Below are 57,671 nucleotides of genomic sequence, written 5' to 3' on the forward strand. Positions count from 1 at the left end.
CCCGTCTTTAGAGGTTTGCACCATGAATGTTTAGAGGCTATTCTGAGAAAAAGTTGAGATTCTCCAGTATTTATCGTTGTTTTTTGTGCTTTAAATTTATTTTATTTTTTTATTTATTTGGTATAATTATGGTGTAAACGTGTAATCTTTGGAGGACACTTTCTATGGCCTATTTTCTTAAAAAAACAAAACGAAATGACAGACTTTATCTTTCCATCTATGAGAGTTTTTATTCTCCAGAAACCAAGAACACCCGACATAAAAGTTTTCGTAAAATTGGGTTCGTTGATGCTCTTATCGAACAGGGTATAGATGATCCAATCTCTCATTTTCAGAAAGAAGTAAATGAACTGAATTCTAAACGGGAGACAGAAAAGTGTCGCATCAACTTTCAACAGATTTCTGACGTTTCACCAGAACTGTGTCTGGGTTATGTGCCAATTGCGAAAATCTTGAACATACTGGATGTAAAAGAACATTTTGGGTATTTAAGTTCTTCAAGGAAGTTCGAGTTCGATGTATATGATGTCTTTTCCGCTCTTGTATATGCTCGTGTTGTTGCGCCTTTATCCAAACATCAGACTTTTCATGATATTCTTCCAAAGCTATATGTTCAAAAAAACTTCAGTTATGATCAACTCCTGGAGGGCTTGGAATTCATGGGCGAAGAATATGAGAAACTGGTTGAAATACTAACCGTTGCGACTGATGACAATTTTATTCTGGATTCCAGCCGTTCTTATTTTGATTGTACAAACTATTACTTTGAAATCGATAAGGAATCTACTCTTCAAAAAAGAGGTCCTTCCAAAGAAAATCGAAGGGACCCTATTGTGGGAATGGGCCTTCTTTTAGACGCACAGATGTTACCAGTCGGCATGAAGATATTCCCAGGCAATGAATCTGAAAAGCCGGTCATGCGTGATCTAATCCACGATTTGAAATCAAGAAACAATATCAAGGGCCGTACCATCCAAATTGCTGATAAAGGCCTTAACTGTGCTAAAAATATTATTGAAGCTATCGATAATGGAGATGGCTATCTGTTTTCGAAATCTGTAAAAACCCTTCCTGAAAGAGAAGGACAATGGGTTCTTCTTGATGACGGATTCGAAACAGTGTTTAATCAGAACGGAGAACCCGTTTATAAAATCAAGGAATGCATCGATACGTTTACCTATTCATACAAGGATGATTACGGGAATGTCATAACTCGTAATATAAAAGAAAAAAGAACAGTTACCTATAACTTCAGTCTCGCGAAGAAGAAACTGATGGAAATCAATAGAATGATTGAAAAAGCCAAGGCACACCGTGCATGCCAGGCCAAAAAAGAAGAATATGGTGAATCATCAAAATATATGCAGTTTCTAGATGATCAGGGAAAAAGTATAAAACCCCAGCTAAATCTAAAAGCTATAGCCAAAGACAAAGAACTAGCCGGATATAATATGCTCGTAACATCTGAAATCAATATGTCATCAAAAGACATATACAATGCTTATCATCAGCTTTGGCAAATTGAAGAATCCTTCCGCATCATGAAGTCCGAACTTGATACACGTCCGGTCTATCTACAAAAAGAAAATCGGATCAAAGGGCATTTCTTCATCTGTTACACAGCCGTGTTATTATCACGAATCCTTCAATTCAAGATTCTGGAAAATAAATACTCAGCAAGTACAATATACGATTTCATGAGAAAATTCCGAGTTGTAAGAATCAACTCAACAAGATTCATAAATCTATTAACCAGCAAAGAATTCGTAACAGATTTATCCAAAAAATTAAATCAACCAATAACAAATTATTATCTAACAGATAAACAAATAAAAATGATGCATACTCGATAATCAAATATCGAGTGTTGCACCATTTTTTACTATTCAACCTCTAAAGTCAGGTAAGATAATTAAAACGACAAGCATCATCACTTGGTCTAAAAGCACTCCATGTCATTCCAGTTTCATTAACCGGTAACCCTTTTCCTTTTCTTTTTAATGTTTCTGTTTCTTCACGTTTCCAAGTTCTGGCAATCGGTCTTTCAAAACGATAAGTTGAAAGGCTGTGATCTTGTTCTAATACAAATGTATCCGCGATTTTATGCATGGCTTTTAAAAAATCAGGCGTAAAAATATCGTATCGTTGACTTTGTTTATAAAACTGATATGCTAAACGAACTGGATAGCATAATGAATCAACTTCGTATTTTCTTTCCCAAATCATCGGATTCATGTCTGTACAATCATAATATTCTCTTTCATAGACCGGGTTTAAATTAAAAGCATTAGCATAAGGATCTAATAAAATACATTGAACCTGTTTATTAATAAGTCCCGCAATTAAATCGGATAATTCTTGATCTTTTGATACAAGAGGTAAATAGTGATTCACTTGAGCAGAAGAATCTCGTAACCACATAGCAGGAATATCTCCTGTAATGACAAAAGTTTCATTATCATTAACTTTTTTTAAAGTTGTTTCAATCGTTGAAACAAAACATTGTTTGAACATTTTTAATAATACAGGATTATCTTTTAATACATAATCTGCTTGTTTTAGTACTTCCTTAATTTGTGATGTTATCATAATTAGTCTCCTTTATCTTATTATATAATAAGATAAAAAAATAAAGAAAGATTTTCATAAAATAAAAAGCACTTTCGTGCTTTTTATTAATCTTCAATAACAAAGGCATTTCTAAGCATCTCTTCAATACCTGGTGCTTCAGGATCATGAGATGTTTTACCTGTATCTAATTGTCTCATTTCACTTTCAGTTAAAGAAAAATCAAAAATATCAATATTTCCTTTAATACGTTCTTTTTGTGAAGATTTAGGTAAAACAATCAGTCCATCTTGTACTTCAAATCTAAGGATGATTTGTCCGGCATTCTTATGATATTTATGAGCTAATTGTTGTACTAAAGAATGATTTAATAGTTCTTTATTACCATGTCCTAAAGGATAATAACATTCTAATTTGACATCATCTTGAGCCATAATCTTTCTTAATTCTTTTTGTTGACAAAAAGGATTACATTCTACTTGGTTCACTGCCGGTTTGGTTTTGAAATGAGGTACAAATTGATTCCATAGATGAGGTGTCATATTACTTACACCAATAGATTTAATTTATCCTTTTTCTTTTGCCTCTTCTAAAGCTTTCCATGCTCCTAAAACATCACCATAAGGTTGAGGAATTAAATATAAATCAATATATTCTGTTCCTAATTTTCTAAGTGATCTTGCAATTCCTACTTTAGCTTGTTCATATCCATAATCTTGTAACAACAATTTACTTGTAATAAAGATTTCTTTTCTATCAATACCACTATCTTTAATAGCTTTCCCTACATCTTCTTCATTGAAATAAGCAGCGGTATCAATTAGACGATATCCTGCTTTAATAACTTGATAAACTGATTCTTCACATTCTTTTTCATCTGTAACTTGGTAAACACCAAATCCTTATAATGGCATTTTTAGACCATTATTTAATGTTACATATTCCATTTTTTATCCTCCTATTGGTAATCTTGTAATAATATTTTAAGTTCATATTGACAATAATGTTCCATCATAGAAACTAAAGAACGTTCTTGACCCAGAATACACCAAGATGCTACAGCACCATAATACTGATTCATCATCATTTCAGTTAGAATTTCTACCGGTGTTGTTTGTTTTAATTCTTTTTGATCAATTCCATTGTTTAAAATTGAAAGAATATTATCATAATCAAAACGATATTTTCTGGTACCTGCTTTTTCTTCTTGTAAAGGAGCAACAGCGCCTTTCATCCATTGTCTCGCTACTGATAAACTATTTTTTTCAATAATCTTTACTGATTGTATAAGATAATACGAAAGTTGTTGTTCAACTCCTTGAATACGACTTACATCATCCTTTAAAAAAGCATATTCTTGAAAATCTATTTCTAAAATAACATCTTCTTTACGTTTAAAGTGTGTATAAAAACTTCCCTTAGCAATACAGGCCTTCTTTGTGATTTCTTCAATACTGATTTCTTCGGGACTTTTTTGTTCAAGTAATTGCTTAACAGCCTCAATGATCTTCTTTTTTGTTTCTAATGCTGCTTCTTGTCTTTTCCCCATATTCATCCTCCTGCCTATAATATAACGCATTCATTGACTAAGGTCAACGAATGTGTTCAACTAAGTGATATAAAAAAAGCTATTCAATTAAGAATAGCTTCTCTATTATTTATTTTTTAAATATTCATCCATAGCTTGAGCTGCTTTTTTACCAGCACCCATAGCTAAGATAACTGTTGCTGCACCAGTAACAACATCGCCACCAGCATAGACACCATCTTTAGATGTTTTCATTGTATCTTCTTCAACGATAATTCCACCCCAAGATTGGCAATCTAATCCAGGAGTTGTATGCCTAATTAATGGGTTAGGACTTTGTCCAATCGCAACAATAACAGTACCTGTTTCAATTGTGAAGTTAGAACCTTCTTTAGCGATTGGTCTTCTTCTTCCAGATGCATCAGGTTCACCTAATTCCATTTCAATACATTCCATAGATTTAACCCAACCATCTTCACCATTGATTTTAACTGGATTTGTTAGTAATTTAAAGATAATACCTTCTTCTTTAGCGTGATGTACTTCTTCAGCACGAGCAGGTACTTCTTCAGGTCCACGACGATAAACTATATAAACATTTTTAGCACCTAAACGTTTTGCTGTTCTCGCTGCATCCATAGCTACGTTACCAGCTCCAACGACACATACTGTATCTGTAATCTTAACTGGTGTAGGATGTTCTGGGAATTGATATCCTTTCATCAAGTTAACACGTGTTAAGAATTCATTGGCAGCATAAACACCATTTAAGTTTTCTCCTGGAATTCCTTGGAAACGAGGAAGTCCAGCTCCACTACCTACGAAAATTCCTTGATATCCTTGTTCTTGTAATTCATCAATTGTGATTGAACGTCCTACAACAACGTTTGTTTCAAAATCAACACCTAAAGCAGCAACTCCATCTACTTCTTTTTGAACTAAAGATTTAGGTAAACGGAATTCTGGAATACCATAAGATAAAACTCCACCTGTTTTATGTAAAGCTTCAAATACAGTGACATCATATCCTTTTTTAGCTAATTCTCCAGCACAAGTGATTCCTGCTGGTCCAGATCCAATAACCGCTACTTTCTTACCGTTCTTTTCAATATTTAATTCTACATTTTTTCCATGTTCACGATGATAATCAGCAACGAATCTTTCTAATCGTCCAATCGCAACAGATTCTGCTTTTTTACCACGAATACAATGTCCTTCACATTGATTTTCTTGTGGACACACACGACCACAAATTGCAGGTAAAGCATTTTCTCTAGTAATTGTAGAGTAAGCTTCATCAAATTCTCCTGCAGCTACATGTTGAATAAATTCAGGAATAGGTACCCCTACTGGGCATCCTTCCATACAAAATGGTTTTCTACAGTTTAAGCAACGTGTTGCTTCTTCCATAGCCATTTCTTTTGTATATCCTAAAGCAACTTCTTCAAAGTTTTTATTTCTTACATTAGGATCTTGTTCAGGCATTTTAACCTTATTTGGTGACATATTAGGCATTATTTTACACCTCCCATTAAATTACAGATACGGTCTGCTTTTTCATCAACAACGTGTTCTTCTTCTTTAAACATTCTTTGACGAGCCATTAATTCATCAAAATCAACTTGTAATCCATCAAAATCAGGACCATCTACACAAGCAAATTTAATTTTACCATCAACTGTAACACGACAGCATCCGCACATTCCAGTTCCATCAATCATAATAGGATTTAATGAAACCATTGTTTTAATATTTTGAGGTTTAGTTACTCCAACAACAGCTTTCATCATCACTACTGGTCCAATAGCGATAACTTCATCAATAGGATCTCCACTATCAATTAATTCTTGTAATTTAACAGTACCAAATCCTTTTTCTCCTAAAGATCCATCATCTGTCATTACATACACATTTTTACAGAATTCTTTGAATTTATCAGCCCATAATACATATTGTGCTTCACGTCCACCGATGATGACATCAACATCAACACCCATTTGAGCTAATTTCTTTAATTGTGGATATAAAGGTGCACTTCCTACCCCACCAGCAATACCAACAACATGTTTAGATTTATGTAAATCTGTTGGTACACCTAATGGTCCAACGAAATCAGTGATTTCATCGCCTTCTTCTAATTTTGCTAATTGTTTAGTTGAATAACCAACAATTTGATAAATAATCGTGATTGTTTCTTTTTCACGATCATAATCAGCAATGGTTAATGGAATTCTTTCACCATCTTCTCCAACTCTTAAAATAATGAATTGGCCAGGTTCGCATTTTCTTGCTACCATTGGCGCATGTACTTCCATTAATTCAACAACATCATTTAGTCTTTCCTTTTTGACTATCTTGTACATTTTGGTTCCCCCAGTCTTTCTATACTAATAATAATTATATCGTTAAATGCCTTAAAAAACAATGACCTCTAGACATTCTTGTGATAATATTCACTCAATTTAGTTTGAACATAAAAAAAAAGGACTTTGTCCTTTTCCTCCTATTTCGTATCTATTAATTGAGTTGCGTATTTTAAAATACCATCACCATTTAATAAACCAAAATCTCTTAATGAAATGACTCCTACCGGTACTTTTACTACTGTTTTAATACCTTCTAAATCACCTTCTCGTTGTGGTGTGAGTAACACCACATCTGCTTCATCCATCTTTTGATTAAGATTGACTTCTATATCTAAATATCGGCTTTTCGCTGCCTCTTCGATTTTTTTTACAAGCATACTTCCAGAAAAACCTGGCTTACTTAATAAAGTAATCCTCATTTTTCATCCTCCTAACTTCTACTTTTTTATAGAATAACACAATTTATCATAATAATCTTCAATTATTGTTTTCGAGTATAGAAAAAATGACATAAATTGATTTTTTCTATTATAATATTGGTCATAAGGAGTTTAAAGTATGCAAAAAAGGAAAATATTATTTTTTGATATTGATGGAACATTATTAAGTGAAAAAACACATACAATTCCATCCAGTGCTATTCAAGCATTAGAAAAAGTAAAAAAACAAGGACATCTCATTTTTATTAATACAGGTAGACCCATTTCTACTATTGATCAATGTATTCAAGATCTTCCTATAGATGGTTATATATGTGGATGTGGTACTTATATTACTTATCATGATCAAGTTTTATATCACCATACCTTAAAATCAGAACGTTGCTATGAAATTGCTCATCTTATTAAAGAAAATAAAATAGATGGTGTTTTAGAATCTTATGATGGTGTCTATTTTAATCAAAACATTAAAAACAATGATTTAAAAGAAATGAAAGAACGTTATCTACAAAGAAACTTTCCTGTCTATGACATGAATCATCCATACCTTCAATTTGATAAATTTGCTGTATGGTTTGATCATAACATCAATGATTTTAGAAAAAACATCTTACAAGATTTTGATATTATAGAAAGATCTCATGAAATGTTAGAAATTGTCCCTCAAGGACACTCTAAAGCTACAGGAATTCAATTTCTTGTTGATTATTTTCATAGCCATTTAGATGATTGTTATGTTTTTGGTGATTCTTATAATGATGAATCCATGTTACGTTATGTTAAACATTCTATCGTCATGGCTAATGGCGATCAAGCAATGAAAGATATTGCTTATTTTATAACAAAAGATATTGAGGAAGATGGTTTAGCTTATGCCTTAAATCACTTTCATTTAACAGGAGAATAAAGATGGAAAAATTAAATTGGGGAATAATTGGTTGTGGTACCATTGCTCATGAAATGGCACAATCAATGTTAGATATGAATCATGAGATCTATGCCGTATCTCATCATAACAGCATGGAAAAAGCATTAGATTTTGCTATGAAGTATAAAATAAGAAATGCTTATGCTACAGTAGATGATTTATTAGCTGATGAAAATATTGATATTGTTTATATTGCTTCACCTCATAATAGCCACTATGACATTATGAAAAAAGCTATTTTAGCTAATAAACATATCTTATGTGAAAAAGCCATTACTGTAAATGATCGTCAATTAGAAGAATTAGTTGTTCTTGCTAAAGAACATCATGTCGTTATTCAAGAAGCAATGACGATTTATCATATGCCACTTTATAAAAAATTAAAGGAAATTATTGATGATGGTGCTATTGGTAAAGTCAAAATGATTCAAGTTAACTTTGGTTCATGTAAAGAATATGATGTGAATAATCGTTTCTTTTCTAAAGAACTAGCCGGTGGTGCTTTATTAGATATCGGTGTTTATGCTACTTCCTTTGCACGCTATTTCTTATCATCTAAACCAAATACTGTTTTAACTACTGTGGACTATTTTGAAACCGGTGTTGATGAACAATCTGGTATTATCATGAAAAATCAAGATGGGCAAATGGTTGTGATGGCTCTTACAATGCGTGCTAAACAGCCTAAACGTGGTGTCATTGCCGGTGAAGAATGTTTTGTTGAAGTCAATGTTTATCCTCGTGCCAGTAAAGCAACAATCACTTATACAATCGATGGACATCAAGAAATTATTGAAACTGGCGATAGTCAAAAAGCTTTACAATATGAAGTCATTGATATGGAAACAGATGTTATCAACCATACCGGTGAAGATGTATTACAATTAAGTCGTGATGTTTCTTCATTACTTAGTGCTATTCGTTGTCAATGGGGTATGACTTATCCTTTTGAATAATAAAAAGAACTTGTCGTAAGACAAGTTCTTATTTATTTTGACCCCAATCTTTCATTGAACCACCTTGATATTCAACAATACCACGATGACCATGACATTCAATATGATTAAGTGATTCTTCTAATTTTTTAAATTCTTCATCAAATAATTCAACTTGACAAGCATCCAAATTTTCAATAATTCTTTCTTTATTTTTAGAACCTAGAATAGGTACAACATGAGGATATTTTTTCAACATCCAAGCTAAAGAAATTTGGGCATTAGTAGCATGTTTCTTTTTAGCGTATTCGTTTAATAAATCAATAACAGGCTGATTAGCTTTGATATTTTCATTTTTTAATTGAGGAACAAATACCCGAACATCATCTACTTTTTCAAACTGTGAAGTCGATGTTACCTTTCCTGATAAAAAGCCTGAAGCAATAGGTGAAAAAGGAACCAAGCCAATATTGTGTTTTAAACAATAAGGTATAACTTCCTCTTCACAATCTCTTTCCAACATATTATATAAATTTTGTACTGCCGATACAGGTGTAATTTCATGTGCTTTTTTTAATAATTTTTTATCTACTTGTGATAAACCCCAACCACGAATCAATCCTTCATCAATCAATTTACCCATAGCTTTGGCTACTTTTTCAATAGGAACCTGTAAATTAACACGATGTAAATAATAAAGATCTACATAATCTGTTTGTAATGCTTTCAATGAAGCTTTTAAATGTCTTTTACATACCTCATACATATCTTCATTGACTTCATCATCATGAATCTTTAATTTAGTCGCTATGACAACTTGATTCCTTACATCTTTTAAAGCTTCCCCTACGATTTCTTCATTATGATGTTCATAGTATAAAACATTTCCATAACCTTCTGCTGTATCAAAAAAAGTACAACCATGCTTATAGGCTTGTTGAATTGCCTCAATAGCGTATTGTCTTGAAGGGATTTGACCATAACCGTGTGAAAATGCCATACATCCCATTCCTATTGATGATACCTTTATATTACCTAAATAACGTGATTCCATTTTTATCATTTCCTTTCCATCAATCATTAATGCTTTTTATAATTTATCTCTAATTTTAATATACCCATTTCAATGACTTGAGTCAACGAAAAAAGTCAATTAAACATTATAAAAAAACTATTCCATAAAGAATAGCTTTTTATTGTTTTAATTTTTTCCCCAAACTTCTTCAGCAATTTCTTTGACTAATTTAATTTTAGCCCATTGTTCTTCATCAGTAAGAAGGTTTCCCTCTTCAGTTGAAGCAAAACCACATTGTGGTGATAAAGCTAATTGTTGTAAAGGTACATATTTAGCTGCTTCATGAATTCTAGCAATAATATCTTCTTTATTTTCTAATGTTGCTTCTTTAGAAGTGACTAAACCTAAGACAACTTTTTGATCTTTGATATAGCGTAATGGTTCAAAACCTCCAGCACGTTCACTATCATATTCTAAGAAGAAACCGTCCACATGACATCCACCAAATAGTGTTTTTGCCACCGGTTCATATCCCCCAGAAGTAAACCATGTTGATCTAAAGTTACCTCTACAAATATGCATTGTAATGACCATATCATCAGGTTTGACTTCTAACGCTAAGTTAATCATATCAACATATTTTTTAGCGATTTCATCAACATCAATCCCTCTTGCTTTGTAAGCTTCTCTTTTTTCTTTTGAACAGAATTCTCCCCATGAAGTATCATCTAATTGTAAGTAACGACATCCTGCATTATAAAAAAAAATAATTGCTTTTTGATACGCTAAAGCAATATCACGATATAAATCATCTTCATTTTGATAACGTTCAATTGGTTGATAGTTTTCTTCTCTCACACAACAAATCAAATGCAACATAGATGGTGAAGGAATACATTGTTTAACTTCACTATCTTGAACTATTGATTGCATAAATCTAAAGTGTTTTAAAAATGGATGATCTTGAGGGAAATCAATTTTATCAACAATTTTTAATGTTTGACTTTTAGGTTGATGTCCCTTAAAAGCAATAGAAAAATGATCAACTGATACACGTTCTACACCTTGTAATCCCCATAAAAAATCTAAATGCCAAAAAGCACGACGATATTCACCGTCAGTTACCGCTTTTAATCCTGCTTTTCTTTCATTATCCACTAATTTTTCAATACTTTGATTTTCTACTTTTTCTAATTCTTCTTGTGTGATATTCCCTCTAGCAAATTCACTTCTTGCATTTTTAATTTCTGCATTACGTAAAAAGCTTCCGACAATATCATATTTATATGGTGCTTTCATTTAAAAATCTCCTCATTTATACTTTATATTCATAAAGTATAAACGAAGAGATAATAAACGTATAATATAAATATTATTCACTTATCTATAGTTAGAAACTATATCTATTTCAACAAAGAGAAGATAAAAATCGACATTCCAAGGACAACAAGGACGACCCCTGTAGCACGATTTAGCGTTTCTGGCGTTGCTTTATTAGCGAACAAGGCTGCAATTCTTGCCCATATAAGAGTAAAGATAATACATAATATCCATACTGTTATATCCGGCATACCACCAATCATAAAGTGAGAAACAGCACCAGTTAAAGCAGTAAAAGTCATAATAAAAACACTTGTTCCTACAGCCGTTTTTAATTCATATCCCATGACAGTCGTTAAAATAAGGAGCATCATCATGCCACCACCAGCTCCAATAAAACCACAAATGAACCCAATCATCATCCCGCATAAAATAGATTGTTTGGCTCTTTTTTTAGAATCAACATTGTTCATTGTTTCTTTTGTTGTCATAACCGGTTTGACAATAAACTTAATTCCAAGTAAAAATGTCATAAAGACCGAAAAGTTTCCCATCGTTGTTGAAGGAAGTAAACTGGCTACATAACTTCCTACAACAGTAAACAATAAAACACTCACCATCATTAATAATCCATTTTTAATATCTAGATTTTTATTTTTACCATAAGTATAAGCAGAAATGGCACTAGCTAAAACATCTGATGATAAAGCTATGCCTACTGCCATATAAGGATCCATATTCAAAAATGCAATTAACATCGGACTAATAACAGCCGCCGCCGACATCCCAGCAAATCCCGTTCCTAGTCCAGCTCCCATTCCTGCAAAAAAAGTCACTATTAAAACATTAACTATATTCATCATTTAGCCTCCTTTAATTCATCTAAATTCTTTTCTATCATTTGTAAGATTTCATTAAATAATGCTTGTTGTTTTGCATCAATACCTTGCCACATTGTTTGAAAGAATTGCTTTTGAAACTGTTGTCCTTTTTTGATAACTAGCTTGGCTTTTTCACTGCAAACAAGTTTAATTTTTCTACGATCTCCCGGTATAGCCAATCTTTTTAAATAACCTTCATTGACTAATTTATCTACATTAACTGAAACTAAATTAGCTTTAATTTTCCTGATTTCTACAATATCTCGTGCACTTTTATATTCTGGATGATTCCCTAAAAACATTAAAATATCAAATGCAGTTTGTGGTAAATTTAATTCTTTGCATATTGATTTACATTGTTGATGATAAACAAGATCTATCTTTCTAGCAAATTCTAACCCTTTATTCATCTTATCTCTTCCTTTTTGAATAGTTCGTTTTTGAACAATTATAATTCTTTATCACTTCTTTTGTCAAATAAAAAAAGGTGGTTACCCACCTACTTCATTAAATCATCTATTGCTTCACCTAAAATACCTTGGTCGTGATGACAACCTATTTTATATGCCTTATTCTTGATTTCATCATCCGCATTACTAGGCGCATAAGAATAAGGGAAAATATCAAACATCGTCCCATCATTAAGACCATCACCTAAAACAATGACTTCTTCTTTTTTAATTCCTAATAGTTGAATTGCTTTTTCTAAAATTAAACCTTTTTGTGCCTTTTGATGCGTTACTTCAACATTATCTTCAAATGAAGATAAATAAGCAATTCCTGATAATGAAGCTAATTGTTTTTTAGCTTCTTTAATTAAATCAACATCTAACGAATATGATTCCACTTTAATAATATCTAAATCTTCTTTTAGAAATTGTTCTTTAGAAACCATCGGTTTTAAATTCATACAAGGACTATCTTTTCTTTTTCCTTGAGGAGTAAAGTCTTCATAAGGTACATGTAAATGTTGGCATGTTCTTTCAATAAAACAGTTTTTAGAATATTCTGGATCTAAAGCATAGTAGCCTTTTGTCGTAAAAACAATATAGGGTAAATGTAGTTGATCAAATATATCAGTAATTGGTAAGAAGTGTTCTTTATCGAGATAAGCCGACATTAATACATGGCCATTTTGATCTACAAATTGGGCCCCATTTCCTAGCACCATATAATCAGCTTTTAAATGATAAATATCGGTTGCTTCTTTCATTGAAGCCCAGTCACGCCCTGTTGCTATACCAAACAAGGCACCTTGACTTCTAGCGTAATCAATAGCGTCTAAGTTTCTTTGGCATATACTACTATCACTAGAAAGCAATGTACCATCCATATCGGTCATAATTAATTTTATCATAATTGATCCCTCTTTATTATAAAATGATTTCTATTAATGCCACGACACCACAACCGATACAAGCAACTTGAATTAAACTCAGTTCCTTATATGAAGCATATAGGATAATGATTGTCGCTACAATTCCTGAAATAAGATTACCCGTTGAATAAAAAATATCAGGAAAAGTCATCGCTGCCAGTACGGTATAAGGTATGTAGTCTAAAAATGATTGAACTGTTTTATTGGTTATCTTTTTATTAATGAAAACAAGGGGAATAGCACGGATAGCATAGGTAATAACTGACATAATCAGTAAATAGATAAAAAAGTTTTTATTCATGTATTTCCTCCGTTGGATAGATAATGGCTCCTACTAATGCACTCACTAAAGCACTGATTGTCATCGCAAAACCACTTGATAATTGATTTAAAATAGGTAAATAATAAAAACCTACTCTTAAAATAATCGCTAATAAAACAATCTTAATCATATGATGATGTTTTTTCATACCAGGAATAATAATAGCGATAAACATGGCATATAAAGCAATACCTAAAGCATGATGGACAATGGTAGGAACAATTGTTCCCAATATAGCTCCTGATGTGGTCCCAATAATCCAAGCACTCGCCCCAGCAAAAGCTAATCCAAAAAAATAAGCCTTACTTACACTTTCTTCCAGCATCGATACCGCAAAGATTTCATCCGTAATAAAGAAACTTAATAACCATTTAAAGATACCTTTAAAACGATCATCTACTTTTTGTGATAAAGACAACGACATAAAAGCATAACGGATATTAACTGTTAACTGAACAATCGCCATTTCAATAAAGCTTCCTTGTCCCGTCATAATTCCTAATGAGGCAAATTGTCCTGCTGAAGTCAAATTACATAATGAGATTAATACAGCTTGCCACCAATAAAAGCCCATTGATACCGCAATTGCTCCAAAAGAAAATGATACTGATAAGTAACCTAACGCTATTGGTATTCCATTTTTCATTCCTCTTCTTATTTCTTCCATAACATCCCTATTATAACAAAAACAGTGGTATTATCCACTGTTTTTACATCTTATTTCTTTAAAAAAGTGATATCTGTTTTAAATAAATCGCCATCTACACTTAACTTAAAACTTCCATCTTGGACTTCTACAAAGCTTTTAACAATAGCGAGTCCTAACCCAGATCCTTCCATTTTTCGTGATTCATCACCTTGAACAAAACGATCCGTTAACACTTGAGGATCACCATGAATCTCTCTAGCAGATATGTTTTTAATAGTGAGTTTTACATAACGTTCATCTTCTACCATATCAATATAAACTCTTGTATGATCTAACGCATACTTACAAATGTTTTGACATAAGTTTTCTAACACCCGATAAGTTTTAGCACTGTCTAAATGACAGATGACTTTATGATCTGGATAGTTTTCTTTGATTTGTAATTGTTGTTTAGAAAACGAATCTTGATATTCAAAGACAACCTGTTGAACTAAAGCATGGAAATCAAGATCAACAAGATCTAATTTAACATTACCACTATTGACTTTACTCACTTCAAATAAATCTTCTATTAAAGTTTTAAGTCTTTTAGCGTTATGATCTAATACTTGAATATATTCTTTTTGTTGATCTTGAGTTAAGTTATCATCTTTTAATAAATCAACATAAGAAATAATGGAAGTAAGTGGTGTTTTTAAATCATGAGAAACATTACTTATGAGTTCAGTTTTCATCTTTTGGGAGGCTACTTCTTTACTTACGGCATCTTTAAATCCATCATTAATACAATTAAATTCATCTTTTAATGTATTAAATAAACCTAAATCTTGTTCTATTTTATTATTAAATTCTCCTTTAGATAACTGATGAGTAGAATCTAATAACTGTTGATAATCATGTAAAACCTTTGATGATAATTTTTTAGCAATGATAACAACAACGATACCTGATCCTATTGATAAAATAAGCGTCAACCAAAAGTAATATCTAAATGAGAAAGAATAGCGATAAAAAACATCCATGACTAATCCAGCAAACAAGAATAGTCCTTCAATAAAGCATCCACTCATAAGTCCCATCTTTTTAATATTTTGAGTTAATCCTTTTTCTAATTGCGTATCCGTCAAATGATAAACCTTTGTTTTAAAATGATAATATAAACTATAAGCTAATGTGTGTTCCTTAATAAAGGACTTAACTCCACCTACAATGATCATCTTGATATAAAAGATAAAATACATCACCATCGCATAGAATACAAACCAACCACCGATATTGACTAATGGTTCTAGTAAAACCCCAGCACCAGCCAGTCCTTTTTGTCTTACAATATAAGCAAAATCTCCTTGCCAGGTTGTTTGTAAAACACCTGTCATCATTGTAATCCATATCGCTACAACAATTAAATAAATAAGGAAAGTAAAAATAAGTTTAGCTTTCACTACTGTTTTAAATGGTTCTAATTCTAATAATTCTTTTACCGGCATAAATAACATCATGATTATAATAAGGATTACAAATATGATGACATAAGTAAATAATGTTTGTGATATAGATTGTCCTTTTAAATAATTTTGAGCTAAAAAAGTATTAGAAGAAACTTTATTAGGAATTGCAAAAACAACTTTCATATTGGTTGGGTTTTTCATATGAAATTGATTAAGAAATTGATTATCTTCATCACTTAAATAATCATTTTTAAAAAGTTCATCAAAAGATGTATTATAAAACTTATTACCCCAACCATCTTTATTATTTCCATCAACCTGAATATTTCCATCCTGATTAAATGTTAAAACCATATACCATTGATATTTCTTTAATAATTTACTCTTAGAATTTGTAAATAAATCTTTTAAATTTGACTTCGTATTTGTAAGACATCTCTTGTTATCTTGCATATCATATGCATAATAACAAAATCCTTTACTAAAATAATTATCCTGATCTTCCATATTAAGTAGACTATCATTAAATACTTCTTGCAGATTATCATTATATTGGTCTTTTAAACTATCTACATTATCACCATTTACATAATAATGATAGAGATCATAATTTCCTTTACGTCTTTGTAATTGAGCATCTAATAATACACTTTTTTTAACTAAAATATTGGTAATCGTATCACGATCATCATCAAAATTTAATTTTTCATTCGTATTAAAAGTATTTGTCCCATAACTTAGATAAGTTATAACAGAAGCGACAACTAACAAAATCATCATCAAACTATGAATAAGCCACTTTTTCTTTTTCATTTTCTCACCTACTATTTTTCAATTTTATAACCAACACCCCAAACAACTTTAAGGTATTGAGGATTTTTAGGGTCGAGTTCTATTTTTTCTCTTAGGTTACGTACATGGACCATCACCGTCTCACTATTCACTGCCTTTTCATTCCATACCCGTTCATAAATATCATCTGCTGAAAAGACTTTGCCTGCATTTTTCATCAGTAGTTCTAGAATTTTAAATTCAATAGGTGTGACTTTAACCGGTTTTCCATCTACACTTACTGTCTTTGTTTCATCATTCAATTCTAACCCACCACAAATACAAACATGACTGCTTTCTTTAGGTAATGTCGCATCTAAATATCGACTATAACGTCTTAAATGTGAATGAACCCGGGCAATCAATTCCATTGGTACAAATGGTTTGGTTACATAATCATCGCCACCAATATTTAAGCCCATAATTTTATCCATATCCTCTGATTTAGCTGATAAGAAGATAACAGGAAAATCATATTTTTCTCTTAATTTGGTAACCATGGTTAACCCATCCATTCTTGGCATCATAATATCTACTATCGCCAAGTGAATCACTTCTCGATTAATGATGTCTAATCCCTCTAGACCATCATGACCAATAAAAACATCATAACCTTGATTTTTAAGATAAATTGATATCGCATGAGCAATTTCATGGTCATCTTCTACAACTAATACATGATACTTTTCCATAATCTTCTCCCTTATCTAATCATCATTGATAAAACAATGAGACATACTCCCATATAACCTATAAATAAATAACTAAATAAAACCAATTCATTGATTTCAAATAGACTTTTCACTATCCTCACCCCTTACACCTATGAGTATAAAGAATAAAAATAAATTTTTACTTTTTATCTTTCTTAAGAATTTCTAAAGAAAAAGCAGATCTTCAAGATATGCTTTATTGATGTAATGATATTTCATTAATAATTTGATGATAATATTGCCCCTTTTGATCAACAAAAGTAACTGTTCCATCATCATTTAACTTTGTAAAAGTAACTGGACCATACTCCAAATAATTGACTTCTTTATCTTTTAAATAAGAAATATTATTAGCGTATTCTAAAACCTTATCAAACTGATTTGTTTGATAAAGATTATAATAAATATTCATAAATGTTTGTAAACCTATCGCTAATTGTTGAATTCGATAACTTTTACCTGTGACTTGTTTCATAGAAAGATAAGGTCCTTGTCCATTAACATTAAGACCTATTCCTACAATAACTCCTTTTAAATCAGGATCTAATATTGTTTCTGTAAGAATACCACATATCTTTTGATTACCTACATAAATATCATTAGGCCATTTAATCATAGCTTTAATATGATGACGGTCAAGTAAGCCAACAACACTGCACGCTGCCAACTGTGTTATTTTCCAAGCGTCCTCAATCTTTTTAAAATCTTTATATAAAAAACTCATTGTTAAGTTTTCATTGGGTTGACTTTGCCAAACATGACCGTTTCTTCCTTTACCATGAGTTTGATGATGTGCATAAAGTGATACTTGTTGATCTAAGTTTTGATATTCTCTTTTTAAATATTCATTTGTTGAATCTACTTCTTCTAATACAATTTGTTTCATCTTTTTTCCCTCTTATCTCTATTATACTTTAATTTAATCAAATTACGATAAATAGTATAAAAAATCACTCTTGTACGAGTGATTCTAAGAATGTTTTTATATCAGTATTTAAACAATAGGATTGTTTTTTAATTGACTCAGGACAATACGTTTCTTGATTAATACAAATATAGGTTGCCTCTTTATTCTTTTCTACCATTTTCCAAAAAGGATATTTAATAATGGATGGCGTATTATAACCAACACCTAACTCAAGATAAACAACCTTTAATCCTTGATGTCTTCTTAAAAAATCAAGATAACGATTCATAGCCTGTTGCCAACCTTGATCTTCTACAAAAGTATCATCACATCTTAAATTTATTGTCATTGCTTTACCACAATGAGGACAATGTGGAATAAGATGCGTAGGAATTTTCATATCTCTTTGTTCTTTTATCATTTGCTTAATTCGTTTTTCATTATCATATGTTTCTTGATGGCATGGTTTGCTACATTGTAATAAGCCATAATCTCCCTGCGTGTAAAATAATCTTTGCTTATCAAAGCCTGCTTTTTGAAAACAATGATCAACATTCGTTGTAATCACAAAATAATCTTTATCTTGAACTAATTTAAGTAATTTTTGATAAAGTTCTAGATGATCTTGATAACGATTATAATAAATATGTCTTGACCACCATGCCCAATATTCCTCTAGACTTTCAAAAGGATAAAAGCCTCCTGAATACATATCTTGAATCCCATATTTTTCTTTAAAATCATGAAAATATTTATCAAATCTCTTACCATCATAAGTGTAACCGGCTGCTGAAGAAAGTCCCGCCCCAGCACCAATGATAATAGCGTCAGCCTCATCAATCACTTGTAAGATATTGTTTATAGATGTGTTCATCTTCTTCTTTGAAAACATTAAAAATCACCTTCTTAATACTTGTTTGTTTTTTTAGAAATGCTTTTACTGTCTTAATAGCCAAATCAGCTGCTAATTCTTGAGGAAAATGAAATTCCCCGGTAGAAATGCAACAAAAAGCAATACTTTCTAATCCATAAGTTGCTGCAAGCTGTAAACACGATTGATAACTTGATATCAGTAATTCTTGATCATGTTGGGTTACTTGTTGATCAATAATAGGACCAACAGTATGAATAATATAACGACAAGGAAGATTATAGGCTTGGGTTATTTTTGCATGACCCGTTGGTTCACTTCCTTGGTTTTTCATCATTTGACTACATTGATAACGTAATTGCATTCCAGCATAAGTGTGAATACAATTATCAATACAACGATGATGAGGAATATAACAGCCTGTCATTTGACTATTTGCTGCATTGACAATAGCATCACATTGAAGGGTTGTCATATCCCCTTTCCATAGATAAATCCCTTCTTGAATAGGTTTTAAATCATCTAAATAGGTTATTCCTTTTTGTTTAATTTCTTCTTTTAAATAAGCATCTTGTACTTGATAAAACTGTAAGTGTATTTTTTTAGGTAACCGTACATTCATTAGATCTCTTAATAAGAGCTTTTGAGATTGCTTATCTTGAGGGACTTTGATATCTTGGTATTCAACTCTTTCATTTAACAATTCTTGAATTAAATAAAGTCTTCTTTCATCTTGATTCATCTTTTACATCTCTTTTCTTGTTTAAGTTATTTTTTTATATTATTATAGTATATATAATAAACTAAGTATCTATTAGAAACTTTCGAGGTGATAACATGGAAAAAACAAATATTGAATTACCTGCATGTCCGGTAGAAACAACATTAACATTAATTAGTGATAAATGGAAAGTCTTGATTTTAAGAGATTTACTTCCTGGAACAAAAAGATTTGGTGAATTAAAGAAATCAATCGGGCATGTTTCCCAAAAAGTCCTTACCAGTCAATTAAGACAAATGGAAGCCAGTGGTCTTTTAACTCGTACCGTTTATCCTGAAGTCCCTCCCCGTGTTGAATATTCTTTAACTGATTTGGGATATAGTTTAAAACCTATTTTAGATGCTATGGCTTCATGGGGAGAAAACTACAAGAACTCATTATGAGTTCTTTTTTGTTAGAGCGCAATATTTACAATCTTGAAGCTTATCTTCCGGTAATAAGCAGTAACGTCGTTGTTTATCAACAAGTTTTTCTACAAATGGTGTGGCTGGATGTTTTAATATTTCATCTGGTGAAGCATATTGTTCAATTTTTCCTTCATTCATTACTAAAACCTGAGTACCTAATTTTAAAGCTTCTTCAATATCATGTGTAACAAATAAAATAGTAAGTGATGTCTGTTTATAAATCTTTAATAATTCATCTTGTAATTGTACTCTTGTGATTTCATCAACAGCACTAAATGGTTCATCCATTAAAAGTATTTGAGGTCGATTGATCAGTGCTCTAGCAATACCTACTCTTTGTTGTTGACCTCCAGATAATTCACTAGGATAGCGATTGAGTAAATTTAAATCTAACTGAACTGTTTTCATACATTCTATAATCTTATCATTTATATCATGATTCTTCTGACTTAAAGAAGGTACATAGGCAATATTTTGTTTTACAGTCATATGAGGAAATAATAAACTCCCTTGAATAACATAGCCAATCTGTCTTCTAAGTTGAATTAAATCATGTTCTTTCAAATCTTTTCCTTGAACGATGACATGACCTTGAGTTGTTTCTATAAGTCCATTGATCATCTTTAAAACTGTTGTTTTTCCACTTCCTGATGTTCCTACAATGGTGATGAATTCTCCCTCATTAACAGAAAGATTAAAATGTTCTAAAACTGTTTTTTCCAAATATGATTTTTTTACATCTTGAAATTCAATTATTGTTTCCATTTTATGACTCCTTTAATAATTTCTTTTCTTTTAAATAGCGTTTTGCTACATCTCTAGGTTCTTGACCTTGACTTTCTACTTGATGATTCATATAAGCCATTTCATCATCACTGATAATGTTGGATAAGTCTTTTAATACTTTTTTTAATTCCGGATGTTTTTTTAATACTTCACTACGAATAACATTGCCACATAGATAGCTTGGATAGAAATGTAAATCATCTTTCAATACAACAATTTGATCATTCGCCAATTGTCCATCTGTTGTAAAGATTGTCATGACATCAACATTTCCTTGTTTTAAAGCTTTATATTTTAAACCAATATCTAAATCTACTGTCTTTTTAAAATTCATATGATATGTCTTACATAAAGCATCATAACCATCTTCTCTTTCAAAAAAGTCATATTCACCACCAAATGTCAACTGATCAGCAACTTTACTTAAATCTGAGTAAGTTTTTAATTGATATTGTTCACTTATTTCTTTTCTTATAGCTAAACCATAAGTATTATTAAAACCATATTGACCAAACCATTCCATCTTTAATTTTTTCTTGTATTCTTGATTCATTTGCTTAAACAAGTTTTCACTATAAATATCATTTTTCTTTAATACTGCATTCCATCCTGTACCCGTATATTCAGGATATAAATCAAATTCACCTTTTTTCATTGCTGGTACGATATTGGATGTTCCCCCACCTACTCCTTGAGTCAACTCTACTTTTAAGTTTGTTTCTTGTTCAATATAGATATCTAACATTTCACCTAGGATGTATTGCTCTGTCATTGGTTTAGTCGCTACATGCAAAACCTCTTGTTTTTGATGAAAGATTTGTGTTATTAACGCTAAACAAACTAAAATAATAATTCCTATGATTCCTTTTTTAGATTGTTGTTTTTTTGATTTTATTCGTTTTTCTATTATTGATAAAACAAAATCAACAACTAAAGCAAATATCGCAATCATCAAACTACCAATTAATGTCATGGTAGCATTATTCGTTGTGATACCACGATAAATAGCTACTCCTAATCCGCCAGCGCCAATAAAAGATGCAATCCCTGCTAAAGCAATCGTCATGACCGCCATATTACGTATTCCTGCCATCATAAAAGGTAAAGCTAGAGGTAATTTTACTTTTGTAAGGACTTGTCTTGGGGTACTTCCTAAACCTGTTGCTGCTTCAACTATTAATGGATCGACTTGTTCAATTCCAGTATAAGTATTTCTTACCATAGGGAGTAATGCATAAATAACAAGAACAATCACAGCAGTTTGATTACCAATTCCCGATAGTGGAATAAAAAAACCTAATAAGGAAATAGAAGGAATTGTGTAAACAAAATTAATGATACCAAGAACTGGTTTTGCTAGTTTTTTATGTTCGCTAATAAAAATACCAATCATCCCACCAATAATGATAGCAGTGATAACAGTAAAAAATGATATACCCACATGTTGCCATAATAAATTTAAAAAGAAAGCTTTTCTTTTAATAAATAAACTGATTAAACTATTCATATTCTTCCCTCCTAATTGCCTGAACTGGACATTTTTCATAACATAAACCACAATGTAAACAATGATTTTGTTGAATCACATAGGGGTTCCCTGATTCTATACATTGTTGAGGACACCATGTTTTACATTGGTTACAGCCTATACACTTTTCACTGATCATAAATCCTTTTCTTTTTTTCTTTTTACTTCCTATAACAAAGGTTTGTCTTTCTATGGGTTGAACTCCTAAATCAAAAAATTCAACTTCTCCTTGTGCAATACAAAATGGTTCTAAAACATAACGACTCTTTCCTGGATAAACATCATTCATCGTAGGGTTATGTTCAAAGATTAAATCAATCCATTTTTTGGCATCGTCTAATTGATATGCTTCTCCTGATAAACGTATCATCTGATAATCTTTATTCATTCCTGTAATAGCGACATGAGGATGACTTTGTAATTGATGATAAAAATCTTTCCCTCGTGACGTACAAAAATATAATTTATCATTTTCAACTAACATTACATCAATCATTCTGATTTGGGGTAATCCTTGATCATCTACTGTCGCAAAAGCTACATCTTTAATTTCTCTTAATATTCTTAAACAATCTTTTACTTCCATTATTAACTCTCCTTTTTTCATTTTTTATTATATTTTTCTTTTAAAATAAAAAAAGTACGCACAATATTGTGCGTAGGTTACCTAGAAGAAACTAAAAGAACTCAATTTTAACAATTAAATCACGGTACTCATTAATACTAATGATACACAAAGTAAAATAATACCAACTATCAAAAAGATGCTGTAAATCCAACGCTGTCCATTGTCCCCTTCAATATAACAATGATTTACATTATCCGGTTGAACCAGTACCGTCACACTTGTTCCTACTTCATACTTTGGTTTACTTGTACCAATAGATATTTCTTTTTTAATATACTGTCCATTCACGTAATATTCGACAACTGGATAATAATAAGTATCCCATGTATGATCATCAATTGATGATTGCCTTCTTGCAATATTATCTACAACCTTACCACTTACTCTTTGCGTACATTGTTTCATTTTCTTTTTATAATTGATAGCAATACCAATTCCAATAGATAAAAATACAATACATAGTAATCCGGTAATGAATAATGGTAAAATCATATGCTCCCCCTTTTTTGTTCATTATAACAAAAAAGGGTAGGCATTTATACCTACCCTTTTATAACTATTTAATTGTAATGTATTTTGTATCTTGTGTTTCTAATTCTTTTTTAGGAACTGTAAGTCTCAAGATACCATCTTCATAGCTGGCTTCAATATCTTCATTTCTAACGTTTTCTCCTACATAGAAACTTCGTGCCATTGAACCTACATAACGTTCTTTTCGGATATATTGTCCTTCTTTATTCTTTTCTTCTTTATCAATACCCTTATTGGTAGCGATGGTTAAATATCCATTTTCTAAGGATATTGAGATATCTTCTTTCTTGAATCCTGGTAAATCCATATCTAATTCATAACTATGATCAGTTTCTCGAACATCTGTTTTCATCATATTCTTTGAATGTTTTCCATATAATGGATTTTTCTTTCCAAAGAATTCATTATCAAAATCATCAAACCAATCATCAAATAAATTTTCTTTAAAAATACTAGGCATCATCATAAGTCATTTCCCCTTTCAATCTAGATACTTAGATTATTCGCATCGTTGTTTCAAGCGGTGTTAACTTACTGAAACTAGGTTCTTTTTTTATCTCTTTCCTAATTTCTAAATACATTATAGTTCTCTCTTTTAGCACTGTCAAGAGGTGAGTGCTAATTATTTATTTTTTGAATTCTTAATTTTTACCCTTTTGTATGAAAATTTAATTGATCATCAATATTTCTTCTACTATACATCACTCTTAAAATTGTAACTATTTTTGTAGTACTATCTGGAATATAAAATATCACATAATGATCTACAGGCAATACACGAAGTCCTCGACTTTTCCATGGTTCTTCTTCGTATTGTCGATATCTAAATGGCATCATATCTAAACTCAATATATGTTCTTCTAAACGATATAACTGATTGATTGCATTTTGTGGTGATTGTAATTTAAATGCAATATATTCATAAATTTCTTTTAAATCATTTTCAGCCTGTTGAGATACATAAACTTCATATATCATAAACCATAATCCTTATGGATATCATGAAATGCCTGCTTTGCTTTCTTTGTTCGCCCAGTTTGCATATCTACATATCCTTTTTCTAATTCCTCATTTAAATCTTCTTTTGATAATGTACTTACATCTATCATACTTGTATCTGGTAACTTTACTTCAAATGGGATTCCTCTTTGTAAAATAATTTGTTTATAAAACATATTAATGGCATTTGAGGCAGAAATACCTAATGATGATAAAATTGTTTCTGCTTTTTCTTTAACTTCCGGTTCAATTCTTGCATATAAATTTGCTGATTTTGTAGCCATATAAAATAACTCCTTTCATATATAGTCTATCCTTCTCAATTCATTTTATGCGATTGTACATACATTAGCAATACATAAATTTATTTTCACAAAAAAAGGTAGGCATTGTACCTACCCTTTTATAACTATTTAATTGTAATGTATTTTGTATCTTGTGTTTCTAATTCTTTTTTAGGAACTGTAAGTCTCAAGATACCATCTTCATAGCTGGCTTCAATATCTTCATTTCTAACGTTTTCTCCTACATAGAAACTTCGTGCCATTGAACCTACATAACGTTCTTTTCGGATATATTGTCCTTCTTCATTCTTTTCTTCTTTATCAATACCTTTATTTGTGGCGATTGTTAAATATCCATTTTCTAACGATATTGAAATATCTTCTTTCTTAAATCCTGGTAAATCCATGTCTAATTCATAACTGTGATCAGTTTCTCGAACATCTGTTTTCATCATATTCTTTGAATGTTTTCCATATAATGGATTTTTCTTTCCAAAGAATTCATTATCAAAATCATCAAACCAATCATCAAATAAATTTTCTTTAAAAATACTAGGCATCATCATAAGTCATTTCCCCTTTCAATCTAGATACTTAGATTATTCGCATCGTTGTTTCAAGCGGTGTTAACTTACTGAAACTAGGTTCTTTTTTTATCTCTTTCCTAATTTCTAAATACATTATAGTTCTCTCTTTTAGCACTGTCAAGAGGTGAGTGCTAATTTTTTATTTTTTTCCTATCTTTGCATCAAGTGCCATAACATTAAGAATATTTGTTATAAATGCAAGTAAGATAACCAAAACAAAGATGATTAAATCATGAAGCGTATTTAATGGTAGCATCGCTAATATAGTCACGGCTATAATTCCTGTCATTAACAATATGACTATTAATCTCTTTTTATATTTTTTATTTTCTATTTGTATTTCTTTTAATACTTGTGTCATGTTTTCTTCAGCAACTTCTTTTATATTTTCATCTAGAACTCGTTTCCCTGATAAAATTTCATTAATACTGATTTTGTAAAAATCGCTTAATAAGATAAGACATTCAATAGGTGGCAGATAATTTCCTGTTTCCCATCTTGATATGGTTTTATTGGTTACTCCTATTTGTTGTCCTAATTGTTCTTGAGTTAAATGATTTTCTATTCTCAATTGTTTTAAAAAAGATCCTATCTTTTTAGTATCCATAAAACATCCTCCTTTAAATTGCCTTCATCATAACAATTTAACCATGATGCGTCTTTACCATAAATAGCGAATCTTCCTTTTATTAAAATTGAATCATCTTTAAAATATATGATTCATTGTCTTCTTTAATAGAATTATTGATACTAAAGTCGATACTCCTTCTGCAAAGATAAAAGTAAACCATAATATCCAATATGGCATATTATATACCATGACAAGTTTAGCCAGTATGTAAGCCACCGGTATAACAAGTACAAATTGACGTAGTAATGAAATAATCAATGATGAAAGACCATTTTCTAACGCTTGAAAACATCCCTGCATAGCAATATTAGCGCCAGCAAACATAAAACTTACTGATATGATTTTCATGGCACTTTCACACAATGATGCAGTTTGACCAGATAAACCAAATATTGTAGTAAATACATGGGCACTTAATTCTAGTGTACCAAAACCAATGAGCATAATAATCAAGGTATAAATCAAACCATATCGAATACCATCTTTAATTCGATTGTTATTTTGTAAACCATAATTAAATGACACAATAGGCGTAATGGCATCTCTCAAACCAAATGCAGCAAATAAAACAAATTGTTGTATTTTATAATAAAGCCCATATGCCGTTACAATTCTTTCATCAACCATACCAAAAATAACATTTAAAGCATAAGTCATAATTGACATCAATGCTTGAGCAATAATAGCCGGAAAACCAATAGCGTAAATTTGTTTAATGATTCGTATATTGGGTTTTAGGTATCCTAAATCATTGCTGATTTCATGATCATATTGATAATGAAAATAAAAATCTAAAGCAAAAGAACATATTTGACCTAGAACTGTTGCTATAGCTGCACCGTTTACTCCTAAAGCTGGTAATCCACATAAGCCATATATCAAAACTGGATCTAAAATCATATTTAACACTGCCCCACTTACTTGCGCAATTGTCGTATACATAGACCGTCCAGTAGCTTGAATTATTTTTTCATACAAAGAATAGAACACGATACCAAATGAAGCAATACAACATATTTTTAAATACTGACTTGCCATTGTGACAATTTGGGGATTATGACTTTGGCTTCTGACATAAAAATCCGTTCCAAATAAACCAAATATCAAAAAAAACAAAATAGATAATAAAACCTAAAAAGAGTGCATTGCCAGCACTATGACTCGCTCTTTGACGATCATTTTGTCCTAAACATTGAGCAATCAGTGCATTCACGCCTACTCCCGTTCCTATCCCTATCGCTACCATAAGCATTTGCACTGGAAAAGCAAGTGTTAATGCATTTAAGGCTACTTCACCACAACCCTTCATATTAGATACAAAAGCACTATCTACAATATTATAAAGTGCTTGTAACAGCATCGAAAAAATAATAGGTATTCCCATTGATAATAATAGTTTTTTTACAGGCTCATCTGCCATTTTATTTGTACTTTCCATATAAGTCCTCCTCTATAACAAAAACGCCCAACCTTGTGAATATTTCACAATAGATTGCGCGCTTGATTGCTGGACTTACATCTAATCGGTTAACACGATTTTCCTCGACATTATAACAAAAAAATATTTTTCTTGTAAGTTAAAAAAAGAAATTCTCTTATATTTTTTATATATAAATAGTGGAGGTGTTTTATTATTGAAACCAGGTATCGATTTTAAAAATGATCTATTCTTTAAATATCTGTTACATGATGATCAAGATCCTGACTGTTTATATTTGCTTCGTCTTTTGATTGAAGGTATTTTACACATTCATCCTCATCATATTCAAGTCATGAATCCTGAACTTTATCCCCAAAACAACAAAGATAAAAACATGAAACTTGATCTTACAATTGTTGATGATAAAGGTCAAATCATTAATATCGAAATGCAAAATTCGATGTTTAATCAATATCATTATTATCGTTTTCAAGGTTATGGTGCTAAATTATTAGCCAATCAAATTAAACAGGGGCAAAGTTATATTGATACAATGAATCCGATTTTTCAAATGATTCTCATTGATGATATGGATTCACGTCATCCTAAGTTATATGACTGGTATACTTCTAAAAATGATGAAAATCATCAAGAAAGATATAATTTAATTCATCGTGTCTATGTTCAACTCCCTTATATTAATGTGATAAGTGAAACAAAAGGAATTGAAAACTTAACGGAATTAGAATTACTTTTATACATATTTAAAAACGGATTATCAGATGATATAATGAGGATAGAAAAAGAGGTGATTAAGATTATGGAAAGAAAATTTAAGCGTTATAATCGAGAAGATATCTTATTATCAGATGAAGAAATGATTGAATTTGAAGAATGGTCTAAAGCCTTAGAAAGAGGTCTTGCAATGAAGGAAAAACAAAAGGAATTAGTTTTGAAATATTTTCATAAATTTTATTCTGGATATAATGATGACTTTTTACAAGAACTCACATCAAATGAGTATGATTTAGTTTTAGATATGATTATTGATCGTCAGGATATAGAAAACATCAAAAAAGAAATTCTGTAAACGAATTTCTTTTTTTAGTTACAAACATAAATATATCGTCCAAATTTAACATACTCCGTCTTTTTTCTAAGACAACAATCAATAATTTTATATCCAGCATTTATTAAAAAGGAATCCTATATAAAAAGATTCCAAATAATTTTCACTTTAATTTTTATAACAAACTCGCCTGTTTACTAAACTCATCATAACTATCAACAAAATGATATGGCTCGTATTCACCATATGCCATTGGTCTACTAATAGTTATAATTTGTGTATCGTATCCAAGTTTTTCCTGTAAAGCATCAGCGAATTTTGCCATTTTTTCTCCTGGTTCAGTTTGTAATGCAATACACCCGGATTTTTTAAATTTTTTTGCAATTAAATAGCACATTTGCTAACACCTCCTCAAACTCTTTAACTGATTTTATTTTACCACCCTCATATAGTTTACGCAAGATTATACCAATTTGATTATCATAACCTCTTTTATAAAATTTATCATGCATCCAATCATTAAACTGTCTATCATAATATGTATTAAACTGTATTTCTATTGGATAGTGGAAATTATCTTTTTGATAATATACATGAACACCTCGATATCCATCGTCATTGTTTTTTCCCTTAGACATATCAACAATTCTTATCTTTTCTTCAGTTTTAAGTGATAAAACTTCCTCATAGTTTGAACAAATTGATCTAAACCCCAGAATATCATTAAAGACACGAGAAAAAATTGCTGTAGGATATCTGTCAAACTTCATAGCCGCTGATCCAATACTTTTAATTCTTAAATCAACGGGTAACCTATATAATATATCTTGCATATTATACCATTGTCGCGCATTTCTTATATCATTTAATACTTCATTTTTATCAAAATGTCGCAAAGTTCTTTTCATGCTTACTGACAATCCAGTTTTATATGATAAGGAATCCAATATTTCTATACTTAACCCAACTTTATCTAATATATACATTTATAAGCACCTCTTAATATATCATTTTATCATCTTCCGCAAATAATAAAAATATTTTTCACTATAATGTACAAATTGATTGTACAAAATTGAAATCCTATAATGAATTTCTTTTTTTAGTTACAAACATAAATATATCGTCCAAATTTAACATACTCCGTCTTTTTTCTAAGACAACAATCAATAATTTTATATCCAGCTTGTTCTATTTCTTTAGTCATATCCTCAAAAGTGACCATGACCATTTTCTTGCAGATTTTTCTAGAAGCTTGAATCATAGAACATTGTTCTTCATAAGTGATAGGTGTATAGAGGTTATAAGGGATATCCATAATAGCCACATCATAAACCTTGGTATGGTCATGAATATCTTTTCTTTGAATCAGTTGTCCATCATAGCCATAATACTCTAGATTCTTTCTAGCATGCCATGATATTTCCCTGGAAATATCATAGCCTTCTATATTCAATCCCAAAGCTAATCCTTCTAATACGACTGTACCCATCCCGCAACAGGGATCGATGATAGTTAAATCTTTATTTCCTCCACTTGCAATATTTACTAATGTTCTTGCTAGACGAATATCTAAAGAATTAGAAAAAGTCCACGGTTTATCGTCATGTTTTTTCCATGTCGGGATACCATGATGATAATAACCACATATCCACATATTATTTAAATAAGTTAAAGCAATAGTATGTAAAGGCTGATTGAGTTTAACCGTTCCTTCAATCATCCATGATAAATCTTTACATTTTTTCAAACTATCACGATATTCGACATGATTCATTTTATTTTTCACGTAAATCACTTTAAAATCAGGGTATTCATAATTCAATGCTTTGACTTCTTTTAATAGTTCATCAAAATTTTCACTCATCGCAAAAATATCAATCTTCGCCTTAATAAAGACACTATCATCCTGACAAATATCTTGATTTGTTAAATAATACTGTCCTTGATATTCTTCGTGAAAGAGATACTTAAACTCTAAAGCACATAAATCATGATCTTCTGGGGGATAATTAAAAATATATAGATACTTTTTCATAATAACTCCTTTTTATGTTATAGTTATCTTACCATGGAGGTAAAATATGAAATATTTACAAATTTTAAAAGATAAATTTAATCAAGATCAACTATTGGTTTTGTTTTCTTGCTTTGTTTTGACATTTCCCTTCTATATTAGTGGACCTATCTATGTCATAGAAGCATTATACTTATTGTACACAAAAAAAGGAATAGACGCTTTTAAAAATACTCCTAAAATTAAATATTTGTATTTATTTTTAGGGTTATCTTTGATTGTTTCTGTGATATCTAAAAACTTGATTGGTGTAGGTTGCGTTGTCGCTATCGCTATTTTCATAATGTTAATGCTTTATTACCGTGAACATATTACACCTGAATTATTTGAACTTATTGTAGACTTATTGATTTTTTTATCTATTTTTTGGGCTATTTATGGGTTGTATGAACAAACTGTTATTTTACATCGTTTAGGTTATTCACACTTTACTTTAAAAATCTTTTCACGAAGAGAAAATAGGTTAAACAGCGTTTTCTTTAACGCTAACTACTATGCTATGATGATTGAATTTTTAATCATGATGATTACCTATAAATTTTTTACAACAAAGCACAATATTAAAAAATCTATTTATTATGTATGTGTAGGTTTACTTAATGTCTTTATGCTTTATATGACAGGATGCCGTACTGCTTTAATTGCGATTGCCGGTGCGATGATTATCTTTTTGATTATTAATAAAAATTATAAATTATGTACTTTAATAGGGATTGGCTTTTTAGCCATTGTTGCCTTTTTCTTCATTCATCCAGATAAGTTTCCTCGTATAGAATATCTTCTTTCTAACTATGCAGTACGTATAAAGATTTGGAAAGCAGCTATTCAAGGAATAAAAGCGCATCCTTTATTTGGACAAGGTCCAATGACTTATATGATGATTTTTAAACAATATGGTGGTCATGCTACTCAACATGCTCATAGTGTTTATTTAGATCCTATCTTATCATTTGGTATTGTAGGAATTGGTTTGTTAGTGCCTTATGTTATTGATAACTTCAAAAGATTATTTATCGTTGTTAAACAAAATCTTAATCGTAGCTACTTTGCCCTTGTTATCAGTTGTATTGTTGTCATTTTATTACATGGTACTTTAGATTATACTATCTTTTGGTTACATACTGGTTTGTTATTCTTATTTATCGCCAATAGTTTTGCAATGTATCCACAAACACATTAAAAAAGCAGGTTCCCCTGCTTTTTTAATTGTGATGATTTTCCATACAGTAAAGAATAACCATCCATATAAATGTTCCAATAATTAAAATAATAAGCCAATATGGCGGATGACTACTTTCATTGACTGCTTGATTTGTTAATGCGAAACATGATTGAACTGATGTCAAGATAACCCCTATCATTGTTATCATTGATAAAACATATTTTTTCATGATATCACCCCTTATTTATTTCTAATTCTATTTTACTGCCAAATTTTGGTAAAAATGTGTCAAAAATGTAAAGATTTTATTATATTTTCTAGTAAATTATTATTTTTTATTACCAAAAAATGCAAAAAACTTGACAATTATGACGATAGTAATAATATTAATCTATAGAATAAAAAAGGAGATAATATGACACGTACTGCAAAGAATTTTTTTAGAATAGAAATGGTTTTATTAAAAATTATCGACTCTGGAGAAGAATGTTATGGATATCAAATTGTACAAACTTTAAAAAAACAATCTGATGGTCATATTAATATTGCAGAAGGAACAATGTATCCAATTCTTTATAAATTAACAGATCAAGGTTACATTACAAGTGAACGCCGTCTTATTAACAAAAGACAAACACGTGTTTACTATAAAATCACTCCAGAAGGAAAACAATATTTAGAACAACTTTATCAACATTATTTAACAATAACAGGTTGTATCAAAAATATTATGTCCGATTAAGCCCAACTTGGGCTTTTTTTATGTATAATAACAACGGAGGTATCATGATGAAAATATTAGTATGTGCACCTTTACAAGATCAAGAAATAAAAGAAATTCAAAATGCTTTTATTGATGATACCTTTATCATCAATAAAAAGCCTACACAAAAAGATATTGATAACGCAGATGTGATTATCGGTAATCCTTCTTTATCACTCCAATTAAATCAAGAACATCTTCAAGCTATCTTTTTAAATAGTGCTGGAAGTGATGCTTATATTAAAGAAGGTATCCTTCACAAAAACACCCAGTTAGCAAATGCAAGTGGAAGTTATGGTAAAGCCATAAGTGAACATATTATCGGCATGATGATTGCATTATGTAAAAACTTTAAATTCTATTCTTTGCAAATGACAAAACAACAATGGCATCCGTTAAAACAAGGAAAAGAAATCTATCACAGTCATGTTTGTATTGTAGGTTATGGTGATATTGGTTATGAAACAGCAAGAAGATTAAAGGCATTTGATTGTCATATATCTGCTGTAAAAAGAAGAAAACAAGATCATCTTCCTTATGTAGATGATATTTATACATTAGATCAATTAGATGAACTCTTGCCACAATGTGACTTTGTTATTCTTGCTTTACCTCAAAATAAACAAACAATTCATTTATTTGATTATAAAAAATTATCTAAAATGAAACCTGATGCTATTATTATTAATGTAGGTAGAGGAAGTGCAATCGTTAGTGATGATTTAGTTCAAATTTTAAATGAAGGGCATCTTTATGGCGTAGGACTTGACGTTGTTGAAAATGAACCATTAGATTGTTCTTCGCCATTATGGAACATAGACAGAGTCATGATTACCCCTCATAGTTCGGGTGGCTTTGTTTGGGATAGTGTGAGAAATGCATATTGTCAATTAGTTATGCGTAATCTTCATCATTTAAAAAATAGTGAGGTATTAGAAAACGAAGTTGACTTTAATACCGGCTATCGTCGTGTTGTTTCTTATAAAAAATAAAAAAGCATCTGACGATGCTTTTTTATTTGCTTGTGTTTTGCCAATAGTTTTGAATGTTTTTCACTTCATTATCATTAATTCTCAAGATATGTTCTTTTCTATCGTTAATATAATTATCTCTTGCACGAATACTGCTAAAGTATTTAGAACATCCTTGAATATGATTTTCATCGAGTATTTCAATAAACATTTTTGATTCTTCTACTCGATAGACTTTCTTTGGATAATTATTATGATCTTTATTATCCATGTCCTTAAAATATAATGCACATTCCATAAAAAATTCACCTCATGAATATCATTATACCAATTAGATTTTTAAATAACAGTCTTGACATATGTATTATTCACAAAACAATATTTTTAATATCTCTTCTAAACCATTTTCTCTAATAGATTTACAAATAATGTTGGCTTTTTCTTTTAATAGAGAACAGGCATTGCCCATTGCAACTCCTACATGACAATATTCAACCATTTCTAAATCATTTTCGCCATCACCAAAGGCATAAGTCGCTTCTTGATCTAGATGATAATAATCTAATACTTTTTGAATTCCTGTTGCTTTGGAAATAGTAGGTGAATAAAACTCAAATGCATTATCACTACCATGTTCATCATAGTTAATCACATATCCAAAATGTTTTTTGATATATTCTTCTATTTTGTCTTTATCTTGATTTGTTACATTTGCTTCTATTTTCAATGCTTTTTTTAACACTTCATCACGATTAAACTTTGTTGTAAATAAATCATCATTATGTCTTAAATTAACAAAAAATTGATAAAGTTCTTGATGACGAGGATCAATATAAAGATGATTGGCTGTTGCAATCATATAATCACATTTTAACTCTTCTAACATCTTTACTGTTTGCATAGATAAATCATAATCCATTCTATTTTCATAGATTGATTGTCCATCAATTTCTACATATGCACCATTAGTAAGAATATAACCATCAAATGTTCCATCACACCATTTATCTTCTAACATAGCTTTAGGTCTGCCACTACAGATAAATAATTTATGTCCTTGTGCTTTAAGTTTCAATAATTGTTCTTTTACTCCTTGAGGAATGTCCATAATTCCTGCTTGCGACCATATTAATGTTCCATCAATATCAAAAAATAATACTTTTTGTTTCATACTTTCACCTCAAAAAAAGTATATCATAATGTTTTTTTATCTCTTTATATTTTCTAAATTAAAAAAACAAGATAAAAATATCTTGTTTATTTTAATTTATATCCATGGTCCATAGGTCCTTGACCACTACCCAAATCTAAATTTTCTTGTAAACATCCAGAAATATAATCTTTAGCTTTTTTGATTGCATCATGTAAGTTATCACCTTTGGCTAAGTTAGAAGCAATGGCACTTGATAAAGTACATCCTGTCCCATGGGTATTTTGGTTATCAATTTTTTTCCCTTTAAACCATGTAAAGTGATGACCGTCGTATAATAAATCATTAGCGTCATTAATTTGATGTCCACCTTTAACTAAAATGGCACATTGATATTTTTCACTCATAATTTGAGCTGCTTTTTTCATATCTTCTTCATTTTTAATTTCTATATCAGACAAAATCATTGCTTCGGGAATATTAGGAGTGAGAACTGTTGCTAAAGAAAATAAGTAATCTTTAAGTACGTTAATTGCATCATCATTAAGTAATTTTGCCCCACTGGTTGCTACCATGACGGGATCAATCACAATATTATAAACGGGATATTGGTGTAATTTATCAGCAATAACCTTAATGAGTGATCCTTTGGACACCATACCTATTTTTACTGCTTCAGGATAGATATCTTGAAAAATACTATCTAACTGTAAAGCAAGAAAATCAGGTGTCACATCTAAAATACCGGCTACTCCTGCTGTATTTTGAGCAGTTAAAGCCGTAATCGCACTCATACCATAAACATGATGTGCTAACATGGTTTTTAAGTCTGCTTGAATGCCTGCACCACCACTACTATCACTTCCAGCTATTGTTAAAGCACTATGAATTTGGGGATGAACAATTCTTTGTGTTTTTTGTTTTAAAATTTCACTACTACCTTGAATATCATCACTCGCAAAAATAGCACTGACAATAGCGACACCATCAATACCACTACCGGTTAATGATAAAATATTGTGTTCATTAATACCCCCAATGGCTACAACAGGAATATCAATTTGTTGACAAATCTCTTTTAATGTTTTTAAAGAAACCGCATCAGCATCATCTTTAGTTGCGGTTGTAAAAATAGCACCAACACCTAAATAATCTGCTCCCCCATCATAAGCCATCTTAGCTTCATTTAAATCATGAGCCGATACACCAATAATCTTATCAGGTCCTAAGATATCTCTTGCCTTCTTTAAATCTAAATCATCTTGACCAATATGTACACCATCAGCATCAATTTCCTTAGCTAATTGAACATCATCATTAATAATAAGTGGCACTTGATATTGTTTACACAATACTTGAATTTGTTTTGCTTCTTGTAAAAAAGATTCATGATCTAAATCTTTTTCACGAATTTGTACCATTGTTGTTCCCCCTTTAAGGGTTTGTTCTACCTGTTGATACAAAGTTTGATTTTTTAACCATCTACGATCAGTTACCGCATATAATAATAAATCATTCTTATTTAATTTCATATTTAGCTCCTGCTTGTAAAATATATCCATCCATATGATTCACTGCATCAATAATACGATTACGATAAGTGGCATTTCCTTCAAATGACTGTAGATGTGTTTTAGCGATTTCACCTGCTAATCCCATTTGGCATACTGCTGCGACACATGCTTTTAATGGTGTTTTAGGATTAGCTGTAATATAAGCTGTCATTAACCCTGATAATTGACATCCAGTACCTGTAATCGCACTCATTTCTTTTTCCCCGTTATAAATAACATAACATTCTTTTCCATCACTTACTAAGTCAATTGCTCCTGTGACAGCGATAATGGCATTCATTTTTTGAGCATATTCTTTTACGAAAGCAACGTTTTGTTCTAGGTTATCTTGAGTAACGGCATCCATTTCACTCGCATCTACACCATGGGTATTTCCTTGGTTTAAAGCAAGTGTTTTAATTTCTGAAATATTTCCTCTAATAACTGAAAATTGAACTTCTTCGATTAATTTTAGTGCAGTTTGAGTTCTTAAAGTACTGGCTCCTACTCCTACTGGGTCTAATAAGACAAGATGATTTAATTCATTTGCTTTTTTTCCTGCCTTGATCATAGATTGAATTGTTCTATGATTTAAAGTTCCAATATTAATATTTAAACCATTACAAATGGAAGTAATTTCTTCGACTTCCCCTTCATCATCAGCCATAATAGGGCTTGCCCCTACAGCTAAAATCATATTGGCCACATCATTAACAGTTACATAATTTGTAATGTTATGAATAAGTGGTCTTTTTTTCTTTACGTTTTCTAATTGTTCTTTCATTGTGTTCTCCTTTTATTTATAAAAAAACAGAGAACCTGAAAAGAATCTCTGTCCTATGTATCGTTCCTACGTTGGCATTATCCAAATCAGGTTATGGGTCTAAGTTTACAACTTACTCTCAGCCTGTCTACAAGCTCCCCTGTTTATTTATATTGTACTCTTATTATAGGGGCTTTCCCTTATTTTGTCTAGGCACCCAAGATAAATAACATGATAGGAATTGTTATCAATGATAATAATGTAGAAAGAGCAACACCTGAAGAAGCTACTTGAACATTACCATTATATTCATTTGCTCCCATGGCTACCATTGAACCTACTGGCATACCGATTGAAATAGTTGCAATTTTAATAATCATCATATCTTGCGTTAAAAAACTTGCGAGAAAGAAAACAAATAGGGGTGCTGCGACTAATCTTAACACTGTAATAAAATATAAACTTTTATCTTTTAGTACCTCAAGTATTGGATAATCACCAATAGATGCACCAATAGAAATCATAGATAGTGGGGTAACAAGTGAACCAACAAAGTTAAGAGATTCACTTATAGGGGTTGGTAATGAATAGGCTGTAAAATATAATACTATCGCTAAAATAGATGAAATGACACCTGGGGTAACCAATTGTTTAATTTCAAATTTAAAATCTCCTTCACCATCTTTAGCCAGTAAATAAGCTCCCAGTGTAAAGAATAAAAGATTATAAGGCATATGGAGTAATGTATTATAGAATACAGCTTGATTGCCAAACATTGATTGTAAAATAGGCAAAGCCATAAAACCACAATTAGAAAACATAAGCATACAAATATATGTTTTTTGATAATCAGCTTTTAATGGTAATACTTTAACTAAAATAAAACTAATAATGGGCATCGCAATATAGATAACTAAACCTACTGTTAATAATTCTATCGCTAAATGATTATTTCCACTTTTCATTGAAGCAACTGATCCAACAATTAAACATGGATTGGCAATTTGAATAATTAAAGAAGAAATACTTTTATTTACTTTCGTATTTAAAATATCTTTTTTATTTAATACAAAACCAATAATAATCGCAAAAAACAATTTACACATTGTATTTAAAATCATGATTTCCACCCCACTAATAATTTTTTATTACATTATAACTAAATTGTAAATTTATGTAAATAATTGAGTCATGATAAGCATAAATTCTTTTAGTTTGTAAAAAATAAAAGAGGAGGTGAGAGAATGAAACTTTGTTTAACATCTGGTAATTATCATGTTTTTTCATTGATGATTCAAAATCATCAAGATTCCCGTATTAAAATTAAAAACAGTTATCAATTAGATTATGATCTCATTTTAGAAATTGATACGACTTTAAAATTAGAACATGTTCTATCTATTTTAAAGCATGAATTACGTTATTCTCCTTTTATGTATCTTTGTCCTTTATTTCAACTAATCCCTTATCATCAAAGAGCTAAAATAGGTCTTCAAATTCCTTCTTTAACATCTAAAAATCAACTTGCTTTTCAATAAGACTTACTCGTGTAAGTCTTATTGTGTAAGCGCTTAATCAGTGGTATAATAGTGGTATTCGGAGGTGATTTAAAATGAAGAAACGTCCTCGTGTTGGTCTCCTTATTTGCTCAGATTCTCATTATTTATCTGAGATAACACGTGGAGCCCATGCTGCCTGTCTTGAAATGGATGCTGATTTTATCATTTTAAATGGTGGAAAGATAAAAGAAAACCAAGAACTTGATCATTATCAAAAATCTATTGTTTATCAATACGCTAATGTTATGGATCTTGATTTTTTATTAATTCCCTATTCATCAATATGTCCAGAAAATAATGATATAGCTAAAGCATTTTTAAAATCATTTGAAGTACCTATTATTATTTTAAATCAACCTTCACCACTATATAGTTCTGTATCATATAATAATTTTTCCGGAACCAAAGAAGCTGTTGATTATATGATTGAAAATTGTGGATGTCTTCATCTTGGGATGATCAGTGGTAAAAAAGACTCACATGGTTCTATTGAAAGGGTTGAAGCCTTTAAAACCTCTTTAAAAAACCACACTTTGGCTATTCAAGATGATGATATTCTTTATGCATCCGATTATACGAAAAATCATAATGAACTTATCCGCAACTGGCTTATTTTACATCCCTATATAGATGGGATTATGTGTGCATCTGATGAACTGGCACTTTGTTTGTATCAACAGGTTAATGCTGTGACAAATAAAAAGATTGGTCGAGATATCTTTATTTGTGGCTTTGATGATGAACCTATTGCTGCTCATTGTATCCCTTTATTATCTTCATGCCACACTGATCCTTCTTATTTAGGTTATATGGGAGCGATTGAGGGATTATCCACTTTAAAAAAAGATAAACACTTTCATAAAACAATTGATACGTTCTTTATTCCTCGAGAATCTGTTGGTTATAATGCGCAAACTGAAGATTATTTATATCGTTTTTTACTTGATTGTAAAGAATCTCACTTACCAGTAGATTATGTCGCTAGTGGTATTACTAATTATGTATTTGATAATCGTTTAGTTTATCATTTGCCAATTAAAGATAATGTCAATCAATTATTTACTTTATTACTCACTGTTCATGAAGATCAGTTAGTTGATACTTCAACAAAAAGAGATATGAGTCAAATAATTGAAGGTATTTTTACTTATGATTTACTTAATTATATTGATATTGAAAGGTTTTTAAGTGCAACTTCTTTTGTTTTAGATTGTTATCATTCACATCAAAAAAATGTTCATCTCTTTTATCGAAAAATCTATTCAAAAATCATTACTTCTTATCATATGATTATTTCTAAAAGAGAATTACATTATCATGAAGAATTTACTAATTTAAATAAAGTAAATCGTGAAAGCGCACTGGTGAATAAATACAATCATATTTTTGATGTACTCGCTAATAACTTACAACATTTTGGTGTAAAGAATGCGAAGTTATATCTTTATCAAGAAATGATTCCTTACTATCATAATAAACCATTTGAGCTACCTGATAAGGTATATTTAAAACTTAAAATAGAAAATCAACAAGTGATACCTTGTTCTCAACAAGCTTATTATCTTCATAATATATTTAATGATATTAAACCTTATCAGTTAATTTCTGCTATTTATTCTAACGACTATCAAATTGGTTTCTTTATTTCAGATTTATCTTTAGATCAATCTGAATTGATTGATTATATTTCAAGTCAAATAGGTTCTTCTTTGCATTTCTCTGCTGCAGTAAATAAATTAAAACAATTCTCTACTACTGATACGCTTACTGGTTTATTAAATCGTAGAGGTCTTATAGAATCTGCACATCGTCTTTTAAATTCATTAAACGAAAAAGAAAATGCTTATTTCTTTTTAGCTGATATTGATCGACTTAAATATATTAATGATAATTTTGGACATAAATATGGTGATGAAGCCATTAAAGTAGCAACACATATTATTAATCGTATTTTTAAAGATAATAGTGTTATTGGTCGTATTGGTGGTGATGAATTTGTAGTTATCTTTAAATGTGCAGGAACATCATTTATCAATCACTTTAAACAGACAATTGAAGATGTCACCTTAAGTGAAAATCATCATCATCATTTACCTTTTAAAACAACTGTTTCTTATGGTATTTCAGTCATTGATGTTAATCATTCCCAATTAGATTTAACCCAAATGATTAATGATGCGGATGCTTTAATGTATGAACGTAAGAAAAAGAAAAAAATGAAAAATCCTATAACAAATTAAGCTTATTGAAAATAATCAATAAGCTTTTCATTTTTTATTTTTAATTGTTGATCACACATTGAAGCTAATGTGAGTGAGTGACTAACAATAATCACACATTTATTTTCTTGATGTGCTAATTCAATAAATAATTTCATGACTTCTAATGCATTATCTTCATCTAGATTACCAGTAGGTTCATCAGCTAATATCAAATCAGTATCCTTGACAATCGCTCTAGCAATAGCGACTCTTTGTTGTTGTCCACCTGATAATTTTCTCACATCTCTTAAAGCCATATCTTTAGAGATTCCTAATTGATCAAGTATTTGTAAGCAATACTCTTTTTTATTTTTTATTTTTTTATGAGCGATATCTAAAGCTAACATCACATTATCCAAAGCATTCATATAATAAATAAGATTATAAGACTGAAATACGATCGTCATTTTTTCTTTACGATACTTAGTTAAACCTATTTGACTTATATCTTCTTGTTTATATAAGATTTTTCCTTCTTGAGGACTATCTAAACCTGAGGCTAATGCCAGAGTTGTTGTTTTCCCACTCCCACTAGATCCCACTATAGCATAGACCTTCCCTTTTTCAAATGAATAAGAAGTATCTTTTAAAACAGGATGATCATCTTGTCCATCAGGATATGAATAACTTACATTTTTGAATTCTAATAAAGATTCCATACTATCCTTCCTTTCTCGTTAGTATTTCTCTTGGTGAGAGTCTTAATATGTAGGTTGCTGGAACAATGATTGAAACAACACATACTGCTCCAGTAATCGCAAATAATTCAATGACATTATCTGATGTAATGGATACATCCAGTTCTTTTTGTTGATCTTGTTTATTATTATCCATATGTTGAGGACCACCATTTTGTTGAACAGTTTGACTACTTTCCATGACTTGATAAATAGAATTGGCTGCTACTTTACCAGTACCCAACGAAATAACAATGGCTATCACTGCAATCACTAATATTTCTAATAATTGTTGTAAGATAATTTTAACCTTAGTTTGTCCAAGTGATAATAAAACACCAAATTCATAATAACGATTTCTAATCGTTAAAGCTAAAATTAAACATAAAATAGCACTTCCTCCAATAACAATAATCCATACAAATAACTGAGCATAAGATTTCATATTTTCTAATGAAGAAGCATTTTGTTTATACATTTGATCATTTGTTTCTAAAGAATAAGTATTAAAATCAATACTTGTTTTCTTTTTAGCTAATTTAACAAAACTATCTGCATTTTTAGGATCATCTAAATAATAAGTGGCTGATGTTAAATTCTCACTACTATTAGATAAGGTTTGTCCTACAGATAAACCGGTATAAATGGTATTAACAGGATTATTAAAATGAGCATCTCCTATTTGCATATTGTCTGATGATTGTATTTCATAAATACCTATAACTGTTAATTCTTGACTTATCTTTTGATCATTCACTGTTGTATATACTGTAAAAGTATCACCCACACTTAAGTTATTATCACTTGCCAGATTCTTTTCAATTACACAGTTTTGACTACTACTATCCTTTGCAGTGAGTAATCTACCTGATGTTAACTTGTATCTTTCATTAGTAAAAGAATCTAAGTATTTCATTGTCGTATTCGCACTAATCGTTAAATCTCCTTCGTCTTCTTTACGTCCTGGCATATTATTAGAAGATTCACTTTTAATGGCACTTACACTATCACTATTAGCAGAAGTAGAAATGGTATAGTTATAGTTTTTTACATATTTTAAATTCTTCACACTATCTGCCATCTCTAGTGTTATTTGATTACTTTGTTCATTTACTGCTTCTCCAGGTTGTCTATCTTGCATCATATTTTTAAAGTTAACTGTTAATGTCACATCATTACCTAGTTGACTTTGTAGCTGTTGCATTTCTTTATTAGACGCTGATTGAATTGACAGTCCAGCAATCACAAGATTTGTAATAAGTACAATGATAAAGAATAAGAGAATCGTTCTTCCTATATTCTTCTTTAAACTTAATAAAGCATTTTTTATCATATATTTTTACCTCCATCATCAATATACCAACCAATTCAATCAACAATACGGTACGAATATGGAAAAAATTGGTAAAAGAAAAAACGGTATCTCAAGATACCGCTTTTTTACATTATTCGTATTTAGCTAAGATTTTATCGTATTGACCATTTTTCTTTAAGTTAGCTAAACCTTTATTAAATTTCTTTAATAAATCAGCATTTTCACCTTTTAATACTGCAAATCCATAATAAGCAGGATTTTCATTACCACAAGGAGTATCAAAATCTAATTCACCTGTTTTAATCATATATTTTAATACTGGTGTATCTTCAAAACATGCTACAGCTTCACCAGATTTTACTTTTTCAAACATGAATGTTGATTCTTCAACAACTTCTAAGTTAAATCCATATTTATCTTTAATCTTTTGTGCATAAGCTAAACCAGCAGTACTTGTTTTAGCTACAACTGTTTTACCTTTTAAATCATCATAACTTTTAATACCCGAGTCTTTTTTAACACCCATTGAAACACCTGTTTCATAGTATTGTTTTGAAAAATCATATTTTTGTTTTCTTTCATCAGTAATTGTCATACCAGCAATAACACCATCTGCTTCCCCTGCTTCTAAGGCAGTACATGCGGCATCAAATCCTAATGAATTAATCTTAATTTTAAATTTTTGATCTTTAGCGATAGCACGAATTAAATCCATATCTACCCCTATTAATTTACCTTGATCATTTTCCATTTCAAATGGAGGATATGTTTTATCCGTAGCAATGATATATGTTTTTTCGCTACTTCCACTTGATGAACTACTTCCACAACCTGTTAATGAAATAGCCATTAATCCAGCTAACATTAACGCTCCTAATCTTTTCATTTTCATATTTCTCTTCCCCTTTCAATATATATCAACACATTTGTGTGATAACCTATAATACTTTATTTAAGAAATCTATCGTTCTTTGTTGTTTTGGATGATTAATCACTTCATGAGGATCACCTTGTTCTACAATATATCCCCCATCCATAAAGATGACTTTAGATCCTACTTCTCTAGCAAAGCCCATTTCATGAGTCACCACAACCATTGTCATTCCTTGACTTGCTAGATCTTTCATAACGGCTAATACTTCCCCTACCATTTCTGGATCTAAGGCACTTGTTGGTTCATCAAACAACATGATATCAGGATTCATTGCTAGTGATCTAGCGATAGCCACTCTTTGTTTTTGACCACCTGATAATTGACTTGGATAAGTTTCGGCTTTATCTTTTAAACCGACTCTATCTAATAAAGCTAAAGCTTTTTGTTCAGCTTCTTCTTTAGTCATTTTCTTTAATTGAACTGGTGCTAACATAATGTTTTCTTTCACTGTCATATGTGGAAATAAGTTAAAATGTTGAAATACCATTCCAATGTTTTCTCTTACTTTATTGATATCTAATTTTTCATCAGTAAGGTCATGCCCATCAATAATGACCTTACCGCCTGTGATTTCTTCCAAGCGATTTAAGCATCTTAAAAATGTTGATTTTCCTGATCCTGATGGACCAATTAAACAAATGACTTCCCCTTCTTTTATTTCTACTGAAATATCTTTTAAGACCTCTAATTGACCAAACTTCTTATTAAGATGTTGAACTGATACTTTTACATTATCTTCCATATGACAACCTCTTTTCTACAATTTTTGCGACTTTAGCTAGCACTGTACACATCACTAAATAATAGAGAGCCATCAAACAAAATAATGACATTGTTTGGCTTGTCCATGTGGAGGCAACTGTTTTCCCAACATTTGTAAGTTCAGCAAGCCCAATTGCTGATAATAAAGAAGTATCTTTAATTGAAATAATAAATTGATTAATAATGGATGGTAACATTGTTCTTAATGCCTGTGGTAAGACAACTTTTGTCATTGTTTTACTATATGGTAAACCAAGCGATCTTGCTGCTTCAATTTGTCCAATATCAACAGCTTCAATCCCCGCTCTAACGATTTCTGCCATATAAGCACCGGCATTTAATGATAATGCTACAACCCCAGCTCCAAATGTTCCCCCTAATCGAAGCCAAGAAAAACCAGTTGGTCTTAAGACCTGTGCAATACCGAAGTAAATAATTAAGATTTGAACTAACATCGGTGTTCCACGAATGATTACGATATAAATGTTACTGATAAATTTTAAGATTTTCATGATGATTGATTTACTTTTTGAAGTATTAATCAAACCTACAACGATCCCAATAATTGTCGCAAGAATTAAAGAGATAATTGATAATTCAATTGTAACGACAAAAGCATCATTAAATCTTGAAATGTATTTACCAATATTTTCAAAAAATACTGCCACGTTGATTCTCCTTTCCATCTATACCCATAATTTACACTTGTTTTTGTTATTTGTCAAAACTTTTTATTGTTTTAATAAATTATTATTGAATGTATACAAAAAAATAAGTAACCTTGTTACTTATTCATTTCATTAAATAATTCAATTATTTTTTTCATAATAGCTGTTTGGGGACGATTCTTTTTCCAGGCAATAACTGTATTGGAATAAATAGGCGGTTCAATAGGAACGAATTTAATTTGTGGATAATATTGATTTGCTGATGTTCCTTCTACACATAATGCAGCCCCTAAATTCTTTTCAATAAAGGATGTCATGTTGGTACTCAAATTGAACGAACCAATAAAATGATAATCTTTATAATAATCTTGAGCCCAATGTCTTATTTCATCTTGAATTAATACTCTTTTCATATTAAAGAATAAGGGAATATCAATAAGATCTTGAGGATGTAATACATCCTTTTTAGAAAGTGGATGATCTGCATTAATCATAATACCCCATTTTTCTTTAAAAGGTAAACGAATATAATCAAAGCCATCTAAATCAACAGGTTCTAATAATAAACCGATATCTATTAAACCTTGATTGAGTTTTTCAATCACTAATTTAGCTTCAGCACAATAAAAATCAAATAAGATATGAGGATATTGTTTTTGACAATGACTTACTAATTGCGATAATAGTTCATTTGACGCCTGACAATCAGCCGTACCAATAGAAATCGTCCCTACTAATTCTTCTTCATAATTCAGTTCCGCAGTTGTTTTATCAATGAGATCTAAAATATCTTGCGCTCTTCTTTCAAATAGTTTACCAGCTTCAGTTAACTGAATTCCCTTTTTTCCTCTAATTAAAAGCTGTTGTCCAATACTTTCTTCTAATTGTGTTAATTGTCTAGAAAGCGTGGGCTGGGTAATATGTAATAATTCAGCACTTTTAGTAATATTCTTTTCTTTAGCGACCGTTAAAAAATAGTATAATAAACGTGTTTCCATAAGCCCTCCTTATTGAATATATTGAATAAAAGAATGAAAAAACTGTTGAAGTTTAAGACTGGTTTGTTGCATCAGTTCTTGATCAATCTCAGGAAATTCTTCCTTTCCAAAATATCTATCAGCAATATAACTCTTATATCTCATTTCTATTTGTAATGTTTCGACACTTTGACTAGCATGACTTTGTGTTATATAGCCTCCTTGAAATGGCTCATTATCAATGACTTTCAAACCTTGTTTTTCTAATTCTTGATGAACAAAATTAAATAATGTTTTATTCATTGTTGTTTGTCTACGATTACCTAAGATAATATCACATCCTAAATCTGCTCCAAAACTATGTAAATCAATGAGATAAACATGATCAAAATACTTTTTCTTTTCACTTAAAGCATCTTTGATGGCTTGATGATAAGGCTGATAGTATAAGTTTATTCTTTGTTCAATTTCATCTTGAGATAAAGGATGTAAATACATGGGATCATCTAAAGTTGTATGCGTATAAATAAGATTCGTTTTATAACTGTCATTCAAACAATCTTGAAGTGAACGATTGGGATCAATGACATAGCGTGATATATGATTTTCAATGACTGTTATCTTCATTGCTTTTAAAAAATGATACACCTGCGGAATATACCAATCATTATTAGGCAAGATAACATCTTGAATAAGTTGATCTTTCATCTTTTGGGTAAGCCATGTGCCACTATGGGGCATAGATACAACAATAGGATAAAGATGTTGATCTTGATTATAAATAGTAAAAGGTTTTTGATGTAAGATAACAGGTAATTGGGTCATATTTTACTCCTTTAAATGTGTCTTTTTAAAATGACGATAATAGAAAATAAAAAGAATAGATGTAAAGGTCCAAGTAATTGGATAAGAAACAAGAACCCCTTTTAATGATGGAAAATATGGTGAAACAAAAGTAATCCAAATAACCCTTAGTACACAAATACCTAAACAAACTAATACCATTGGTTTAAACGATTCCCCACTTCCTCTCATTGTTCCTGAAAAGATTTCTACACAACAATATGTAAAATAAAATGGCATTAAAAATAACATGATACTTTGACATTCACTCACAATCTTCATATCACTAGAGAATAATCTTGTAATATAAGGACCTGAAAAACATAAAATTAAACTTAAAGATACTGCCATCGTTAAAGCAATGACTAATGCTGTTCTGGCTCCCTGTTTAATACGAGAATATATTTTAGCTCCATAGTTTTGTCCAACAAAGGTTGTAATCGAAGCCCCGATGGCTGCCATCACCATCCAGAATAAAGCATCTATTTTAATATAAACAGCCCAAGTTGCGATAATCATCGTTCCAAAAGCATTAATTTTTGTTTGTAATAATATATTAGCAATACTATACATCGTAGATTGAATGCCTGCTGGAGCACCAATTTTAATAATTTTCTTTAAAATAGGAAAATTAATTTTTAAGAGTTTTGTCTTTAATTGAAAACTTGTTTGACTTCTTAATAATTGTACAGTGACACAGATAGCACATACAGTTTGGGCAATAATCGTCGCAATGGCTGCTCCTTTAATACCCATATGTAAAACCACAACAAAAATATAGTCAAAAACAACATTGACAATACTACAAACAATTAAATAATATAGTGGTCTTTTAGAATCCCCTACAGCTCTTAAAATACCTGAACCAATATTATAAACAGCACCGGGAATCATGCCTAAAAAATAAAGTGACATATACATTGCAGAATCCCCTAAAATATCTTGAGGTACGCCAATCATGGATAAGCATGCTTTTGAACAAAATAGTCCAAATAACATCATGAAAATCCCACTAATAAAAGCCATCATATAAGATGTATGCACTGCCTGTGATACTTTTTGATCATCATGAGCCCCATAAAACTGCGCAATGACAACTGAGGCTCCCGTTGATAAACCGACATAGAACTGAACAATTAGATTGGTTAAGTTTCCTGTGGACCCTACTGCCGCAAGAGCATTCGTTCCACATGCTTGACCAACAATAATCGTATCAACTGTATTATAAAGTTGTTGAAAAAAAGTTCCTATTAAGATAGGAAAAAAGAAAAATAATAATTGTTTCCATATTACACCATGGGTAAAGTCTTGTTCTTTATTCATCTTCATCCTCCCCTGTTACATAATATTGATTAAAGACGTCTTGACCAAAATAATCTATGACCATCTCAAAGTATTCTTTTTTACTTACATAGCCTTGAAAATATAACATTTGATAAATCACTTTATTTTCAATTGTTTGATAATCAGCTAATTCAAATCCATTCTTTAAATAGAAATCTCTTCTTTTTACTTGTTCTTCATCATCACCGGCTTCAATATTTAAAATAATACGATGATATGGATAATGGTTTAAAACTGTCTTTAATATTTGACTGCCTAGACCACGTCCTCGATATTCTTCTTTTATCGCTAAGTAAAAAATAAAAACAATATCTTGATATTCGATTAAATAAATTAAGCCTACTTTTTTATGATGATGCAAAGCATAATAAAAATAAGCGTTGCGATGACGAGCCTGTTTTAATAAATGAGAAAAGGAAACCCGTTCATTTTCAGGAAAAGAAGCTTCATAAATAGCTTGTATTTCTTTTCTAACTTGACGATTGACATATTTTAATTGCATATTAAACCTCTTTTTTCATCCACATATGAGGGCATCCCTCATCATCTTCAATTTCTCCATAACCTACATATCCATACTTTTGATAAAAAGGCATCGCTTGAACTTGAGCATGTAATTTGATGACATGTCCCCCTAATCTTTTTATTTCATCTTGAGCATATTGTAACACCTTTCCCCCAAGATGTTGTTTTCTTAGTTCTTTTATTACTGCAACTCTGCCAATAATGTAAGCTTCATTTTCTTTATAAAAGCGACATGTAGCTACATGTTGATGATCTATAAATAATACAAGATGAAAACAATGATGATCTAAATTATCAAATTCATTTTGAAATCCTTGTTCTTGCATAAAGACTAATTCTCTAATTCTTTTGGCTTCTTGAGGTAAGTCTTGATATAACTGATATTCCATTTTACTTCCTCCTTTATTATGCGTATCATAACATATTTTGCGATATTTAAACGAAATAATTACATCAAAAAGTTAAATTCAATTCACATTTATTCTTTATTATCATAGGTGAAAGGAGATGAACCAAGCAATATAAAAACTATTCATAAATTTTCCCTTCCCTTAAATATATATAAATAGTTGAAAAAAACAGTTTCAAGCACCACCTTGAAGCTGTTTTTTTATTTAAAATATAAATAATATCATATGATAAACCACAAAAGAAGCCAACCAGGCAATCGCACATTGCCCAAAGACAACAATCAATGCCCATTTACCACCTAGTTCTCTTTTAATGGCGGCAATGGCTGCCACACATGGTGTATAAAGTAAACAAAAGATTAATAATGAAATAACAGCAGGTAAAGTTAAAGATGCAAGTAAGACTTGTGTTGATCCATATAAAATAGATAATGTCGATACGACACTTTCTTTAGCCATAAATCCTGATATTAATGCTGTAGAAATACGCCAATCACCAAATCCTAGAGGTTTAAATAATGGCGCAATATAACCAGCAATCAGTGCTAAAATACTATCTTTAGATTGCGTTACAATATTAAAACGCACATCAAATGTTTGTAAGAACCAAATAACTACTGTCGCCACAAAGATAACCGTAAATGCTCTTTGTAAGAAATCTTTTGCTTTTTCCCATAATAATTGACTTACATTTTTAATACCAGGCATACGATAATTAGGTAACTCCATAACAAACGGAACAGGTTCTCCTTTAAAGTATGTTCCTTTTAAAATCAATGCAAAAATAATTCCCATTACAATACCAAAAACATAAAGCATGATCATCAATAATGCACCTTTCCCCGGAAAAAAGATAGATGCAAAGAAAGCATAGATCGGTAACTTCGCTGAACATGACATAAATGGAGTTAAAATAATGGTCATTCTTCGATCTCGTCTTGATGATAATGTACGACTTGCCATCACCCCTGGTACAGTACAACCAAAGCCAATTAACATCGGTACAATACTTCTACCGGATAAACCAATCTTTCTTAGTAGCTTATCCATAATAAAAGCAACACGCGCCATATAACCACTATCTTCTAAAATAGATAAGAAAAAGAATAAAGTGACAATAATTGGTAAGAAACTCAAAACAGTTCCTACCCCATTAAAAACACCATCAATAATTAATGAATGTAAAGCCTCATTGATTTTCATACTTGTTAGAAACTGATCAGCGCATACTGTAACATAGTTCACACCCATCTCTAATACATTTTGTAAAAAGGCTCCAATAACATTAAAAGTTAAATAGAACACAATCGCCATAATACCAATAAATGCCGGAATACCAGTATATTTACCAGTTAAGATCTTATCTATCCTTTGACTTCTTAAACGTTCTTTACTTTCATGTGGTTTTTTGACAGTTTCTTTGCATATTTCACCAATAAAACCAAAACGCATACTGGCTATGGCAGCTGAACGGTCTAAACCACTTTCTTCCTCTAATTGAATATTAATATGTTCTAAAGTTTCTTTTTCATTTTGACTTAAGTTTAATTGATCAAGTAAGAGTTGATCCCCTTCTGCTAATTTAGTCGCTACAAAGCGTAAAGGAATCCCTGAATCACGGGCATGATCTTCTATTAAATGTTCTATCGCATGAACACATCTTTCTACTGCTTGATCACGTTTATTTTGATCATGTTTGAAGATTTGTGGTCTTTCTTGATAACGGGCTACATGTAAAACATGACTAATTAATTCTTCTATTCCTTCTCCTTTAGCGGCTGAAATAGGAATAACCGGAACACCTAACAAGGCTTCTAGTTCATTAATAAGCACTGTTCCTCCATTACCTAGCATTTCATCCATCATATTTAAAGCTACAACCATCGGCATATCTAATTCAATTAACTGCATGGTAAGATATAAGTTTCTTTCAATATTTGTAGCGTCAACAATATCAATAATGGCTTTTGGTTTTTCTTTTAATAAAAAGTTTCTCGTTACAATTTCTTCACTACTATAAGGAGACATAGAATAAATACCCGGTAAATCGGTAATTAAAGTTTGGGGATAACCTTTAATTATCCCATCTTTTCGATCTACAGTAACCCCAGGAAAGTTCCCTACGTGTTGGTTAGATCCTGTTAATTGGTTGAATAATGTTGTTTTTCCACAGTTTTGATTCCCTACTAACGCAAATGTTAGTTTTTCATTTTCACCATAAACAGGTTTTTGATTCTTTTTTAATGATTCATTACTTTCTCCATATCCTGGATGTTGTTTGATTAATTTATTTTCATTAATCACATCTTCAATTTGATTTTCATCCGTTATTTCTTGAACTTCTATTTTTTGAGCATCATCCTTACGAATAGTTAATTCATAACCATGGATTTTAATTTCAATAGGATCCCCCATGGGGGCATATTTCACTACCGTCACTTTGGTTCCTTGAATTAATCCCATATCTAAGAAATGTTGCCTTAATGCGCCAGTTCCCCCTACAGAAACAATAGTCGCACTTTTCCCTATTGCCAAATTTCCTAATTTCATCTTTTCACACCTTCCGCTATAATGGTAACTTTGTCCACTTCAAAAAGCAACAAAAAAAGGCATGAAAGCCTTTATTTTGCTGGAGTTAAAATACCTCCATTTGATAATGTGATTGTTTGACCATTTAACCAACTATTAGCACTGCTATCATAATAGATTGTATGCCCATTATCTTGAATTAATGACAAGTCATTATTTTCTAAAGTAAGGGTTGTTATATAACTATCACCTGTTACATTCCATGAAGATGTACTATCTAATGATATATTCACATCTTTAGCTGTGTTTTGACTATTGACCGTTCCTTTTAACGTACTGCTTTTTAATACTAAATCTACACTAGAAATCGCATCAACTTCAATATTACCAGTTAATGTTTGATTAGTTGCATTAAAAGTAACCGTTCCACCATTACTTCCTTGTTGTCCCCATTCACCATCATTGCCACTTACTTTTAATAAAGTACCACTACCATAATTTAACTTCGTATTTTCTAAATTAATAACTGCATTCGTATTGGTTACAAAAAACATCGGGGAAGATTGATAAACACTTGATTTTTTAGATATTGAAAGAGTTGTATCTTTAGCACTAAATGTACCGGTACCACTACTTGCATCACCCGACATACTTTGATATATCATAACCCCACAATTATCAATACCATCATCTGTTCTTCCCATACCATAACTTGTGAGTTTTGTTTTATTTAAAGTAATACTGTTTTTCCCTTCAATGACAGCACAAGAAGAATTGGTTGCTAAACCTTGACTGTTTGTTGCTGTAATCTTACCAGTTGAATAAATACAAGGTGATCCTTTACCGGCTGTATTTAAAGTAGAGTTTTTAGCCGTAATCGTTCCTTCACCACGATCTGTCGCTAATGCAGCACAATGGCTTCCTTGAGTTGAAATAGAGACCTTATTGGCGTTAATCGTTCCTCCATAAGTCGCATCTAATCCTCTAGAAGAATCTCCGGTTGTTTTAATTGTGGTATTGCTGACAGTAATTTTGGCATTTTCACCTGTAGCAAAAAGGGCATTAGCACCACTGGCACTTGTTTCTATAGTTGTATCTTTAATTGTAGCACTGCTTCCTTTTTGTACTAAAACACCAGCATTAAGACCATAAAACTCACTATTTTCAGTGTTAGAAGTATCACCGGTTTTCTTTAATTTTAAAGAGGAGGCTGTTAAGGAGCCTCCATCACTTACCGTAATTGTTGATTGGTCACTTGATGAAGATGTAATCGTCTTATGAGTTAAATTCTTTTCATTCGTTACATCAACAACACCATCGCTATCTATCTGCGTTATTTGACTTTGTCCTTGATCTCCATTATTCATTATCATGGAATTACTTGTAAGCACAATTGCTAGAACTAAACCAATTGTCCCAATTACATTAATAATTGCATAAAGAGCAGTTGGTTTTGCCCCTGAAAAAGTTTGTCCTAATGTTTTTGTTCCGGCTTTAGACATAATCAAATAAGTTAAAGCTAACATAAAGACAGCACTACTTACACTAATTAACACAATTTGTAATATCGATAACGATGAACTTTGATTCATCGCTTGTCCATTACTTGGTTGCATACCATTTTGTTGACTTTGTCCTGGCATACTAGAAGGACTATTTTGATTAGTTTGATTGTCTTGATTTTGACCATTTTGATTTGATTGACTATCTTGACTACCATTTTGGTCTGTTTGATTATTTTGACTAGATTGGCTATCACTAGATGATCCTTGTTGATTTGAAGAATCATTTGGTGCTTGTCCACCACCATTTTGACTATTTCCTGGCATTTGTGGCGGTGTTCCATTTGTATTTTGACCTACACTTACATTTTGATGCTGACTTGCGTAATAAACAGTTCCACCAATAGTAGAAATTGATGCAATCATACAAATAATACTTATTATGAGTGATATTCTTTTTTTCATATTCACTTCCTCCTTACAAACAACATTTTACCCATCATATAACACATTATGTTGTGAGCATTTTGTAAAAGTTTGTTAAAGTAAAGGTATAATATCTTAAAATAAAACAAATGTTTTACCCTCTTTATAAAAGCGCTTCCATATGGTAAAATGACACTATTGGAGGAAAATACATATGAAAAAATTAGAAAACAAAGTAGCCATCATTACAGGAGGAAATGCTGGGGTTGGTAAAGAAATTGCGAAGTTATTTGCAAGTGAAGGCGCAACAGTCGTTATTTCTGCAAGACGTCAACAAGCATTAGATGAAGTAGCCAAAGAAATTGAGGAAGCAGGAGGAAAAGTATTAGGAGTTCCTACTGATATTTCTAAAATTGATGATGTTAAAAACTTAATTAAAACAACTATAGACACATATGGTCAATTAGATATTTTAATTAATAATGCTGGAGTCTTAGATCAAGGATTAAATGCCATTGATCGTATTGATTATGATGATTTAAATAAAGTAATTGATATCAATCAAAAAGGAACCATGTATTGTATGTCAGAAGCTTTAAAGGTGATGACAAGTGGCGCTTCAATCGTTAATATTTCAAGTGTCGCTGGACAATATGGTGCTGGTGGTGCTGTTTATGTTTCTACTAAAGCCGCTATTATCGGGGTAACCAAACATACAGCTATGCGTTTTGCTAAAGAAAAAATTAGATGTAATGTGATTTGTCCTGGTAGTATTACAACAAGCATGGCAGCAGGTTTAACACCTGATACTATGGATATGAAAATGATGGGTGCTATGTCTGCTCATAGCGATTTATCATTACAACCTTGCAGTCCTTTAGACGTCGCTAAAGTTGCTTTATTTTTAGCAAGTGATGATGCTGCTCCATTAACTGGGCAAGTGATTGTTAGTGATTACGGTGTAGATTTATAATACTAAAAAAGATATCTTAGATATCTTTTTTTAAATATATGTATTCTAATAGTTGCTTTCCTGTTGCTGTTTTAAAAACTTGATCATACATATTTTGAATGGCTTGTATTGGATATTGACTTTCATCAGCATTAACAAGATAATCTGCTTCTATCAAGATTTGATAATCTATACCATCAATTTGATTAAGCGTATGATGATGTCCTACCAGATAAACAATTCTTTCTACCATTTCTTCAGGTAAAGCAAATTCTTCTAAAAATGTACGAGTTAAAATCATTCCTTCTTGTTCTTGATACTTACCCAGAGTATTTCCATATTTTTCTCTACATAATGGACAAGCAATATCATGAACAATCGCTGCTAACTCTAATGTATCTTGTAATTCTTGAGGTAAGTTTTCTTTTAATCCTATTGTTCTAGCAAAACTATGCACTTTCATAAAATGATTAATATCATGGTGATGACCATGAGCTTCTTTTATCATTTTTATCATTATTGGTGTTATATCCATCATGAATCCCCCTTATTACTATTATTGTAATACAAGTGTCGTTTTTTTCATATAAAAAAGAATTCAAACCTATTTATAAGTTGAATCCTTTTTCATTATTATCCTACTACCATTAATCAACCTGTTTTACTTTTCCTGCTTCTTTAATTTAAAATCAGCAGTTTTATCATTATGCGTAATCACAAAACGATAATTTTCTTTTAAATCTTTATCTACTTTATCAGACGCTTTTAAATTTTGGAAATTATAGTCTTTTTTCTCATCAACAATAACACGAACAGCTTGGTTTACTATTTCTTTTTTGGATTTTATTATTTTTACATTAACAGTATCTCCATCAGATAAAGTAAAGCCATATGTTTTATCAAAGGTTTGACTATTATATTTTAATAAATAAGAATTCACTTTTTCATCAGTAAAATGCACACAATATAGCCATATATCCTTATTCTTATATACTATTCCTCTTTTATCTACACCTGTTTCTCTTACTTCTTTTTCATTATCTGACACTTTATTTGAGGCACAACCAAAAGAAATCATAAGACAAAAAACAATAACAAGAATTCGAGATAACTTTTTAATCATATTACCATCCTCCAACTTTTGCTGTTACACTTTTATTCCCATGTTTTGGACATTTAAAATACTGTGTTACATATACATCTGATCCGTGTTTTACTTTTGTACCTACTGAAGCAGTAGATGTCACTTTACCCTTTTGTCCTCCACACTTTGATTCAAAATTTGTCCTTATTCTTGAGACTTGCATATAGGCTCCAGAATAGGTATTTTGATAAAAAGTAATTTCAACATAGGCTACTAAATGTGCTGAACAATTGCCATCAAGCGCCATCGCACCATAATATTCAGTTTTTCCATCTACTGATTGTGGTTTTACTGTAGCTTCAACTTTTTTAATATTTCCAAAACCAAATATAAATAAAAAACAACAAATAATACTCATTATAATTTTCTTCATTTTGCATCTTCCTTTCTCATCTTTTTTAAAGCGTCCCTTCTATATAAAATATACCTTATTTTGTCATTTTTTTAGTAAATATCACCTATAAAACATATCTAATCACATAAACAACATCCTATATCTATATTTTCAAACAGCAAAGCTATTATTTCTACAGGTAATACAATTATCATTTTTTACATACACAAAAAGTGAAAGATATTATTCAGATTATTAAAGAAAATCATGGTTAACCCATGATTTTTTAATATAATTCTATTTCTTCTATTTGCTTTAATTCCTCTTTAAGTTCCTTTAAAAATAAATCTATGATTTCATGATGATAATCAACTCTTTTTATATAATAGATAATACGATCATGGGGACCTTCTTCTATAGGATAGATATGTACATCTTTTAATTGTTTTGCCATAGAGATAGGAACAATAGCCCAAGTCTGATCTAATGATAAAAAATATTCTAGTAATGACATTTGATCAATACTCACTTTATAATCGGCAGTTGATTTAAACCAGTAATCATGCCAGGCATTAAATTCTGGTGTCCATGGAGTTCTAATTTCATAACTCACATCTAACATACGAGGATGAATCGGTGTTGCATATTCTTTTTTTGATACTAAAACCATAGGGTTTTTAAATAAAGGGACTGTTTCAATATTTTTATAATACATGTCGTCGGAAACTAATGCGACTTCTACCTGTTTATCGGCTACATATTGATAGGCTTCAATAAAATGACAATAACGAAAACATAGTTTAATATGATTATTTTCATTGATAAATCTTTGAAATAAGTTTGTCAATAAATAGGTACTCACACTACCTATAGAAGCTAAATTAAATACTTTTTTATGCGTTTTACTTTTTATCTGTTTAGCTTCTTTAAATAACTCTAAATATTTATGGGCAACTGAGATAAAAGCTTCCCCTTCTTGTGTTAATTCAATTTTTCTTTTTCCTTTTCCTCTAATAAATAATGCATATCCAAGTTCATTTTCTAAGTTTTTGATTCTTCTACTCAGTGCCGGTTGAGTTACAAACAATTGTTCTGCTGCCTTAGATAAAGAACCATTTTTAATAATACATAAAAATGCTTTTAATTCTAATTCCGTCATCTTATTTTCCCTTAAATATAAAATACAGTTTATATTTTATATTTGAATTATGCATTTTAAAATCATATTTACATTATTTATACTTCTTTTTGGGAGTGAAATATATGAACGATCTAACAAAAGGAAATATTTATAAACAACTTATCTTTTTAGCTATACC

65 protein-coding genes, 2 pseudogenes and 1 riboswitch (1 of these 68 running past the window's edge) are annotated in these 57,671 nt (G+C 30.7%); of the genes and pseudogenes, 12 read left to right on the forward strand and 55 right to left on the reverse strand.

All coding sequences use genetic code 11. From position 1 onward, the window contains the following. The first annotated feature begins 164 nt into the window (after positions 1–164). Positions 165–1,853, forward strand: coding sequence for an IS1634 family transposase (locus DWZ53_RS01195; protein WP_004797841.1), 1,689 nt, complete (start codon positions 165–167; stop codon positions 1,851–1,853). 46 nt (positions 1,854–1,899) lie between these two features. On the opposite strand, the gene DWZ53_RS01200 is transcribed toward DWZ53_RS01195, so the two are convergent. The 6 genes and pseudogenes from DWZ53_RS01200 to DWZ53_RS01225 all read right to left on the reverse strand — a co-directional run bounded on the left by DWZ53_RS01200 (position 1,900) and on the right by DWZ53_RS01225 (position 6,881). Beyond that, complete coding sequence (locus DWZ53_RS01200; protein WP_118431195.1) at positions 1,900–2,589, reverse strand: glycoside hydrolase family 125 protein; 690 nt, start codon at positions 2,587–2,589, stop codon at positions 1,900–1,902. 86 nt (positions 2,590–2,675) lie between these two features. Continuing rightward, positions 2,676–3,443, reverse strand: a pseudogene (locus DWZ53_RS01205) (aldo/keto reductase); the annotation flags it as partial. An 83-nt stretch (positions 3,444–3,526) separates the two neighbouring features. After that, complete coding sequence (locus DWZ53_RS01210) at positions 3,527–4,117, reverse strand: TetR/AcrR family transcriptional regulator (protein WP_158568144.1); 591 nt, start codon at positions 4,115–4,117, stop codon at positions 3,527–3,529. Between the two features lie 105 nt (positions 4,118–4,222). Next, a complete protein-coding gene (gene gltA / locus DWZ53_RS01215; protein WP_118431198.1) occupies positions 4,223–5,611 on the reverse strand; it encodes an NADPH-dependent glutamate synthase in 1,389 nt (462 codons plus the stop codon). Beyond that, positions 5,611–6,459 carry a sulfide/dihydroorotate dehydrogenase-like FAD/NAD-binding protein gene (locus tag DWZ53_RS01220; protein WP_118431200.1) on the reverse strand — a complete coding sequence of 283 codons (849 nt, stop codon included), beginning with the start codon at positions 6,457–6,459 and terminating at the stop codon, positions 5,611–5,613. The genes gltA and DWZ53_RS01220 overlap by 1 nt, the downstream gene beginning before the upstream one ends. 140 nt (positions 6,460–6,599) lie before the next feature. Then, complete coding sequence (locus DWZ53_RS01225; protein ID WP_118431201.1) at positions 6,600–6,881, reverse strand: PTS sugar transporter subunit IIB; 282 nt, start codon at positions 6,879–6,881, stop codon at positions 6,600–6,602. A 139-nt stretch (positions 6,882–7,020) separates the two neighbouring features. Here DWZ53_RS01225 and DWZ53_RS01230 point away from each other — a divergent pair, with 139 nt between their 5' ends. Further along, positions 7,021–7,809, forward strand: coding sequence for a Cof-type HAD-IIB family hydrolase (locus tag DWZ53_RS01230; protein ID WP_118431203.1), 789 nt, complete (start codon positions 7,021–7,023; stop codon positions 7,807–7,809). A 2-nt stretch (positions 7,810–7,811) separates the two neighbouring features. Next, positions 7,812–8,786: a Gfo/Idh/MocA family protein gene (locus DWZ53_RS01235; RefSeq protein WP_118431205.1), complete on the forward strand. Its 975-nt coding sequence runs from the start codon at positions 7,812–7,814 to the stop codon at positions 8,784–8,786. Positions 8,787–8,814: 28 nt separating this feature from the next. On the opposite strand, the gene DWZ53_RS01240 is transcribed toward DWZ53_RS01235, so the two are convergent. The 12 genes from DWZ53_RS01240 to DWZ53_RS01295 form a co-directional block, all read right to left on the reverse strand. After that, entirely contained in the window at positions 8,815–9,819 is a 1,005-nt protein-coding gene (locus tag DWZ53_RS01240) for an aldo/keto reductase (RefSeq protein WP_118431207.1), read from the reverse strand. A 147-nt stretch (positions 9,820–9,966) separates the two neighbouring features. Next, positions 9,967–11,079, reverse strand: a complete 1,113-nt coding sequence (locus DWZ53_RS01245; RefSeq protein ID WP_118431209.1) for a 5-methyltetrahydropteroyltriglutamate--homocysteine S-methyltransferase — start codon at positions 11,077–11,079, stop codon at positions 9,967–9,969. A gap of 104 nt (positions 11,080–11,183) precedes the next feature. Next, positions 11,184–11,960 carry a sulfite exporter TauE/SafE family protein gene (locus tag DWZ53_RS01250; protein ID WP_118431211.1) on the reverse strand — a complete coding sequence of 259 codons (777 nt, stop codon included), beginning with the start codon at positions 11,958–11,960 and terminating at the stop codon, positions 11,184–11,186. Continuing rightward, positions 11,960–12,391, reverse strand: a complete 432-nt coding sequence (locus DWZ53_RS01255) for a MarR family winged helix-turn-helix transcriptional regulator (RefSeq protein WP_118431213.1) — start codon at positions 12,389–12,391, stop codon at positions 11,960–11,962. Before DWZ53_RS01255 ends, DWZ53_RS01250 begins: the two co-directional genes overlap by 1 nt. Before the next feature lie 89 nt (positions 12,392–12,480). Further along, positions 12,481–13,338 (reverse strand): Cof-type HAD-IIB family hydrolase, encoded by an 858-nt coding sequence (locus tag DWZ53_RS01260; protein ID WP_118431215.1) that lies wholly within the window; start codon positions 13,336–13,338, stop codon positions 12,481–12,483. Between the two features lie 16 nt (positions 13,339–13,354). Further along, positions 13,355–13,660 (reverse strand): AzlD domain-containing protein, encoded by a 306-nt coding sequence (locus tag DWZ53_RS01265; RefSeq protein WP_118431217.1) that lies wholly within the window; start codon positions 13,658–13,660, stop codon positions 13,355–13,357. Next, the gene (locus tag DWZ53_RS01270; RefSeq protein WP_118431219.1) at positions 13,653–14,348 is read right to left on the reverse strand and encodes an AzlC family ABC transporter permease; all 696 of its coding nucleotides are present in this window, start codon (positions 14,346–14,348) and stop codon (positions 13,653–13,655) included. Before DWZ53_RS01270 ends, DWZ53_RS01265 begins: the two co-directional genes overlap by 8 nt. 50 nt (positions 14,349–14,398) lie before the next feature. After that, on the reverse strand, positions 14,399–16,591 hold the full coding sequence (locus tag DWZ53_RS11250) for a sensor histidine kinase KdpD (protein ID WP_118431221.1): 2,193 nt from the start codon (positions 16,589–16,591) through the stop codon (positions 14,399–14,401). Between the two features lie 11 nt (positions 16,592–16,602). Continuing rightward, a complete protein-coding gene (locus tag DWZ53_RS01280; protein ID WP_118431223.1) occupies positions 16,603–17,301 on the reverse strand; it encodes a response regulator transcription factor in 699 nt (232 codons plus the stop codon). A 217-nt stretch (positions 17,302–17,518) separates the two neighbouring features. Further along, positions 17,519–18,208: a biotin--[acetyl-CoA-carboxylase] ligase gene (locus DWZ53_RS01285; protein WP_118431225.1), complete on the reverse strand. Its 690-nt coding sequence runs from the start codon at positions 18,206–18,208 to the stop codon at positions 17,519–17,521. A gap of 64 nt (positions 18,209–18,272) precedes the next feature. Further along, positions 18,273–19,121 carry a Sir2 family NAD-dependent protein deacetylase gene (locus DWZ53_RS01290; protein ID WP_118431227.1) on the reverse strand — a complete coding sequence of 283 codons (849 nt, stop codon included), beginning with the start codon at positions 19,119–19,121 and terminating at the stop codon, positions 18,273–18,275. Then, on the reverse strand, positions 19,066–19,842 hold the full coding sequence (locus tag DWZ53_RS01295; RefSeq protein WP_118431228.1) for a protein-ADP-ribose hydrolase: 777 nt from the start codon (positions 19,840–19,842) through the stop codon (positions 19,066–19,068). Before DWZ53_RS01295 ends, DWZ53_RS01290 begins: the two co-directional genes overlap by 56 nt. A gap of 95 nt (positions 19,843–19,937) precedes the next feature. On the opposite strand from DWZ53_RS01295, the gene DWZ53_RS01300 reads away from it, so the two are divergent. After that, the gene (locus DWZ53_RS01300) at positions 19,938–20,264 is read left to right on the forward strand and encodes a helix-turn-helix domain-containing protein (protein ID WP_118431230.1); all 327 of its coding nucleotides are present in this window, start codon (positions 19,938–19,940) and stop codon (positions 20,262–20,264) included. On the opposite strand, the gene DWZ53_RS01305 is transcribed toward DWZ53_RS01300, so the two are convergent. From DWZ53_RS01305 to DWZ53_RS11255, 11 genes are all read right to left on the reverse strand, one after another. Next, positions 20,259–21,053 (reverse strand): ABC transporter ATP-binding protein, encoded by a 795-nt coding sequence (locus DWZ53_RS01305; protein WP_118431232.1) that lies wholly within the window; start codon positions 21,051–21,053, stop codon positions 20,259–20,261. The genes DWZ53_RS01300 and DWZ53_RS01305 overlap by 6 nt on opposite strands. A 1-nt stretch (position 21,054) precedes the next feature. Beyond that, complete coding sequence (locus tag DWZ53_RS01310) at positions 21,055–22,581, reverse strand: glycine betaine ABC transporter substrate-binding protein (protein ID WP_118431234.1); 1,527 nt, start codon at positions 22,579–22,581, stop codon at positions 21,055–21,057. After that, positions 22,574–23,188, reverse strand: a complete 615-nt coding sequence (locus DWZ53_RS01315) for a 4Fe-4S binding protein (protein ID WP_118431236.1) — start codon at positions 23,186–23,188, stop codon at positions 22,574–22,576. The genes DWZ53_RS01310 and DWZ53_RS01315 overlap by 8 nt, the downstream gene beginning before the upstream one ends. 114 nt (positions 23,189–23,302) lie before the next feature. Then, entirely contained in the window at positions 23,303–23,722 is a 420-nt protein-coding gene (locus DWZ53_RS01320) for a DUF3592 domain-containing protein (RefSeq protein WP_118431238.1), read from the reverse strand. Between the two features lie 64 nt (positions 23,723–23,786). After that, on the reverse strand, positions 23,787–24,227 hold the full coding sequence (locus tag DWZ53_RS01325; RefSeq protein WP_118431240.1) for an Hsp20/alpha crystallin family protein: 441 nt from the start codon (positions 24,225–24,227) through the stop codon (positions 23,787–23,789). A gap of 182 nt (positions 24,228–24,409) precedes the next feature. Continuing rightward, complete coding sequence (locus DWZ53_RS01330; RefSeq protein WP_118431242.1) at positions 24,410–24,739, reverse strand: type II toxin-antitoxin system RelE/ParE family toxin; 330 nt, start codon at positions 24,737–24,739, stop codon at positions 24,410–24,412. After that, complete coding sequence (locus DWZ53_RS01335; RefSeq protein ID WP_118431244.1) at positions 24,736–25,044, reverse strand: type II toxin-antitoxin system RelB/DinJ family antitoxin; 309 nt, start codon at positions 25,042–25,044, stop codon at positions 24,736–24,738. Before DWZ53_RS01335 ends, DWZ53_RS01330 begins: the two co-directional genes overlap by 4 nt. A 125-nt stretch (positions 25,045–25,169) precedes the next feature. Continuing rightward, positions 25,170–25,610 carry an Hsp20/alpha crystallin family protein gene (locus DWZ53_RS01340; RefSeq protein ID WP_118431246.1) on the reverse strand — a complete coding sequence of 147 codons (441 nt, stop codon included), beginning with the start codon at positions 25,608–25,610 and terminating at the stop codon, positions 25,170–25,172. Positions 25,611–25,770: 160 nt separating this feature from the next. Next, positions 25,771–26,238 carry a helix-turn-helix transcriptional regulator gene (locus tag DWZ53_RS01345; protein ID WP_118431248.1) on the reverse strand — a complete coding sequence of 156 codons (468 nt, stop codon included), beginning with the start codon at positions 26,236–26,238 and terminating at the stop codon, positions 25,771–25,773. 99 nt (positions 26,239–26,337) lie between these two features. Beyond that, entirely contained in the window at positions 26,338–27,378 is a 1,041-nt protein-coding gene (locus DWZ53_RS01350; protein WP_233541802.1) for an MATE family efflux transporter, read from the reverse strand. Then, on the reverse strand, positions 27,317–27,700 hold the full coding sequence (locus DWZ53_RS11255; protein WP_233541803.1) for an MATE family efflux transporter: 384 nt from the start codon (positions 27,698–27,700) through the stop codon (positions 27,317–27,319). Before DWZ53_RS11255 ends, DWZ53_RS01350 begins: the two co-directional genes overlap by 62 nt. 196 nt (positions 27,701–27,896) lie before the next feature. Here DWZ53_RS11255 and DWZ53_RS01355 point away from each other — a divergent pair, with 196 nt between their 5' ends. Further along, positions 27,897–28,772: a PD-(D/E)XK nuclease family transposase gene (locus tag DWZ53_RS01355; protein ID WP_158568146.1), complete on the forward strand. Its 876-nt coding sequence runs from the start codon at positions 27,897–27,899 to the stop codon at positions 28,770–28,772. 154 nt (positions 28,773–28,926) lie between these two features. Here DWZ53_RS01355 and DWZ53_RS01360 read toward each other — a convergent pair whose 3' ends face one another. The 3 genes from DWZ53_RS01360 to DWZ53_RS01370 form a co-directional block, all read right to left on the reverse strand. Beyond that, a complete protein-coding gene (locus DWZ53_RS01360; protein WP_118431252.1) occupies positions 28,927–29,148 on the reverse strand; it encodes a DUF6718 family protein in 222 nt (73 codons plus the stop codon). Then, complete coding sequence (locus tag DWZ53_RS01365; RefSeq protein WP_118431253.1) at positions 29,120–29,737, reverse strand: hypothetical protein; 618 nt, start codon at positions 29,735–29,737, stop codon at positions 29,120–29,122. The genes DWZ53_RS01360 and DWZ53_RS01365 overlap by 29 nt, the downstream gene beginning before the upstream one ends. Positions 29,738–29,853: 116 nt before the next feature. Continuing rightward, complete coding sequence (locus tag DWZ53_RS01370; protein WP_118431255.1) at positions 29,854–30,789, reverse strand: TRM11 family methyltransferase; 936 nt, start codon at positions 30,787–30,789, stop codon at positions 29,854–29,856. Positions 30,790–30,835: 46 nt separating this feature from the next. On the opposite strand from DWZ53_RS01370, the gene DWZ53_RS01375 reads away from it, so the two are divergent. After that, the gene (locus DWZ53_RS01375) at positions 30,836–32,008 is read left to right on the forward strand and encodes an O-antigen ligase (RefSeq protein WP_118431257.1); all 1,173 of its coding nucleotides are present in this window, start codon (positions 30,836–30,838) and stop codon (positions 32,006–32,008) included. A gap of 22 nt (positions 32,009–32,030) precedes the next feature. On the opposite strand, the gene DWZ53_RS01380 is transcribed toward DWZ53_RS01375, so the two are convergent. Continuing rightward, positions 32,031–32,219, reverse strand: coding sequence for a hypothetical protein (locus DWZ53_RS01380; RefSeq protein ID WP_118431259.1), 189 nt, complete (start codon positions 32,217–32,219; stop codon positions 32,031–32,033). A gap of 186 nt (positions 32,220–32,405) precedes the next feature. Between DWZ53_RS01380 and DWZ53_RS01385 the strand changes: the two genes are divergently transcribed. Next, positions 32,406–32,732: a PadR family transcriptional regulator gene (locus DWZ53_RS01385; RefSeq protein WP_118431260.1), complete on the forward strand. Its 327-nt coding sequence runs from the start codon at positions 32,406–32,408 to the stop codon at positions 32,730–32,732. A 47-nt stretch (positions 32,733–32,779) separates the two neighbouring features. Beyond that, the gene (locus tag DWZ53_RS01390) at positions 32,780–33,745 is read left to right on the forward strand and encodes a D-2-hydroxyacid dehydrogenase (protein ID WP_118431262.1); all 966 of its coding nucleotides are present in this window, start codon (positions 32,780–32,782) and stop codon (positions 33,743–33,745) included. A 22-nt stretch (positions 33,746–33,767) separates the two neighbouring features. Here DWZ53_RS01390 and DWZ53_RS01395 read toward each other — a convergent pair whose 3' ends face one another. From DWZ53_RS01395 to DWZ53_RS01415, 6 genes and pseudogenes are all read right to left on the reverse strand, one after another. Next, positions 33,768–34,022: a hypothetical protein gene (locus DWZ53_RS01395; RefSeq protein ID WP_118431264.1), complete on the reverse strand. Its 255-nt coding sequence runs from the start codon at positions 34,020–34,022 to the stop codon at positions 33,768–33,770. Between the two features lie 66 nt (positions 34,023–34,088). Further along, entirely contained in the window at positions 34,089–34,895 is an 807-nt protein-coding gene (locus DWZ53_RS01400; protein WP_118431266.1) for an HAD family hydrolase, read from the reverse strand. An 86-nt stretch (positions 34,896–34,981) separates the two neighbouring features. Further along, positions 34,982–35,764: a bifunctional hydroxymethylpyrimidine kinase/phosphomethylpyrimidine kinase gene (gene thiD, locus DWZ53_RS11260; RefSeq protein ID WP_233541809.1), complete on the reverse strand. Its 783-nt coding sequence runs from the start codon at positions 35,762–35,764 to the stop codon at positions 34,982–34,984. A gap of 60 nt (positions 35,765–35,824) precedes the next feature. Further along, positions 35,825–36,436, reverse strand: a pseudogene (gene thiE / locus DWZ53_RS11265) (thiamine phosphate synthase); the annotation flags it as partial. Beyond that, the gene (gene thiM, locus DWZ53_RS01410; protein ID WP_118431270.1) at positions 36,393–37,211 is read right to left on the reverse strand and encodes a hydroxyethylthiazole kinase; all 819 of its coding nucleotides are present in this window, start codon (positions 37,209–37,211) and stop codon (positions 36,393–36,395) included. The pseudogene thiE and the gene thiM, both read right to left, overlap by 44 nt. Before the next feature lie 45 nt (positions 37,212–37,256). Further along, positions 37,257–37,362: riboswitch (TPP riboswitch) on the reverse strand. A gap of 37 nt (positions 37,363–37,399) precedes the next feature. Then, entirely contained in the window at positions 37,400–38,311 is a 912-nt protein-coding gene (locus DWZ53_RS01415) for an AEC family transporter (protein ID WP_118431272.1), read from the reverse strand. Between the two features lie 123 nt (positions 38,312–38,434). Between DWZ53_RS01415 and DWZ53_RS01420 the strand changes: the two genes are divergently transcribed. Beyond that, positions 38,435–38,728, forward strand: coding sequence for a hypothetical protein (locus DWZ53_RS01420; RefSeq protein WP_118431274.1), 294 nt, complete (start codon positions 38,435–38,437; stop codon positions 38,726–38,728). 74 nt (positions 38,729–38,802) lie between these two features. Further along, positions 38,803–40,989, forward strand: coding sequence for a GGDEF domain-containing protein (locus DWZ53_RS01425; RefSeq protein WP_118431276.1), 2,187 nt, complete (start codon positions 38,803–38,805; stop codon positions 40,987–40,989). A gap of 2 nt (positions 40,990–40,991) precedes the next feature. On the opposite strand, the gene DWZ53_RS01430 is transcribed toward DWZ53_RS01425, so the two are convergent. The 12 genes from DWZ53_RS01430 to DWZ53_RS01485 all read right to left on the reverse strand — a co-directional run bounded on the left by DWZ53_RS01430 (position 40,992) and on the right by DWZ53_RS01485 (position 53,961). Beyond that, positions 40,992–41,669 carry an ABC transporter ATP-binding protein gene (locus DWZ53_RS01430; protein ID WP_118431278.1) on the reverse strand — a complete coding sequence of 226 codons (678 nt, stop codon included), beginning with the start codon at positions 41,667–41,669 and terminating at the stop codon, positions 40,992–40,994. 1 nt (position 41,670) lies between these two features. Next, positions 41,671–43,020: an ABC transporter permease gene (locus DWZ53_RS01435; protein WP_118431280.1), complete on the reverse strand. Its 1,350-nt coding sequence runs from the start codon at positions 43,018–43,020 to the stop codon at positions 41,671–41,673. Between the two features lie 112 nt (positions 43,021–43,132). Continuing rightward, complete coding sequence (locus DWZ53_RS01440; RefSeq protein ID WP_118431282.1) at positions 43,133–43,894, reverse strand: transporter substrate-binding domain-containing protein; 762 nt, start codon at positions 43,892–43,894, stop codon at positions 43,133–43,135. A gap of 46 nt (positions 43,895–43,940) precedes the next feature. Continuing rightward, entirely contained in the window at positions 43,941–44,678 is a 738-nt protein-coding gene (locus DWZ53_RS01445) for an amino acid ABC transporter ATP-binding protein (protein ID WP_118431284.1), read from the reverse strand. Further along, positions 44,668–45,366, reverse strand: coding sequence for an amino acid ABC transporter permease (locus DWZ53_RS01450; protein ID WP_199589015.1), 699 nt, complete (start codon positions 45,364–45,366; stop codon positions 44,668–44,670). Before DWZ53_RS01450 ends, DWZ53_RS01445 begins: the two co-directional genes overlap by 11 nt. Positions 45,367–45,482: 116 nt before the next feature. Next, on the reverse strand, positions 45,483–46,364 hold the full coding sequence (locus DWZ53_RS01455) for a LysR family transcriptional regulator (RefSeq protein ID WP_118431288.1): 882 nt from the start codon (positions 46,362–46,364) through the stop codon (positions 45,483–45,485). 9 nt (positions 46,365–46,373) lie between these two features. Then, positions 46,374–47,168 (reverse strand): N-formylglutamate amidohydrolase, encoded by a 795-nt coding sequence (locus tag DWZ53_RS01460; protein ID WP_118431290.1) that lies wholly within the window; start codon positions 47,166–47,168, stop codon positions 46,374–46,376. A 3-nt stretch (positions 47,169–47,171) separates the two neighbouring features. After that, positions 47,172–48,509, reverse strand: a complete 1,338-nt coding sequence (locus DWZ53_RS01465) for an MATE family efflux transporter (protein ID WP_118431292.1) — start codon at positions 48,507–48,509, stop codon at positions 47,172–47,174. Continuing rightward, positions 48,502–49,032 carry a GNAT family N-acetyltransferase gene (locus DWZ53_RS01470; RefSeq protein WP_118431294.1) on the reverse strand — a complete coding sequence of 177 codons (531 nt, stop codon included), beginning with the start codon at positions 49,030–49,032 and terminating at the stop codon, positions 48,502–48,504. The genes DWZ53_RS01465 and DWZ53_RS01470 overlap by 8 nt, the downstream gene beginning before the upstream one ends. A 1-nt stretch (position 49,033) precedes the next feature. Continuing rightward, positions 49,034–49,444, reverse strand: coding sequence for a GNAT family N-acetyltransferase (locus DWZ53_RS01475; RefSeq protein WP_118431296.1), 411 nt, complete (start codon positions 49,442–49,444; stop codon positions 49,034–49,036). 225 nt (positions 49,445–49,669) lie between these two features. Further along, positions 49,670–52,015: a ferrous iron transport protein B gene (gene feoB, locus DWZ53_RS01480; RefSeq protein ID WP_118431298.1), complete on the reverse strand. Its 2,346-nt coding sequence runs from the start codon at positions 52,013–52,015 to the stop codon at positions 49,670–49,672. Positions 52,016–52,086: 71 nt separating this feature from the next. Beyond that, on the reverse strand, positions 52,087–53,961 hold the full coding sequence (locus tag DWZ53_RS01485) for a hypothetical protein (protein WP_118431300.1): 1,875 nt from the start codon (positions 53,959–53,961) through the stop codon (positions 52,087–52,089). 175 nt (positions 53,962–54,136) lie between these two features. Between DWZ53_RS01485 and DWZ53_RS01490 the strand changes: the two genes are divergently transcribed. After that, positions 54,137–54,895 carry an SDR family NAD(P)-dependent oxidoreductase gene (locus DWZ53_RS01490; RefSeq protein ID WP_118431302.1) on the forward strand — a complete coding sequence of 253 codons (759 nt, stop codon included), beginning with the start codon at positions 54,137–54,139 and terminating at the stop codon, positions 54,893–54,895. Between the two features lie 16 nt (positions 54,896–54,911). Here DWZ53_RS01490 and DWZ53_RS01495 read toward each other — a convergent pair whose 3' ends face one another. The 4 genes from DWZ53_RS01495 to DWZ53_RS01510 form a co-directional block, all read right to left on the reverse strand. Then, the gene (locus DWZ53_RS01495; RefSeq protein WP_199589017.1) at positions 54,912–55,412 is read right to left on the reverse strand and encodes an HD domain-containing protein; all 501 of its coding nucleotides are present in this window, start codon (positions 55,410–55,412) and stop codon (positions 54,912–54,914) included. A 123-nt stretch (positions 55,413–55,535) separates the two neighbouring features. Beyond that, positions 55,536–55,997, reverse strand: a complete 462-nt coding sequence (locus DWZ53_RS01500) for a hypothetical protein (RefSeq protein WP_118431306.1) — start codon at positions 55,995–55,997, stop codon at positions 55,536–55,538. A 1-nt stretch (position 55,998) separates the two neighbouring features. Then, complete coding sequence (locus DWZ53_RS01505) at positions 55,999–56,391, reverse strand: hypothetical protein (RefSeq protein WP_118431308.1); 393 nt, start codon at positions 56,389–56,391, stop codon at positions 55,999–56,001. A 247-nt stretch (positions 56,392–56,638) separates the two neighbouring features. Next, positions 56,639–57,511, reverse strand: a complete 873-nt coding sequence (locus DWZ53_RS01510; protein ID WP_118431310.1) for a LysR family transcriptional regulator — start codon at positions 57,509–57,511, stop codon at positions 56,639–56,641. A 104-nt stretch (positions 57,512–57,615) separates the two neighbouring features. Between DWZ53_RS01510 and DWZ53_RS01515 the strand changes: the two genes are divergently transcribed. Further along, on the forward strand, positions 57,616–57,671 hold the start of the coding sequence (locus DWZ53_RS01515; protein WP_158568147.1) for an MATE family efflux transporter. Its footprint extends 1,264 nt past the window's final position; the window shows 56 of its 1,320 coding nt (coding positions 1–56); the start codon lies at positions 57,616–57,618; its stop codon lies off the right edge, out of view.

The organism is Coprobacillus sp. AF33-1AC (assembly GCF_003475785.1).
Taxonomy (GTDB): Bacteria; Bacillota_I; Bacilli_A; order Erysipelotrichales; family Coprobacillaceae; genus Faecalibacillus.

Excerpts from the sequence above, each read along its gene's own strand:
- DWZ53_RS01195 (WP_004797841.1), top strand. The coding sequence starts at position 165 with ATGGCCTATTTTCTTAAAAAAACAAAACGAAATGACAGACTTTATCTT.
- DWZ53_RS01200 (WP_118431195.1), bottom strand. The coding sequence starts at position 2,589 with ATGATAACATCACAAATTAAGGAAGTACTAAAACAAGCAGATTATGTA.
- DWZ53_RS01210 (WP_158568144.1), bottom strand. The coding sequence starts at position 4,117 with ATGGGGAAAAGACAAGAAGCAGCATTAGAAACAAAAAAGAAGATCATT.
- gltA (WP_118431198.1), bottom strand. The coding sequence starts at position 5,611 with ATGCCTAATATGTCACCAAATAAGGTTAAAATGCCTGAACAAGATCCT.
- DWZ53_RS01220 (WP_118431200.1), bottom strand. The coding sequence starts at position 6,459 with ATGTACAAGATAGTCAAAAAGGAAAGACTAAATGATGTTGTTGAATTA.
- DWZ53_RS01225 (WP_118431201.1), bottom strand. The coding sequence starts at position 6,881 with ATGAGGATTACTTTATTAAGTAAGCCAGGTTTTTCTGGAAGTATGCTT.
- DWZ53_RS01230 (WP_118431203.1), top strand. The coding sequence starts at position 7,021 with ATGCAAAAAAGGAAAATATTATTTTTTGATATTGATGGAACATTATTA.
- DWZ53_RS01235 (WP_118431205.1), top strand. The coding sequence starts at position 7,812 with ATGGAAAAATTAAATTGGGGAATAATTGGTTGTGGTACCATTGCTCAT.
- DWZ53_RS01240 (WP_118431207.1), bottom strand. The coding sequence starts at position 9,819 with ATGGAATCACGTTATTTAGGTAATATAAAGGTATCATCAATAGGAATG.
- DWZ53_RS01245 (WP_118431209.1), bottom strand. The coding sequence starts at position 11,079 with ATGAAAGCACCATATAAATATGATATTGTCGGAAGCTTTTTACGTAAT.
- DWZ53_RS01250 (WP_118431211.1), bottom strand. The coding sequence starts at position 11,960 with ATGAATATAGTTAATGTTTTAATAGTGACTTTTTTTGCAGGAATGGGA.
- DWZ53_RS01255 (WP_118431213.1), bottom strand. The coding sequence starts at position 12,391 with ATGAATAAAGGGTTAGAATTTGCTAGAAAGATAGATCTTGTTTATCAT.
- DWZ53_RS01260 (WP_118431215.1), bottom strand. The coding sequence starts at position 13,338 with ATGATAAAATTAATTATGACCGATATGGATGGTACATTGCTTTCTAGT.
- DWZ53_RS01265 (WP_118431217.1), bottom strand. The coding sequence starts at position 13,660 with ATGAATAAAAACTTTTTTATCTATTTACTGATTATGTCAGTTATTACC.
- DWZ53_RS01270 (WP_118431219.1), bottom strand. The coding sequence starts at position 14,348 with ATGGAAGAAATAAGAAGAGGAATGAAAAATGGAATACCAATAGCGTTA.
- DWZ53_RS11250 (WP_118431221.1), bottom strand. The coding sequence starts at position 16,591 with ATGAAAAAGAAAAAGTGGCTTATTCATAGTTTGATGATGATTTTGTTA.
- DWZ53_RS01280 (WP_118431223.1), bottom strand. The coding sequence starts at position 17,301 with ATGGAAAAGTATCATGTATTAGTTGTAGAAGATGACCATGAAATTGCT.
- DWZ53_RS01285 (WP_118431225.1), bottom strand. The coding sequence starts at position 18,208 with ATGAAACAAATTGTATTAGAAGAAGTAGATTCAACAAATGAATATTTA.
- DWZ53_RS01290 (WP_118431227.1), bottom strand. The coding sequence starts at position 19,121 with ATGTTTTCAAAGAAGAAGATGAACACATCTATAAACAATATCTTACAA.
- DWZ53_RS01295 (WP_118431228.1), bottom strand. The coding sequence starts at position 19,842 with ATGAATCAAGATGAAAGAAGACTTTATTTAATTCAAGAATTGTTAAAT.
- DWZ53_RS01300 (WP_118431230.1), top strand. The coding sequence starts at position 19,938 with ATGGAAAAAACAAATATTGAATTACCTGCATGTCCGGTAGAAACAACA.
- DWZ53_RS01305 (WP_118431232.1), bottom strand. The coding sequence starts at position 21,053 with ATGGAAACAATAATTGAATTTCAAGATGTAAAAAAATCATATTTGGAA.
- DWZ53_RS01310 (WP_118431234.1), bottom strand. The coding sequence starts at position 22,581 with ATGAATAGTTTAATCAGTTTATTTATTAAAAGAAAAGCTTTCTTTTTA.
- DWZ53_RS01315 (WP_118431236.1), bottom strand. The coding sequence starts at position 23,188 with ATGGAAGTAAAAGATTGTTTAAGAATATTAAGAGAAATTAAAGATGTA.
- DWZ53_RS01320 (WP_118431238.1), bottom strand. The coding sequence starts at position 23,722 with ATGATTTTACCATTATTCATTACCGGATTACTATGTATTGTATTTTTA.
- DWZ53_RS01325 (WP_118431240.1), bottom strand. The coding sequence starts at position 24,227 with ATGATGATGCCTAGTATTTTTAAAGAAAATTTATTTGATGATTGGTTT.
- DWZ53_RS01330 (WP_118431242.1), bottom strand. The coding sequence starts at position 24,739 with ATGATATATGAAGTTTATGTATCTCAACAGGCTGAAAATGATTTAAAA.
- DWZ53_RS01335 (WP_118431244.1), bottom strand. The coding sequence starts at position 25,044 with ATGGCTACAAAATCAGCAAATTTATATGCAAGAATTGAACCGGAAGTT.
- DWZ53_RS01340 (WP_118431246.1), bottom strand. The coding sequence starts at position 25,610 with ATGATGATGCCTAGTATTTTTAAAGAAAATTTATTTGATGATTGGTTT.
- DWZ53_RS01345 (WP_118431248.1), bottom strand. The coding sequence starts at position 26,238 with ATGGATACTAAAAAGATAGGATCTTTTTTAAAACAATTGAGAATAGAA.
- DWZ53_RS11255 (WP_233541803.1), bottom strand. The coding sequence starts at position 27,700 with ATGGAAAGTACAAATAAAATGGCAGATGAGCCTGTAAAAAAACTATTA.
- DWZ53_RS01360 (WP_118431252.1), bottom strand. The coding sequence starts at position 29,148 with ATGTGCTATTTAATTGCAAAAAAATTTAAAAAATCCGGGTGTATTGCA.
- DWZ53_RS01365 (WP_118431253.1), bottom strand. The coding sequence starts at position 29,737 with ATGTATATATTAGATAAAGTTGGGTTAAGTATAGAAATATTGGATTCC.
- DWZ53_RS01370 (WP_118431255.1), bottom strand. The coding sequence starts at position 30,789 with ATGAAAAAGTATCTATATATTTTTAATTATCCCCCAGAAGATCATGAT.
- DWZ53_RS01375 (WP_118431257.1), top strand. The coding sequence starts at position 30,836 with ATGAAATATTTACAAATTTTAAAAGATAAATTTAATCAAGATCAACTA.
- DWZ53_RS01380 (WP_118431259.1), bottom strand. The coding sequence starts at position 32,219 with ATGAAAAAATATGTTTTATCAATGATAACAATGATAGGGGTTATCTTG.
- DWZ53_RS01385 (WP_118431260.1), top strand. The coding sequence starts at position 32,406 with ATGACACGTACTGCAAAGAATTTTTTTAGAATAGAAATGGTTTTATTA.
- DWZ53_RS01390 (WP_118431262.1), top strand. The coding sequence starts at position 32,780 with ATGAAAATATTAGTATGTGCACCTTTACAAGATCAAGAAATAAAAGAA.
- DWZ53_RS01395 (WP_118431264.1), bottom strand. The coding sequence starts at position 34,022 with ATGGAATGTGCATTATATTTTAAGGACATGGATAATAAAGATCATAAT.
- DWZ53_RS01400 (WP_118431266.1), bottom strand. The coding sequence starts at position 34,895 with ATGAAACAAAAAGTATTATTTTTTGATATTGATGGAACATTAATATGG.
- thiM (WP_118431270.1), bottom strand. The coding sequence starts at position 37,211 with ATGAAAGAACAATTAGAAAACGTAAAGAAAAAAAGACCACTTATTCAT.
- DWZ53_RS01415 (WP_118431272.1), bottom strand. The coding sequence starts at position 38,311 with ATGATTTTAAATACAATGTGTAAATTGTTTTTTGCGATTATTATTGGT.
- DWZ53_RS01420 (WP_118431274.1), top strand. The coding sequence starts at position 38,435 with ATGAAACTTTGTTTAACATCTGGTAATTATCATGTTTTTTCATTGATG.
- DWZ53_RS01425 (WP_118431276.1), top strand. The coding sequence starts at position 38,803 with ATGAAGAAACGTCCTCGTGTTGGTCTCCTTATTTGCTCAGATTCTCAT.
- DWZ53_RS01430 (WP_118431278.1), bottom strand. The coding sequence starts at position 41,669 with ATGGAATCTTTATTAGAATTCAAAAATGTAAGTTATTCATATCCTGAT.
- DWZ53_RS01435 (WP_118431280.1), bottom strand. The coding sequence starts at position 43,020 with ATGATAAAAAATGCTTTATTAAGTTTAAAGAAGAATATAGGAAGAACG.
- DWZ53_RS01440 (WP_118431282.1), bottom strand. The coding sequence starts at position 43,894 with ATGAAAATGAAAAGATTAGGAGCGTTAATGTTAGCTGGATTAATGGCT.
- DWZ53_RS01445 (WP_118431284.1), bottom strand. The coding sequence starts at position 44,678 with ATGGAAGATAATGTAAAAGTATCAGTTCAACATCTTAATAAGAAGTTT.
- DWZ53_RS01455 (WP_118431288.1), bottom strand. The coding sequence starts at position 46,364 with ATGGAAACACGTTTATTATACTATTTTTTAACGGTCGCTAAAGAAAAG.
- DWZ53_RS01460 (WP_118431290.1), bottom strand. The coding sequence starts at position 47,168 with ATGACCCAATTACCTGTTATCTTACATCAAAAACCTTTTACTATTTAT.
- DWZ53_RS01465 (WP_118431292.1), bottom strand. The coding sequence starts at position 48,509 with ATGAATAAAGAACAAGACTTTACCCATGGTGTAATATGGAAACAATTA.
- DWZ53_RS01470 (WP_118431294.1), bottom strand. The coding sequence starts at position 49,032 with ATGCAATTAAAATATGTCAATCGTCAAGTTAGAAAAGAAATACAAGCT.
- DWZ53_RS01475 (WP_118431296.1), bottom strand. The coding sequence starts at position 49,444 with ATGGAATATCAGTTATATCAAGACTTACCTCAAGAAGCCAAAAGAATT.
- feoB (WP_118431298.1), bottom strand. The coding sequence starts at position 52,015 with ATGAAATTAGGAAATTTGGCAATAGGGAAAAGTGCGACTATTGTTTCT.
- DWZ53_RS01485 (WP_118431300.1), bottom strand. The coding sequence starts at position 53,961 with ATGAAAAAAAGAATATCACTCATAATAAGTATTATTTGTATGATTGCA.
- DWZ53_RS01490 (WP_118431302.1), top strand. The coding sequence starts at position 54,137 with ATGAAAAAATTAGAAAACAAAGTAGCCATCATTACAGGAGGAAATGCT.
- DWZ53_RS01495 (WP_199589017.1), bottom strand. The coding sequence starts at position 55,412 with ATGATGGATATAACACCAATAATGATAAAAATGATAAAAGAAGCTCAT.
- DWZ53_RS01500 (WP_118431306.1), bottom strand. The coding sequence starts at position 55,997 with ATGATTAAAAAGTTATCTCGAATTCTTGTTATTGTTTTTTGTCTTATG.
- DWZ53_RS01505 (WP_118431308.1), bottom strand. The coding sequence starts at position 56,391 with ATGAAGAAAATTATAATGAGTATTATTTGTTGTTTTTTATTTATATTT.
- DWZ53_RS01510 (WP_118431310.1), bottom strand. The coding sequence starts at position 57,511 with ATGACGGAATTAGAATTAAAAGCATTTTTATGTATTATTAAAAATGGT.